61 protein-coding genes and 2 pseudogenes (1 of these 63 only partly in view) are annotated in these 56,424 nt (G+C 53.2%); 46 read left to right on the top strand and 17 right to left on the bottom strand.

Annotated features, from left to right (window positions below; genetic code table 11):
• Both cpxA and trmL read left to right on the top strand, forming a co-directional pair.
• On the top strand, positions 1–476 hold the 3' portion of the coding sequence (gene cpxA / locus L579_RS20790; RefSeq protein WP_021186123.1) for an envelope stress sensor histidine kinase CpxA. The gene continues 901 nt to the left of window position 1, outside the view; 476 of the gene's 1,377 nt are visible here — the last part of the coding sequence; its start codon lies off the left edge, out of view; the stop codon is at positions 474–476.
• Between the two features lie 35 nt (positions 477–511).
• A complete protein-coding gene (gene trmL, locus L579_RS20785) occupies positions 512–985 on the top strand; it encodes a tRNA (uridine(34)/cytosine(34)/5-carboxymethylaminomethyluridine(34)-2'-O)-methyltransferase TrmL (protein WP_021186122.1) in 474 nt (157 codons plus the stop codon).
• Here trmL and cysE read toward each other — a convergent pair.
• The 5 genes from cysE to L579_RS20760 form a co-directional block, all read right to left on the bottom strand.
• Positions 982–1,800, bottom strand: a complete 819-nt coding sequence (cysE, locus tag L579_RS20780) for a serine O-acetyltransferase (protein WP_013511008.1) — start codon at positions 1,798–1,800, stop codon at positions 982–984. The genes trmL and cysE overlap by 4 nt on opposite strands.
• A 68-nt stretch (positions 1,801–1,868) precedes the next feature.
• The gene (gene gpsA / locus L579_RS20775; protein WP_036627773.1) at positions 1,869–2,888 is read right to left on the bottom strand and encodes an NAD(P)H-dependent glycerol-3-phosphate dehydrogenase; all 1,020 of its coding nucleotides are present in this window, start codon (positions 2,886–2,888) and stop codon (positions 1,869–1,871) included.
• Complete coding sequence (gene secB / locus L579_RS20770; protein ID WP_021186120.1) at positions 2,888–3,355, bottom strand: protein-export chaperone SecB; 468 nt, start codon at positions 3,353–3,355, stop codon at positions 2,888–2,890. The genes gpsA and secB overlap by 1 nt, the downstream gene beginning before the upstream one ends.
• 39 nt (positions 3,356–3,394) lie before the next feature.
• On the bottom strand, positions 3,395–3,649 hold the full coding sequence (grxC, locus tag L579_RS20765) for a glutaredoxin 3 (RefSeq protein WP_013511011.1): 255 nt from the start codon (positions 3,647–3,649) through the stop codon (positions 3,395–3,397).
• 17 nt (positions 3,650–3,666) lie between these two features.
• The gene (locus L579_RS20760) at positions 3,667–4,098 is read right to left on the bottom strand and encodes a rhodanese-like domain-containing protein (protein WP_013511012.1); all 432 of its coding nucleotides are present in this window, start codon (positions 4,096–4,098) and stop codon (positions 3,667–3,669) included.
• Between the two features lie 249 nt (positions 4,099–4,347).
• On the opposite strand from L579_RS20760, the gene envC reads away from it, so the two are divergent.
• Both envC and L579_RS20750 read left to right on the top strand, forming a co-directional pair.
• The gene (gene envC / locus L579_RS20755; protein ID WP_036627770.1) at positions 4,348–5,649 is read left to right on the top strand and encodes a murein hydrolase activator EnvC; all 1,302 of its coding nucleotides are present in this window, start codon (positions 4,348–4,350) and stop codon (positions 5,647–5,649) included.
• Positions 5,650–5,652: 3 nt separating this feature from the next.
• Entirely contained in the window at positions 5,653–6,558 is a 906-nt protein-coding gene (locus L579_RS20750; RefSeq protein WP_021186118.1) for a divergent polysaccharide deacetylase family protein, read from the top strand.
• 30 nt (positions 6,559–6,588) lie between these two features.
• Here L579_RS20750 and tdh read toward each other — a convergent pair whose 3' ends face one another.
• Both tdh and L579_RS20740 read right to left on the bottom strand, forming a co-directional pair.
• Positions 6,589–7,617 (bottom strand): L-threonine 3-dehydrogenase, encoded by a 1,029-nt coding sequence (gene tdh / locus L579_RS20745; protein WP_021186117.1) that lies wholly within the window; start codon positions 7,615–7,617, stop codon positions 6,589–6,591.
• A gap of 10 nt (positions 7,618–7,627) precedes the next feature.
• Positions 7,628–8,824: a glycine C-acetyltransferase gene (locus L579_RS20740; RefSeq protein ID WP_021186116.1), complete on the bottom strand. Its 1,197-nt coding sequence runs from the start codon at positions 8,822–8,824 to the stop codon at positions 7,628–7,630.
• 231 nt (positions 8,825–9,055) lie between these two features.
• On the opposite strand from L579_RS20740, the gene rfaD reads away from it, so the two are divergent.
• The 12 genes from rfaD to coaD all read left to right on the top strand — a co-directional run bounded on the left by rfaD (position 9,056) and on the right by coaD (position 21,298).
• On the top strand, positions 9,056–9,988 hold the full coding sequence (gene rfaD / locus L579_RS20735; protein ID WP_021186115.1) for an ADP-glyceromanno-heptose 6-epimerase: 933 nt from the start codon (positions 9,056–9,058) through the stop codon (positions 9,986–9,988).
• A gap of 17 nt (positions 9,989–10,005) precedes the next feature.
• Positions 10,006–11,049: an ADP-heptose--LPS heptosyltransferase RfaF gene (gene rfaF / locus L579_RS20730; protein ID WP_021186114.1), complete on the top strand. Its 1,044-nt coding sequence runs from the start codon at positions 10,006–10,008 to the stop codon at positions 11,047–11,049.
• Between the two features lie 2 nt (positions 11,050–11,051).
• The gene (rfaC, locus tag L579_RS20725) at positions 11,052–12,029 is read left to right on the top strand and encodes a lipopolysaccharide heptosyltransferase RfaC (protein ID WP_021186113.1); all 978 of its coding nucleotides are present in this window, start codon (positions 11,052–11,054) and stop codon (positions 12,027–12,029) included.
• Positions 12,026–13,102 carry a glycosyltransferase family 9 protein gene (locus L579_RS20720; protein WP_021186112.1) on the top strand — a complete coding sequence of 359 codons (1,077 nt, stop codon included), beginning with the start codon at positions 12,026–12,028 and terminating at the stop codon, positions 13,100–13,102. The genes rfaC and L579_RS20720 overlap by 4 nt, the downstream gene beginning before the upstream one ends.
• Before the next feature lie 9 nt (positions 13,103–13,111).
• Positions 13,112–14,104 (top strand): glycosyltransferase family 8 protein, encoded by a 993-nt coding sequence (locus tag L579_RS20715; RefSeq protein WP_036627767.1) that lies wholly within the window; start codon positions 13,112–13,114, stop codon positions 14,102–14,104.
• 35 nt (positions 14,105–14,139) lie between these two features.
• Positions 14,140–15,393, top strand: coding sequence for an O-antigen ligase family protein (locus tag L579_RS20710; RefSeq protein WP_161628646.1), 1,254 nt, complete (start codon positions 14,140–14,142; stop codon positions 15,391–15,393).
• A gap of 9 nt (positions 15,394–15,402) precedes the next feature.
• The gene (locus tag L579_RS20705) at positions 15,403–16,398 is read left to right on the top strand and encodes a glycosyltransferase (RefSeq protein WP_071783605.1); all 996 of its coding nucleotides are present in this window, start codon (positions 15,403–15,405) and stop codon (positions 16,396–16,398) included.
• A gap of 72 nt (positions 16,399–16,470) precedes the next feature.
• The gene (rfaQ, locus tag L579_RS20700) at positions 16,471–17,547 is read left to right on the top strand and encodes a putative lipopolysaccharide heptosyltransferase III (protein ID WP_021186108.1); all 1,077 of its coding nucleotides are present in this window, start codon (positions 16,471–16,473) and stop codon (positions 17,545–17,547) included.
• Positions 17,540–18,673 (top strand): glycosyltransferase family 4 protein, encoded by a 1,134-nt coding sequence (locus L579_RS20695; protein ID WP_021186107.1) that lies wholly within the window; start codon positions 17,540–17,542, stop codon positions 18,671–18,673. The genes rfaQ and L579_RS20695 overlap by 8 nt, the downstream gene beginning before the upstream one ends.
• Positions 18,674–18,765: 92 nt before the next feature.
• Positions 18,766–20,040, top strand: coding sequence for a lipid IV(A) 3-deoxy-D-manno-octulosonic acid transferase (waaA, locus tag L579_RS20690; RefSeq protein WP_021186106.1), 1,275 nt, complete (start codon positions 18,766–18,768; stop codon positions 20,038–20,040).
• Positions 20,040–20,816 carry a glycosyltransferase family 2 protein gene (locus tag L579_RS20685; RefSeq protein WP_021186105.1) on the top strand — a complete coding sequence of 259 codons (777 nt, stop codon included), beginning with the start codon at positions 20,040–20,042 and terminating at the stop codon, positions 20,814–20,816. The genes waaA and L579_RS20685 overlap by 1 nt, the downstream gene beginning before the upstream one ends.
• Positions 20,813–21,298, top strand: coding sequence for a pantetheine-phosphate adenylyltransferase (coaD, locus tag L579_RS20680; RefSeq protein ID WP_021186104.1), 486 nt, complete (start codon positions 20,813–20,815; stop codon positions 21,296–21,298). The genes L579_RS20685 and coaD overlap by 4 nt, the downstream gene beginning before the upstream one ends.
• Here the strand turns inward: coaD and mutM are convergent.
• From mutM to radC, 4 genes are all read right to left on the bottom strand, one after another.
• Positions 21,295–22,104: a bifunctional DNA-formamidopyrimidine glycosylase/DNA-(apurinic or apyrimidinic site) lyase gene (gene mutM / locus L579_RS20675; protein ID WP_021186103.1), complete on the bottom strand. Its 810-nt coding sequence runs from the start codon at positions 22,102–22,104 to the stop codon at positions 21,295–21,297. The genes coaD and mutM overlap by 4 nt on opposite strands.
• Positions 22,105–22,173: 69 nt before the next feature.
• A complete protein-coding gene (gene rpmG / locus L579_RS20670) occupies positions 22,174–22,341 on the bottom strand; it encodes a 50S ribosomal protein L33 (RefSeq protein WP_001051798.1) in 168 nt (55 codons plus the stop codon).
• Between the two features lie 11 nt (positions 22,342–22,352).
• Positions 22,353–22,589 carry a 50S ribosomal protein L28 gene (gene rpmB, locus L579_RS20665; protein WP_013511031.1) on the bottom strand — a complete coding sequence of 79 codons (237 nt, stop codon included), beginning with the start codon at positions 22,587–22,589 and terminating at the stop codon, positions 22,353–22,355.
• A 243-nt stretch (positions 22,590–22,832) separates the two neighbouring features.
• Positions 22,833–23,486, bottom strand: coding sequence for a RadC family protein (gene radC, locus L579_RS20660; RefSeq protein WP_021186102.1), 654 nt, complete (start codon positions 23,484–23,486; stop codon positions 22,833–22,835).
• Positions 23,487–23,679: 193 nt separating this feature from the next.
• Here radC and coaBC point away from each other — a divergent pair, with 193 nt between their 5' ends.
• The 3 genes from coaBC (at position 23,680) to slmA (ending at position 26,050) form a co-directional block, all read left to right on the top strand.
• Positions 23,680–24,900 (top strand): bifunctional phosphopantothenoylcysteine decarboxylase/phosphopantothenate--cysteine ligase CoaBC, encoded by a 1,221-nt coding sequence (gene coaBC / locus L579_RS20655; RefSeq protein ID WP_021186101.1) that lies wholly within the window; start codon positions 23,680–23,682, stop codon positions 24,898–24,900.
• Positions 24,878–25,336, top strand: coding sequence for a dUTP diphosphatase (dut, locus tag L579_RS20650; protein WP_036627756.1), 459 nt, complete (start codon positions 24,878–24,880; stop codon positions 25,334–25,336). Before coaBC ends, dut begins: the two co-directional genes overlap by 23 nt.
• Positions 25,337–25,453: 117 nt before the next feature.
• Complete coding sequence (gene slmA / locus L579_RS20645; protein ID WP_021186099.1) at positions 25,454–26,050, top strand: nucleoid occlusion factor SlmA; 597 nt, start codon at positions 25,454–25,456, stop codon at positions 26,048–26,050.
• A gap of 36 nt (positions 26,051–26,086) precedes the next feature.
• Here slmA and pyrE read toward each other — a convergent pair whose 3' ends face one another.
• Both pyrE and rph read right to left on the bottom strand, forming a co-directional pair.
• Positions 26,087–26,728 carry an orotate phosphoribosyltransferase gene (gene pyrE / locus L579_RS20640; protein ID WP_021186098.1) on the bottom strand — a complete coding sequence of 214 codons (642 nt, stop codon included), beginning with the start codon at positions 26,726–26,728 and terminating at the stop codon, positions 26,087–26,089.
• Positions 26,729–26,777: 49 nt separating this feature from the next.
• A complete protein-coding gene (gene rph / locus L579_RS20635) occupies positions 26,778–27,494 on the bottom strand; it encodes a ribonuclease PH (protein ID WP_021186097.1) in 717 nt (238 codons plus the stop codon).
• Positions 27,495–27,638: 144 nt separating this feature from the next.
• Between rph and L579_RS20630 the strand changes: the two genes are divergently transcribed.
• Positions 27,639–28,823 (top strand): NupC/NupG family nucleoside CNT transporter, encoded by a 1,185-nt coding sequence (locus L579_RS20630; RefSeq protein ID WP_036627752.1) that lies wholly within the window; start codon positions 27,639–27,641, stop codon positions 28,821–28,823.
• Between the two features lie 79 nt (positions 28,824–28,902).
• On the opposite strand, the gene L579_RS20625 is transcribed toward L579_RS20630, so the two are convergent.
• Positions 28,903–29,346: a DUF3574 domain-containing protein gene (locus tag L579_RS20625; RefSeq protein WP_021186095.1), complete on the bottom strand. Its 444-nt coding sequence runs from the start codon at positions 29,344–29,346 to the stop codon at positions 28,903–28,905.
• A 151-nt stretch (positions 29,347–29,497) separates the two neighbouring features.
• Here L579_RS20625 and L579_RS20620 point away from each other — a divergent pair, with 151 nt between their 5' ends.
• The 4 genes from L579_RS20620 to L579_RS24290 all read left to right on the top strand — a co-directional run bounded on the left by L579_RS20620 (position 29,498) and on the right by L579_RS24290 (position 33,062).
• Entirely contained in the window at positions 29,498–30,361 is an 864-nt protein-coding gene (locus L579_RS20620; protein WP_021186094.1) for a YicC/YloC family endoribonuclease, read from the top strand.
• A gap of 169 nt (positions 30,362–30,530) precedes the next feature.
• On the top strand, positions 30,531–31,751 hold the full coding sequence (locus L579_RS20615; RefSeq protein ID WP_036627750.1) for a tyrosine-type recombinase/integrase: 1,221 nt from the start codon (positions 30,531–30,533) through the stop codon (positions 31,749–31,751).
• Positions 31,751–32,461, top strand: coding sequence for a hypothetical protein (locus L579_RS20610; RefSeq protein WP_036627748.1), 711 nt, complete (start codon positions 31,751–31,753; stop codon positions 32,459–32,461). The genes L579_RS20615 and L579_RS20610 overlap by 1 nt, the downstream gene beginning before the upstream one ends.
• Positions 32,462–32,783: 322 nt before the next feature.
• A complete protein-coding gene (locus L579_RS24290) occupies positions 32,784–33,062 on the top strand; it encodes a helix-turn-helix transcriptional regulator (protein WP_255341980.1) in 279 nt (92 codons plus the stop codon).
• A gap of 31 nt (positions 33,063–33,093) precedes the next feature.
• Here the strand turns inward: L579_RS24290 and L579_RS23445 are convergent, their stop codons facing one another.
• Entirely contained in the window at positions 33,094–33,282 is a 189-nt protein-coding gene (locus L579_RS23445; RefSeq protein WP_071783604.1) for a hypothetical protein, read from the bottom strand.
• Between the two features lie 135 nt (positions 33,283–33,417).
• Between L579_RS23445 and L579_RS20605 the strand changes: the two genes are divergently transcribed.
• The 17 genes from L579_RS20605 (at position 33,418) to L579_RS20530 (ending at position 48,497) form a co-directional block, all read left to right on the top strand.
• A complete protein-coding gene (locus tag L579_RS20605; RefSeq protein ID WP_021186091.1) occupies positions 33,418–33,597 on the top strand; it encodes a host cell division inhibitor Icd-like protein in 180 nt (59 codons plus the stop codon).
• Positions 33,590–33,946: a hypothetical protein gene (locus L579_RS20600; protein ID WP_021186090.1), complete on the top strand. Its 357-nt coding sequence runs from the start codon at positions 33,590–33,592 to the stop codon at positions 33,944–33,946. Before L579_RS20605 ends, L579_RS20600 begins: the two co-directional genes overlap by 8 nt.
• A gap of 28 nt (positions 33,947–33,974) precedes the next feature.
• Entirely contained in the window at positions 33,975–34,256 is a 282-nt protein-coding gene (locus L579_RS20595) for a hypothetical protein (protein ID WP_021186089.1), read from the top strand.
• On the top strand, positions 34,253–34,630 hold the full coding sequence (locus L579_RS20590) for a DUF5375 family protein (RefSeq protein ID WP_021186088.1): 378 nt from the start codon (positions 34,253–34,255) through the stop codon (positions 34,628–34,630). Before L579_RS20595 ends, L579_RS20590 begins: the two co-directional genes overlap by 4 nt.
• A 9-nt stretch (positions 34,631–34,639) precedes the next feature.
• The gene (locus tag L579_RS20585) at positions 34,640–37,312 is read left to right on the top strand and encodes a TOPRIM and DUF927 domain-containing protein (protein ID WP_021186087.1); all 2,673 of its coding nucleotides are present in this window, start codon (positions 34,640–34,642) and stop codon (positions 37,310–37,312) included.
• A 410-nt stretch (positions 37,313–37,722) separates the two neighbouring features.
• Complete coding sequence (locus tag L579_RS20580; protein ID WP_021186086.1) at positions 37,723–38,466, top strand: hypothetical protein; 744 nt, start codon at positions 37,723–37,725, stop codon at positions 38,464–38,466.
• Complete coding sequence (locus tag L579_RS20575; protein WP_021186085.1) at positions 38,463–39,014, top strand: phage polarity suppression protein; 552 nt, start codon at positions 38,463–38,465, stop codon at positions 39,012–39,014. The genes L579_RS20580 and L579_RS20575 overlap by 4 nt, the downstream gene beginning before the upstream one ends.
• A complete protein-coding gene (locus L579_RS20570; RefSeq protein WP_021186084.1) occupies positions 39,014–39,292 on the top strand; it encodes an ogr/Delta-like zinc finger family protein in 279 nt (92 codons plus the stop codon). The genes L579_RS20575 and L579_RS20570 overlap by 1 nt, the downstream gene beginning before the upstream one ends.
• Positions 39,293–39,673: 381 nt before the next feature.
• The gene (locus tag L579_RS20565) at positions 39,674–40,615 is read left to right on the top strand and encodes a hypothetical protein (protein WP_021186083.1); all 942 of its coding nucleotides are present in this window, start codon (positions 39,674–39,676) and stop codon (positions 40,613–40,615) included.
• Positions 40,612–41,340, top strand: coding sequence for a hypothetical protein (locus tag L579_RS20560; RefSeq protein ID WP_200864692.1), 729 nt, complete (start codon positions 40,612–40,614; stop codon positions 41,338–41,340). Before L579_RS20565 ends, L579_RS20560 begins: the two co-directional genes overlap by 4 nt.
• Before the next feature lie 551 nt (positions 41,341–41,891).
• A complete protein-coding gene (lpxP, locus tag L579_RS20555) occupies positions 41,892–42,815 on the top strand; it encodes a kdo(2)-lipid IV(A) palmitoleoyltransferase (protein WP_021186082.1) in 924 nt (307 codons plus the stop codon).
• Between the two features lie 168 nt (positions 42,816–42,983).
• Positions 42,984–44,405, top strand: coding sequence for an efflux transporter outer membrane subunit (locus tag L579_RS20550; protein WP_021186081.1), 1,422 nt, complete (start codon positions 42,984–42,986; stop codon positions 44,403–44,405).
• Positions 44,406–44,475: 70 nt separating this feature from the next.
• Positions 44,476–45,621, top strand: coding sequence for an alanine racemase (locus L579_RS20545; protein WP_021186080.1), 1,146 nt, complete (start codon positions 44,476–44,478; stop codon positions 45,619–45,621).
• Positions 45,622–45,733: 112 nt separating this feature from the next.
• Positions 45,734–46,129, top strand: a complete 396-nt coding sequence (locus L579_RS20540) for a hypothetical protein (RefSeq protein ID WP_021186079.1) — start codon at positions 45,734–45,736, stop codon at positions 46,127–46,129.
• Positions 46,130–46,484: 355 nt separating this feature from the next.
• Positions 46,485–46,832, top strand: coding sequence for a hypothetical protein (locus L579_RS23440; protein WP_235056630.1), 348 nt, complete (start codon positions 46,485–46,487; stop codon positions 46,830–46,832).
• Positions 46,833–46,907: 75 nt separating this feature from the next.
• The gene (locus L579_RS20535; protein WP_036627745.1) at positions 46,908–47,555 is read left to right on the top strand and encodes an oligosaccharide flippase family protein; all 648 of its coding nucleotides are present in this window, start codon (positions 46,908–46,910) and stop codon (positions 47,553–47,555) included.
• Between the two features lie 324 nt (positions 47,556–47,879).
• The gene (locus L579_RS20530; RefSeq protein WP_013511048.1) at positions 47,880–48,497 is read left to right on the top strand and encodes a trimeric intracellular cation channel family protein; all 618 of its coding nucleotides are present in this window, start codon (positions 47,880–47,882) and stop codon (positions 48,495–48,497) included.
• Here L579_RS20530 and ligB read toward each other — a convergent pair.
• Positions 48,444–50,181 (bottom strand): annotated as a pseudogene (gene ligB, locus L579_RS20525) (NAD-dependent DNA ligase LigB). The gene L579_RS20530 and the pseudogene ligB sit on opposite strands and share 54 nt — an antisense overlap.
• A gap of 239 nt (positions 50,182–50,420) precedes the next feature.
• Here ligB and gmk point away from each other — a divergent pair.
• The 5 genes from gmk to recG are packed head-to-tail and all read left to right on the top strand — an operon-like array spanning position 50,421 to position 56,277.
• On the top strand, positions 50,421–51,044 hold the full coding sequence (gene gmk, locus L579_RS20520) for a guanylate kinase (protein WP_036627742.1): 624 nt from the start codon (positions 50,421–50,423) through the stop codon (positions 51,042–51,044).
• A 54-nt stretch (positions 51,045–51,098) separates the two neighbouring features.
• Entirely contained in the window at positions 51,099–51,374 is a 276-nt protein-coding gene (rpoZ, locus tag L579_RS20515) for a DNA-directed RNA polymerase subunit omega (RefSeq protein ID WP_013511051.1), read from the top strand.
• Between the two features lie 20 nt (positions 51,375–51,394).
• Positions 51,395–53,503 carry a bifunctional GTP diphosphokinase/guanosine-3',5'-bis pyrophosphate 3'-pyrophosphohydrolase gene (gene spoT / locus L579_RS20510; RefSeq protein ID WP_021186074.1) on the top strand — a complete coding sequence of 703 codons (2,109 nt, stop codon included), beginning with the start codon at positions 51,395–51,397 and terminating at the stop codon, positions 53,501–53,503.
• Between the two features lie 3 nt (positions 53,504–53,506).
• Positions 53,507–54,202 carry a tRNA (guanosine(18)-2'-O)-methyltransferase TrmH gene (gene trmH, locus L579_RS20505; RefSeq protein WP_021186073.1) on the top strand — a complete coding sequence of 232 codons (696 nt, stop codon included), beginning with the start codon at positions 53,507–53,509 and terminating at the stop codon, positions 54,200–54,202.
• Entirely contained in the window at positions 54,199–56,277 is a 2,079-nt protein-coding gene (gene recG / locus L579_RS20500) for an ATP-dependent DNA helicase RecG (protein WP_036627777.1), read from the top strand. The genes trmH and recG overlap by 4 nt, the downstream gene beginning before the upstream one ends.
• Positions 56,278–56,292: 15 nt before the next feature.
• Here the strand turns inward: recG and L579_RS24230 are convergent.
• Positions 56,293–56,424: pseudogene (locus tag L579_RS24230) on the bottom strand (IS110 family transposase); the annotation flags it as partial.

Here is a 56,424-nt window from a genome sequence, read left to right as displayed (position 1 = left end):
ACGCGTTAGTCAGCGAAGCGATGAAAGCCAATCAGCTATGGAATGATGTGCTGGAAGATGCCAAATTCGAAGCGGAGCAGATGGGTAAACGTATGGATGTGCCCTATCCGCCGGGACCCTGGCCTCTGTATGGCAACCCCCATGCGCTGGAAAGTGCGTTGGAAAACATTGTACGCAATGCGCTGCGTTATTCGCACACCCACATCAGCGTCAGTTTCTCGGTGGATATCGAGGGCATTACCGTCCATGTAGATGATGATGGCCCAGGCGTCAGCCCGGAAGATCGTGAGCAAATTTTCCGCCCGTTCTACCGCACTGATGAGGCACGCGATCGTGAATCTGGTGGCACCGGCCTCGGTCTGGCAATCGTCGAAACCGCGGTGCAACAACATCGTGGTTGGGTGAAAGCCGATGACAGCCCACTCGGTGGTCTGCGTCTGACGCTCTGGTTACCGTTGTACTCCGCCCGGCAATAATTTGTTATGCTTCGGCCCTCGTTCCCGGGGGCCTTATGCTAAACATCGTTTTATTTGAACCTGAAATCCCGCCTAACACCGGCAATATCATCCGTCTCTGCGCCAATACAGGCTTTCAACTGCACCTGATTCACCCACTGGGTTTTGGCTGGGATGATAAGCGTCTGCGTCGTGCCGGGCTGGATTACCACGAATTCACCGCCATCAAACATCATACCGATTACGCAGCATTCGTTGCGGCTGAAGCTCCACAGCGGTTATTTGCGCTCACGACCAAAGGCACCCCGGCGCACAGCGCCGTACGCTATCAGGCGGGGGATTATCTGGTGTTTGGACCGGAAAGCCGTGGCTTACCCGCCGACATTCTTAACGCGCTGCCACCGGAGCAAAAGATTCGCATCCCGATGATGCCGGAAAGTCGCAGCATGAATCTGTCGAACGCGGTGTCAGTGGTGGTATACGAAGCGTGGCGCCAGCTGGATTATGCTGGCGCACTGATCAAGAGCTAGATGCCGTCGCCGTATTCAAAACCCGGCGAGCCATTGAAGTGTTGGTCCATATCCATCGAAGGTTTATCGCTGGCAGGCTTACCGACAATACGTGCCGGAACGCCTGCTGCGGTGGTATGCGGCGGCACCGACTGGAGCACCACAGAACCGGCACCAATTTTGGCCCCGCGTCCCACTTCAATATTGCCAAGAATTTTAGAACCCGCACCAATCATCACCCCTTCACGAATCTTCGGATGGCGATCGCCGCTGGTTTTGCCGGTACCACCCAGCGTGACGTTTTGCAGGATAGAGACATCGTTCTCCACCACTGCGGTTTCACCGATAACGATGCCAGTGGCGTGGTCGAGCATGATGCCATGACCAATGCGCGCTGCCGGGTGAATATCGACAGCAAAAGAAACCGAGATTTCATTTTGCAGATAGACGGCCAGCGCACGTCGACCTTCCTTCCACAACCAATGGCCAATGCGATAAGCCTGAAGGGCGTGGAAGCCTTTCAGGTACAGCAGCGGTGTGGAATATTTGTCGACCGCCGGGTCACGCTGGCGCACCGCCTGGATGTCGTATGCAGCCGACACGATCATCGACGGGTCTTCGCGATAGGCTTCCTCCACCACTTCGCGAATCGCGATAGCAGGCATAATCGGGTTAGCCAGTTTGTTCGCCAGCATGTAGCTGAGCGCGCTACCGAGGTTTTCGTGCTTGAGCAACGTCGCATGGAAAAAACTGGCCAGCATGGGTTCACAATCAGCCAGCGCTCTGGCTTCCGCTTTGATGTTGTTCCAGACCAGTTCTAACTCTTCAGACGACATTGCTGTGTACTCCCGATAAAAAAAGCGCCTGATGGGGCGCTCCAGGTGATAAGGCTGGGCATGCTGCTTCAGCTTTGGCTGTTTTCGTCCTTCCGTGCACGGCCAAGTAAACTCAATGCTGCCTCTCGCGCTGATTTTTCGCAATATAATACCTGATAAATCTGCTCGGTTATTGGCATCTCCACACCAACACGCGCAGCTAATGCTCTGACTTCTTTGGTATTTCTGTAACCTTCTACAACTTGTCCGATAATGCGTTGCGCCTCATCCACGTTCTCGCCCTGTCCCAGCATCATGCCGAAACGACGGTTGCGTGACTGATTATCGGTACAAGTCAATACCAGGTCGCCAAGCCCCGCCATCCCCATAAATGTGGTCGGATCGGCCCCGAGAGCAGCGCCAAGTCGGCTCATCTCCGCCAGGCCACGGGTAATCAACGCCGTGCGGGCATTCGCGCCAAAGCCGATACCATCAGAGATGCCTGCGCCGATAGCAATGACGTTTTTGACCGCACCGCCCAGTTGCACACCGATAAAATCGGGGTTGTTGTACACCCGGAAGCTTTTCCCGCAGTGCAACTTTTGCTGTAAATCGTCAGCAAACTGCGCATCCGTCGCGGCCAGTGCGATGGCTGTGGGTAAACCTGCCGCCAGTTCTTTGGCGAAGGTCGGTCCAGAGATCACCGCCAACGGGATATCATCCCCCAGGATTTCACGCGCCACATCTTGCAACAGACGCCCGGTTTCTTTCTCCAGCCCCTTCGTCGCCCAGACAATACGTGAGTCTGCGTGTAAATGTGGCTTGAGTTGCATCAGCACGTCACCGAAGACATGGCTCGGCACTACCACCAGCAGATCGCGGCTGGCGTTAACCACTTGGGCTAAGTCCGCTTCAGGAACGAGATTGTCGGGGAAAGGTACATCGGGCAGAAAAGCGGTGTTGCAACGGTCGGACTGAAGTTGCGCGACACTTGAAGGGTTATGGCCCCAGAGCAAAACCGGGTGGCCATTGCGCGCCAGCGTGATGGCGAGTGCGGTGCCGTACGAGCCGGCACCGAGGACGCTAATTGAAGCGTTGCGTGTAGTCATCAGGCATCCTGATGTGGTGCGTCGCCTTCACTCTGCTGCTGTTGCAGATAATTCATGAACAGCGCATCAAAGTTGACTGGCGCCAGGTTGAGTTGCGGGAAAGTACCGCGAGAAACCAGGCTGGTGATGCATTCACGCGCATACGGGAACAGAATGTTCGGGCAGTATGCACCAAGGCAATGCGCCATCTGAGTGCCCTCGATACCGCTGATGGTGAAGATACCCGCCTGCTGAACTTCGCACAGGAATGCAGTTTCTTCGCCGACGCTGGCGGTCACGGTCACACGCAGCACCACTTCATAGACTTCATCAGCCAGCTGAGAGGACGCGGTGTCCAGATCCAGCTTCACTTCCGGTTCCCACTCTTTCTGGAACACCTGAGGCGCGTTTGGCGCTTCGAAAGAGACGTCTTTAGTGTAAACACGTTGAATCTGGAACTGCATTTCGTTGGTGCTATGTTCTGACATGTTACAAAATCCTGTGAGTTAGAATTGTGTGGCCGTAAGTTATGCCTGTAATAAGGGATCAAGTCCCTGGCGCCCATCCAGCGCAAAGAGATCATCGCAGCCACCAATGTGCTGCGCATCAATAAAGATCTGTGGCACCGTCGTTCTGCCGCTGCGTTGAATCATCTCTTCACGTTTCACCGCATCCCCATCGATAGGAAGCTCCTGAAACGTCACACCTTTCTGATTCAGCAACGCCTTTGCCCGGTGGCAATAGGGGCAGGTCGCTTTGGTGTAAATCTCAACATTAGCCATGCAGTTACCTCTGCGAATTATTTACCGCGAACCAGCGGCAGGTTTTCACCGCTCCAGCCGCTCACGCCGTCTTTAAGGACAGATACCTGCGTGAAGCCAGCTGCGCTCAGCTGTGCTGCCGGTTCGCCAGCGCTCTGGCCCGTGGCACATACCACAATTATGGGCTGAGACTTATGCTTTTCCAGCTCGCCAAAGCTGCCTTTTTTGATGTCTGCCGCCGCTACATTCAGCGCCCCAGAAATGTGTCCTTTGCGGTAGTCGTCGCGCGAACGAACATCTACCACCACCGCGTCCTCTTTGTTAATCAGACGCGTCGCTTCGCCACGGCTGATAGTTTTTACTTTAGAGAACATACCTTTAACGGTGGTTACAATCACCAGAACGAGTAACACAACCCATGCCAGACTGAGGATGGGGTGATTGCTTGCAAACTGCATAATTTCTTGCATGAGGGGTAACGACTCCAGACCGGGCTAATAAGCTAAAACAAGGGTTCTGAGTATACCTGCGCCACCTCGCATGTACAGTCGCTAAGGGGTCAGAGTTACGATTTGTGCGTCATTTTCCAAAAAAAGTGTTCTAATCGCAAAATTGAGACAAAGTTTATGCTTGTAAGCTGATGGCCGACATGTTTGGAAAAGCAAAACCCGGCCCGGTAAACTGGTAAGCGGCTGTTCATCGTGGAATAATTAGCGACTATGAAGGGAAAAGCGATTGTTTTACCAACAAGGACCTGTCACAACGGCCCAGCGCATCCGTTGTCATCACGCTGGTCCGCACTCTCCCTCAGCCTGCTCTGTGCGGGCGCTCTGTTATTGCCGTCCCTTGCGCACAGTGACGATGACAGCAAATCCCAGTTGAAATCCATTCAGCAGAATATCGCCGAAAAAGAGAAAAGTGTTCAGGCACAAAAACAGCAGCGCAGCAAACTGCTGAATCAGCTGGAAAGCCAGGAAAAAGTGATTGCGCAGGCCAGTCGCCAGTTACGCGAAACCCGCAACAGCCTGAGCGCGCTCGACAACGACATTACCCAACTCAACACCTCCATCGCCCGGCTGGAAAAACAGCAAGCGCAGCAGGAAAAATTGCTGGCACAACAACTTGATGCCGCCTTCCGCCAGGGACAACACAACGGCCTACAGTTATTGCTGGGCGGTGAAGAAGCACAACGCAGTGAACGTATCCTCGCGTATTTCGGCTACCTTAATGCGGCACGCCAAAAGAATATTGATGACCTGAAGCAGACGCAGCAACAGTTGGCGGAACAGCGTCAGGCATTGCAGGACAAACAGCAGCAGCAAAAAAATCTCCTCGCACAGCAGCAGACGCAGCAGGGCAAACTGGAATCCGCCAGTGCGGCACGTAAGAAAACCCTGACGGCCCTGGAAAGTTCGCTGCAAAAAGACCAGGCTGACCTGGTGCAAATGCGCCAGAACGAAAGTCGTCTGCAAGACAAAATTGCCAAAGCGGAACGTGAAGCACGCGAACGCGCCGAGCGTGAGGCTCGCGAGGCGGAGAAAGTCCGTCAGCGTCAGGCACAGGCGAAAGCCAAAGGTTCCAGCTACCAACCTACGCAGAGCGAGCGTGAGCTGATGGCGCGTACCGGTGGGCTTGGCCGTCCCGGCGGCCAGGCTGTCTGGCCGGTGCGTGGACGTGTGGAGCACCGTTTCGGTGAAACCATGCAGGGTGAATTACGCTGGAAAGGTCTGGTGATTGATGCGCCAGAAGGAACCGAAGTGAAAGCCATCGCCGATGGGCGCGTATTAATGGCCGACTGGCTGCAAGGCTACGGTCTGGTTGTGGTGCTGGAACACGGTAAAGGCGATATGAGCCTTTACGGCTACAATCAAAGTGCGCTGGTGAGTGTCGGTGCCCAGGTGAAGGCAGGACAGCCTATTGCCCTGGTAGGTACCAGTGGCGGCCGCGGTACGCCCTCACTCTATTTTGAAATCCGGCGTCAGGGACAGGCCGTAAACCCACTGCCGTGGTTAGGAAGATAAGCTTTGTTTCAACCTCATAAACTCTCTGCCGCCTTGTGCGGCCTGTTTTTGTCACTTTCCGCCCATGCAGGCAAACTCTCCATCGTCATTGACGACTTTGGCTATCGACCAGTCGAAGAGAACAAAGTGTTGCAGATGCCTGCCGCAGTTTCTGTTGCCGTACTACCCAATGCAACCTATGCACGCGAGATGGCGACAAAAGCTCATCAAAGCGGGCATGAAGTCCTTATCCATCTGCCAATGGCCCCTCTCAGCAAGCAGCCATTGGAGAAGGATACGCTCACCCCGGAGATGTCCAGTGCGGAAATTGAACGCATTATTCGTGATGCCGTTGGTAAAGTGCCCTACGCGGTAGGCCTGAACAACCATATGGGCAGCAAGATGACCTCAAGTCTGCCGGGAATGCAGAAAGTGATGCAGGTACTGAATCACTATAACTTTTACTTTCTGGATAGCATGACCATCGGCAATAGCCAGTCGATTCCCGCAGCGCAGGGCACCCATGTGAAGGTGCTGAAACGTCGGGTATTTCTTGATGACAGCCAGAATGATGCCGCTATTCGCCAGCAATTCACCCGCGCAGTAAAACTGGCGCAGCGTGATGGCTATGCCATTGCGATCGGGCACCCTCATCCCAATACGGTGCGGGTCCTGCAACAAATGCTGCCAACCTTACCTGCCGATATCACCCTGGTAAGACCCAGCCAGTTGTTGAATGAGCCACTGCATCCGGGCACCACAATGCCACCGACCAAACCACAATCTGAGCCACAGCCGCACTTCCGGGCGCCAGGCATCTGTAAGGTCAGCAAACCATTGGCTCCGGTGCCGCAGAGTCGGGCTGTTGATATATTGGAAGAAAGTATTGTTGAAAGCCCACTTATCGATTCGCTTAAGCAGCTTTTTTAATAAAACCCGGCCTGAACGCCGGGTAATCACCTAATCCCAGCTCAGCACCACTTTGCCTGAGTGACCGGAACGCATTTCGTCAAACCCTGATTGGAAGTCATCAACAGGGAAACGGTGGGTGATAACTGGCGTCAGATCGAGGCCGGATTGAATCAACGCCGCCATTTTATACCAGGTTTCGAACATCTCTCGTCCGTAAATGCCTTTAATAAACAGCCCCTTGAAGATCACCAGGTTCCAGTCGATCGCCATCTCACCCGGCGGAATGCCAAGCAGCGCAATACGTCCACCGTGATTCATCACTTCCAGCATGCTACGAAACGCCGGAGGCGCGCCGGACATCTCCAGCCCAACATCAAAGCCTTCAGTCATACCGAGGGATGCCATCACGTCACGCAGATTCTCCTGAGCAACGTTGACAGCGCGTGTGACACCCATTTTGCGTGCCAGATCGAGGCGATATTCGTTGATGTCCGTGATCACCACATTGCGTGCACCGACATGTTTGCACACCGCAGCAGCCATGATGCCAATTGGCCCGGCACCGGCAATCAACACATCCTCGCCCACTAAATCAAACGACAAGGCGGTATGTACGGCATTACCGAATGGGTCAAAAATCGCCGCCAGTTCATCGGAGATATTGTCGGGGATTTTGAAGGCGTTAAAGGCGGGAATTACCAGATACTCGGCGAAGCACCCCTGGCGATTCACCCCAACGCCGATGGCGTTGCGGCACAGGTGGGTACGCCCGGCCCGACAATTACGACAGTGGCCGCAGGTGATATGCCCTTCTCCCGACACGCGATCGCCGATCGTGAAGCCTTTCACTTCCTGGCCGATAGCCACCACTTCCCCGACATATTCATGGCCGGTGATCATCGGTACCGGAATGGTTTTACGCGACCAGTCGTCCCAGTTGTAGATGTGAATATCAGTACCGCAGATGGCGGTTTTCCGGATTTTTATCAGCAGATCGTTATGACCGGGTTCCGGGATCGGCGCATCGGTGATCATCCAGATGCCTTCTTCTGCTTTTAATTTCGCGAGTGCTTTCATTGTCGGCTCCTCAGACGATAACGCCCAACTGCTGACCAATACGGGTAAAGGCCGCTACCGCATGTTCCAGTTGCGCCTGGGTATGACCCGCTGAAATTTGGGTACGGATACGCGCCTGGCCTCTTGGCACCACCGGATAGAAGAAACCCGTCACGTAGATCCCTTCTTGTTGCAGCAAACGGGCAAACTCCTGCGCGACTTTTGCCTCCCCAAGCATCACCGGAATGATGGCGTGGTCGGCACCGGCCAGGGTAAACCCGGCGGCGCTCATTTTCTCGCGGAAATAGCGCGCGTTTTCCCACAGACGCTGGCGCAATCCATCACCTTCACTGAGGATTTCCAGAACCCGCAACGACGCAGCGACAATGGCCGGGGCCAGTGAGTTGGAGAACAGATAAGGGCGTGAACGCTGACGCAGCCATTCAACGACCTCTTTTTTCGCGGCAACATACCCCCCGGACGCCCCACCAAGCGCTTTACCCAGCGTCCCGGTCAAAATATCGATGCGATCCATTACCTGACAATATTCATGAGTGCCGCGACCGCTGGCCCCGACAAAGCCAACCGCATGTGAATCATCCACCATTACCAGCGCATCAAACTCATCCGCCAGATCGCAAATGCCTTGCAAGTTGGCAATCACGCCATCCATGGAGAACACCCCATCGGTGGCAATCAGGATATGACGCGCACCGTTGTCGCGTGCATCCTCCAGCCGGGCGCGCAGTTCGTTCATATCGTTGTTGGCATAGCGGTAGCGCTGCGCTTTGCACAGGCGAACACCATCAATGATCGAGGCATGATTAAGCGCATCGGAAATAATGGCATCTTCCGCATCCAGCAAGGTTTCAAACAAGCCGCCATTTGCGTCAAAGCAGGAGGAAAAGAGGATAGCGTCTTCCATGCCGAGGAACTCAGCCAGCTTACGTTCCAATTGCTGATGGATGTCCTGAGTTCCACAGATAAAGCGCACTGAAGCCATGCCGAAACCGTGTGTATCCATTCCCTCTTTGGCGGCCTGAATTAACGCCGGATGATTCGCCAGCCCCAGATAATTATTGGCGCAAAAATTGATGACCGGCTGACCGTTGCCAACATTGATTTCTGCCTGTTGTGGCGAGGTAATCGTGCGTTCCTGTTTGAACAATCCATCCTGACGCGTTGTCTCAAGTTGTTGACGGATTTGCGAATAAAATCGACTGGACATGATTCTGCTCCTCATATAGCAAAATTTTGGCACATATTACTGATAGAAAAGCGTATCAACGACATTTCAGCCGATGAAATCTCCATTTTGCAGCATAGTTCACGCTGCGAACGTGAAATATGACGGCCTTCCGGAGTCATCTGGCTGCCTGCTGCGGGCTGAAATGTTATGATGTTAGGTATTAGTGCGTGAAACCTCCTGTTTCACCCCAACTGTTTAAAGGCAAAGCACATGATTATCGTAACGGGTGGCGCTGGCATGATTGGCAGCAACATCGTCAAGGCGTTGAACGATCGCGGTCATACTGACATTCTGGTGGTGGATAATCTGAAAGATGGCACCAAATTCGTGAACCTGGCGGATCTGGACATCTCTGATTACATGGATAAAGAGGAATTCCTCACCTACATCATGTCCGGTGAAGATCTGGGGCCGATTGAAGCGGTGTTCCACGAAGGTGCCTGCTCAGCCACCACCGAGTGGGACGGCAAATACATGATGGACAACAACTATCAGTATTCCAAAGATCTGCTGCACTTCTGCCTGGAACGTGAAATCCCCTTCCTGTACGCCTCTTCTGCCGCCACATACGGCGGTCGTAACGACAACTTTATCGAAGAACGTCAATACGAGCAGCCGCTCAACGTTTATGGCTACTCGAAAATGTTGTTTGACCACTACGTGCGCCAGATTCTGCCGGAAGCGGATTCGCCGGTGTGCGGCTTCCGTTACTTCAATGTGTACGGCCCGCGTGAAGGCCATAAAGGCAGCATGGCAAGCGTAGCATTCCACCTCAACACGCAAATCAGCAACGGCGAAAATCCAAAGCTGTTTGAAGGCAGCGATACTTTCCGTCGCGATTTTATCCATGTTGATGACGTGGCTGCGGTGAACCTGTGGTGCTGGGAAAATGGTATCTCCGGCATTTACAACTGCGGTACCGGCCGTGCGGAGTCCTTCCAGGAAGTGGCGGATGCGGTGCTGAAATTCCATCAGCAGGGCGAGATCGAATACATCCCGTTCCCGGACAAGCTGAAAGGCCGCTATCAGGCCTACACCCAGGCAGATCTGACCAGGCTCCGTGCGGCGGGTTATGACAAGCCGTTCAAAACCGTGGCCCAGGGGGTTGCGGAATATATGGTGTGGCTGAACCGTAACGCATAAGGGATCCGGCAGCAGCGATGAAAATTCTGGTTATTGGCCCCTCCTGGGTCGGCGATATGATGATGTCGCAAAGTCTCTATCGCACGCTCAAGGCTGAGCATCCTGAGGCTGTTATTGATGTTATGGCACCCGCCTGGTGCCGACCGCTGCTGTCACGTATGCCGGAAGTCACTCAGGCGCTGGCGATGCCACTCGGTCATGGTGCCCTGGCGCTGGGCGAACGTCGTCAGCTGGGCAAAACCTTACAGGCGAGTGGCTACGATCGCGCTTATGTGCTGCCGAACTCCTTCAAATCGGCGCTGGTACCGTTTTTTGCCGGAATCAAACGCCGTACTGGCTGGCGTGGTGAGCTGCGTTACGGCGTATTGAATGATGTGCGGGTGCTGGATAAAGCAGCGTTTCCGTTAATGGTTCAGCGTTATGTGGCGTTGGGCTACGACAAACCTGTGCCATCTGCGCAGCAGCTGCCGCAGCCATTGTTGTGGCCGCAGCTCAGAGTTGAAGACGATGAGAAACGCATGACGGCCGCCCAGTTTGGACTTTCTGCCGATCGTCCTGTCATTGGCTTTTGCCCCGGCGCTGAGTTTGGTCCGGCAAAACGCTGGCCACATTATCATTATGCTGCGTTGGCGGAACAACTCATCAGCGAAGGCTATCAGGTGGTGCTGTTCGGTTCGGCTAAAGATCGCGAAACCGGCGATACCATTGTGCAGACCCTGCCGGAAGCCGCGCGCCATCACTGTAAAAACCTTGCGGGTGATACCCAATTGGAGCAGGCGGTCATTCTGCTGGCGCACTGTGCTGCGGTGGTGAGCAATGATTCCGGATTGATGCATATTGCCGCTGCGCTCAATCGCCCGCTGGTCGCGTTGTACGGGCCAAGCAGCCCTGACTTCACGCCGCCATTGTCACATCAGGCGCGAGTCATTCGCCTGATCACCGGCTATCACAAAGTCCGGAAAGGGGATGCCGCAGAAGGTTATCACCAGAGTCTGATAGATATTCACCCGATGCGCGTGCACCAGGAATTAAGCGCTTTGCTAACTGCGGCGCAGGAGTAAACATGCACGTCCTGATTGTGAAAACGTCCTCAATGGGCGACGTACTGCACACCCTGCCTGCATTAACCGATGCGATGCAGGCCATTCCCGGCATTCGTTTTGATTGGGCGGTGGAAGAAAACTTTGCCCAAATTCCAGCATGGCATCCTGCCGTGGATAAAGTCATGCCGGTCGCCATTCGCCGCTGGCGTAAGCATTGGTTTGGCAGCCAGCAACGTGAAGAACGCGTGTTATTTAAACGTGAGTTGCAGTCACGTCAGTACGATGTGGTGATTGATGCGCAAGGGTTGATCAAAAGCGCAGCGTTGGTCACTCGCCTGGCAAAAGGCGTGAAGCACGGACAGGACAGCCGCAGCGCTCGCGAACCCTTCGCCAGTTGGTGGTATGACAAACGCCATGAAATCAATAAACAGCAGCACGCGGTAGAACGTACTCGTGAACTGTTCGCGAAAAGCCTCGGTTATGAAAAACCAACCACGCAGGGTGACTATGCGATCGCCGGACATTTCCTGAGTTCACTGCCGCAAGATGCGCATCAGTATCTGGTGTTTTTACACGCGACGACGCGCGACAATAAACATTGGCCGGAAGCACACTGGCGCGAGCTTATTAAATTGGTGCAACCAACCGGTCTGCGCGTGAAATTACCCTGGGGTGCCGAACATGAGCATCAGCGCGCGTTGCGTCTGGCGGAAGGTTTTGACCATGTTGAGGTGTTGCCACGTCTGACACTGGAGCAGGTGGCTCGCCAGTTGGCAGGAGCATGCGCTGTGGTTTCCGTTGATACCGGGTTGAGCCATCTTACGGCAGCATTGGATCGCCCTAACATCACCCTGTATGGCCCAACGGATCCGGGGCTGATTGGTGGATATGGGAAGAATCAGATGGCGCTTGTTTCTCCAACCAGAGCATTGGGTGATTTGGTAGCCGATGAAGTAATGGCACATCTTCAGACTGTAATAGCGGAAGACGCAAAATGAATTATGTTCTGATCTATCTGATGCTGCTGCCATTGCAGTACATGATGAAACTTTTTAAAAAACCCACCGGAAAAAGTTTAGTCATCCAAACAGCGAAGATCGGCGATTTTATTAATATTACACCGATGTTGCGTGCATTAGGCCAATCTGACGTTTTAATCAGCCGTGCTGTAGAGCCTTTGGTACGTCATGATGACACCATCGCCCATTACTATCTGATTGAAGACGCAAAGCGCAGCTTATGGAGCAAACTTTGTCTGGCGTTTACCCTGATGAATCGCTACGACAATGTTTATCTGACACAGCCGAATAGTGTTAATCTGTTCTTCGCGTCATTATGCAATGCGCCAAATAAGCAATTTTTACTGACCTATGTTCGTAAGTCCTACCATAAAGTGTTTTATCGTAGTGCGACGGGCATCGTTGAGCATACCAGGCAGAGTCTGACGCTGGATAGCTACCTGAAACTCATTAATCGGGATTATCGTTATACCGATTTTCCCAAACATGCCACCTCGCCTTTGTATGTTCCGACCACGATTCCCCTGCCGCTTAGTACTCCCGTACAAGGTATAAAGATTGGCATCAGTATCTCTGCCGGAAATAAAGCCAAGACTATCCCTGCTGCCATCTGGGCTCAGATCATTGAGTCATTGTCCTCCCTGCCTTGTACGTTTTATGTTTTTGGACCTCCGGCGGAACAACCCTGGCTGGATGAATTATTAACGCTGACTGCTGACAAAAAAAACATTATCAGCCTGATTGGTCAGCTGAATTTAGAGGATGTGCCCTGGGCTATCTCACAGATGGACTTTTACATCGCATCTGATTCGGGAAATGCCTATATTGCCGATGCTCAGCAAGTTCCGGTAATTATGTTCTATGGCCCCTGTGAAATCAGAGAGCAGCGTCCGGTATATCGCGTCTTGTTTATTGGACCCGACAACATTGAAGCCTCAACTTTTGTCTTCGCCACTCGATTTAAATTTGAACAGCCCGCCGAAGTTCTGTTTGGTCTGAATGAAGATAAGATTATGAAAATTAGCAAATTTATTGAAAATAGTCAGGGGTAGTACAGCATAATGGCAACACACCTTCATACTGAGGCCGTCCAGCAAAGCGAAACACTGCTTAACACGCTGCCTCACAACGACGAATCGGTTATACATGTTGCTTTTGGCATTAATCATAATTATGCCAGAGGAATGGGTATTACCCTCTTTTCATTGCTAAAGCACCATCCCACTACGGCTTTTCATATTCATATATTTACCGATACATTAGCTGATGATGATATTGATCGCCTGAAGCAATTGGCCGGTAACCAGCCGCTCGCCATAACACTCCATCTTTTCAATGATAGTTGGCTGGAAAAGCTGCCCGCAGTCGGACGCTATCCAAAGAGTATTTATTATCGGTTCCTGATTCCAGAAACTGTCGCTCGTTATAGCGATCGTGTTTTCTACCTTGATGCCGATACATTAGTGGTGGGAGATTATTCTCCGCTATTCACGCTGGATATCAGCCATGTCATCCTGTGTGCCAGTAATGACACCGTACGTGCACGCCAGAATCAATGTCCGAAGCTGGGCCTTAAACAAGGCAATTACTTTAACTCTGGCTTTATGTTGATCAATATCCCGCGTTGGCTGGCGAATGACACCACCCAGAAAATAATAGATTTATTAGTTGCTCAGGGTGCAAATTTTGGATTCCCCGACCAGGATGCATTAAACATCCTTCTGGAAAATGACACTCTGATATTGCCGGATAAATACAATTTCATTTACGACATCATTGCGAACAAGGTCTGGCATAATTTTAGCACCCCTAATGATACTGTCATGATCCATTACACTGGAAAATGCAAACCCTGGCATGCATGGAGCGGCGGTAATCTTTCACATCTTTATTTAGATTATTATCGTTTATCTCCCTGGTCATCACTGCATCTTGATAAACCTCGCCATCATAAAGAGATGAAACGTTTTGCCCGGATAAAATTCCATAAAAAAGAGTACGCTGCCAGTCTCTTCTGGATGCTTAATTATATTAAACATAAATTTTTTAAATAAGAATGATGATGCGCATTGCTGAAATTTCTAAACTCATGAAAACTGAACAGGGAAGAGGGATAATATTTTATTCTCTCACAATAATCTCGATGGCATTTTTCTTTGTCTCCGGAGAGATTTCCCGCAACGCCTATTACATGCTTACCTACATCTCGTTTTTTAGCTTCGCCTGGCTGGTGTGGCGCGAGAAAAAACTCTATTTTTACTGGATACCTACCCTGGTCCTTCTTTTAGGCCTGAGTAAGTGGGTTTGGGCAATCACAACAATTAACCACCAGTTACCACTGATTGCTGAACACTATAAAATCAGTGGAAAAAGAATGATTCTGGGGGCGTTTGTCATTTACTGCGTCTATCGTCTGTCTCCTGAATGGCGGTTGCCTGCCCGTCTGGTCCAGGTTGGGACGTTGATTTTGTGTCTCACGATTTTCGTTGTTGCCTGTATTGGGATTGAACAAGTTATCCATACCGGAGAACGCCCTAAAATTAATTCAGACGCGGCAACCTCTGGGGCTTATATGTTCACAGTGCTTTCGCTGGTGACCTTGTGGTCTCTCCGCCGTGTTTTTCCACGACATTACGCCGCGCCATATTTTATCACCCTGGTCGTCTCCTTTATTTTGCTCGGCGTTACCCAAACGCGTTCCGCTATTTTATTGTTCAGCCTGTTCTGCATTGCCAGTATGTTGCATCACATTGTGACCACCCCCGGACGTTCAAGATTGATTTGGCTGGGCATTTTTTCAGCCATCCTGCTTACCAGTATTTTTAGCCTCAGCAAATACTCAGACCAACTTTTTGACCGCGTAGAGACGGTTAAAACCGAGGTTCAGCAATATTCCGCAGGGGATCCGAGCACCTCAATTGGTGGACGATTTGGCATGTGGCAGGCAGGATTATGGGCCTTCACGCAGCATCCGTGGGGGCAAAGTGCCGACACGCGCAGTCTGGAAACGAAAGAATGGCTGGATAAACATCAGCCGAAAAATGAAATCGCCTATCTCAATATTCAATACCATACCCACAACGATCTCGTTGAGAGCTTTTCATTGCAAGGCATCGTTGGCGGGATGATCATGCTGGGCTTTTTTCTTGGTTTATTGCTGGTGCCGTTATTTGGTAAATCTCCGCGCTATGAAGCTTTATTATTAGCTATCCCGGTTATCTATTTTAGTATGGGCGACTCGCAATTTTATAACCGTGAATCTCCCTACTTCATTCTTCTGGTGTGGGGATATTTTATGATGACGCAACAGGTCAAAACCGAGCATTCCAGGCACCATGATTAAACACGAGCGATGAAAGAAAGTATGCCCTTCCCTCTCCTCTCCATCATCACCCCAATGTACAACGCCGGGGTGATGCTGGACTCTTTTATGCAATCACTGCTGACGCAGACGCTGACCAATCTGGAGATCATCATTGTCAATGATGGTTCTACCGATGGCTCCGGGGAGCGTGCTGATGTTTATGCACAGCAGCACGCACAGGTGAGGGTAATCCATCAACCGAACGGTGGTGTATCACGCGCGCGAAACGCGGGTCTGGCCGTAGCACGCGGCAAATATGTGACGTTTCCAGACGCCGATGACACCGTGAATCCGACGATGTATCAGACCTTAGTCGAAATGGCTGAAAGTGATAACCTCGATGCCGCCCAGTGCAATGCCGAATGGTTCTTTCAAGCCAGCCAACTTATCAAGCCGTTGATACCCCATGACCGCTTAAGGTCAACCGGGGTACTGAGTGGCCCGGAATGGTTAAATCGGGCGCTGAAAACCCATCGCTATATGCATGTCGTTTGGCTGGGTATTTATCGTCGCGAATTAATTGAACAACTACCGTTGCACTTTGAACCCGGGTTACATCATCAGGATATTCCCTGGACGACGGAATTCATGCTCAACGCTCGACGTGTACGCTACACCGATCGCGTGCTTTATCGTTATTACATGCACGATAGTTCTGTCAGCAATCGCAAGCGCACGGGTGAAAAGAATGTGGCATATCAACGCCATTACCTGAAAATTGCCCAAATGCTGGAGGAGATCAATGCCCGCTACCAGCATAAAGTGACAATCTACCCGGCGTTTCATTATCAGATTACGCACGAAGCGTTGAGCGTCTGCCATAGTATTCGCCGTGAACCCGATGCGGGTGCGCGCCAGGCGATCATTCATGACCTCTTCGCGACCCAAACGCATAGGCGTATGCTGCGTAATGCGCGTGGCATCCGGCAATGGTATCAGTTGCTGTTGTGGCTAAGTCGTCTTTATCGCTGGCGTAAGAAATAAGCGCCGCGCCTGGCTTTCACCCCTGGTGGGTTTGCCCTACAATCAGCTCACTGAATTTTGAGATCATTTAGTATGGCAAGCCCGATTCCAGACCACTTTTCACCCCAAAATATTCTGCTGATAAAGCTGCGCCATCATGGCGATATGCTGCTGACCACGCCGGTGATCAATGCACTTCGCCAACGTTACCCACAAGCCAATATTGACGTCCTGTTGTATAAAGAAACGCGCCCAATGCTGGAAGCTCATCCGGCCATTCGGCAACTGCACATCATCGATCGCAACTGGAAAAAGGAAGGCGGCTGGCAGAAATTCCGCCATGAAGTTGCGTTGATTTCTGCTGTACGCGCGTGCCATTACGATCTGGTGATTAATCTGGCGGATCAGTGGCGTAGCGCCATTCTCACCAAACTTTCTGGTTCACCGGTTCGTATTGGTTTCGCCTTTCACAAGCGCGATAGCGCCATCTGGCGCTGGTGCCATAACCTGCTGGTGAGTACCGATGATCACGGTAATCTCCACACCGTTGAACAAAATATGTCGGCACTGTCTCCTCTCGGCATCACCGCGGCAGGGGCCAAAGCGTCTATGCATTTCAGCACCGCCGACCAGCAAAAAGTGCAGGAAATATTAGCCCGGCAACAAGTCAATGCACCTTATGTGGTAGTGCAACCCACTTCACGCTGGGAATTCAAATGCTGGGATGATGAAAAAGTCGCGCAGTTAATCGACGCTCTGGCCGCAGACGGTCATACCGTGGTGCTGACCTCCGCCCCGGATAAAAAAGAGTTGGCGATGATTGAACGTATCCGGTCCCTGTGTCAGAGCGACAATGTCGTATCACTCGCCGGTCAATTCTCTTTGCCACAACTGGCGGCACTGATCGCCAAAGCCCGATTGTTTATTGGTGTCGATTCCGCGCCGATGCATATGGCTGCCGCGCTTGATACGCCCTGCCTGGCGTTGTTCGGCCCCACCAAGCTACAGTTCTGGCGTCCCTGGGGCGATAACAATCGCATTATCTGGGCCGGTGATTACGGCCCCCTGCCCGACCCGGACTCCATCGACACCAAAACGCACCAGCGCTACTTAGCGATCATCCCGGTTGCCGATGTGGTCGCCGCGGCAAGGAGTTTTTTGCATGACTAAGCTACGCCTGGCAATTGTCCGGCAGAAGTATCGTCCGGACGGCGGGGCCGAGCGCTTTATTTCGCGCGCGCTGGAAGCACTGGACAGTGAGCAACTGGACCTCAATATCATTACTCGCAGCTGGCAAGGCACGCCAAACCCGGCCTGGCATTTGCACATTTGCAATCCGACCAAATTTGGCCGTGTCTCGCGTGAGCGTGGCTTTGCCGTGGCCGCCCGCGCCTGCTGGGAACGGGAAAAGTTTGATATCGTGCAGAGCCACGAGCGTATTGCGGGTTGCGATATCTTTCGCGCAGGCGATGGCGTGCATCGTGTCTGGCTGGAGCAACGCGCGCGTATTGTCTCATCATGGCAGCGCCTGAGCGCCTCGCTTAGCCCTTATCATCGCTACGTATTACAGGCCGAACGCGAAATGTTCAATGCACCGTCGCTGAAAGCGGTAATCTGTAATTCAGAGATGGTAAAGCAGGATATTTTGCGTTGTTTCTCGTTAGATGCCAGCAAGATCCATGTCATTCACAACGCTATTGATAGCCAACGTTTTCAACCGGCTACCGCAGCACAGCGCGACATATCACGCCAGCAGCTCCGGCTGCCGCAGAACGCGACGGTGATGATTTATGTCGGCTCCGGTTTTGAACGCAAAGGCTTAAAAGCGGCAATTGAAGCCGTTGCGCGCAGCGATCGCTTCCTGGTTGTCGTCGGCCAGGACAAGCAGATGTCGCGTTATCAGCAGCTGGCTAACCAACTGAATTGTCTGGATCGCCTGAGATTTGTTGGTGTACAGCAGGACGTGCAGCCTTTCTATCATGCTGCCGATGCCTTGCTGCTGCCGACACTCTATGATCCTTTTCCGAATGTGGTGCTGGAAGCCATGGCCTGCGGGTTGGCGGTGATCACCAGTACCGGTTGCGGCGGCGCTGAATTCATTCAGGCTGGTCAGGAAGGATTCGTATGTGATGCTTTGGATATCAAAGCGTTGAATGAAGCCGTGCTGGCAATTCCATCACTTTCGCAGAACTCCGCACTGGGTGAGGCCGCACGCCGCAGAATTGAACCTTATGGTCCACAACGACTGGCACAAGCGCTGACCTCGCTTTACCAGCAAGTGCTTAAGCCTGTTTGACGAAGGGGTATGAGCAGGCGTCAGGTTTCTGATAACATGCCGTCATCTTGATTTCTTATGCTTTTTGACGCGAACCTGTCGTAACGATAACTATGACGATTCTATACACAGCCCTGCTCTATCTGATCCAGCCTCTTATCTGGCTGCGCCTGTGGCTGCGCGGTCGAAAAGCCCCGGCGTATCGCAAACGCTGGGCGGAGCGCTATGGCTATTGCAGTGGAAAAGTCGAGCCGAACGGCATTGTGCTGCATTCAGTTTCGGTGGGAGAAACCCTCGCTGCGGTGCCGCTGGTGCGCGCGTTGCGCCATCGCTACCCGACACTGCCGATTACCGTGACCACCATGACACCCACCGGTTCAGAACGTGCACAATCGGCGTTTGGCAAAGATGTGCATCACGTTTATCTGCCTTACGATCTGCCGGGCGCCATCAATCGTTTCCTTGATACGGTCAATCCCAGACTGGTGATCATCATGGAAACCGAGCTGTGGCCCAACATTATCCGTATTCTGCATCAGCGTCAGATCCCGTTAGTGATTGCCAATGCGCGTCTCTCGGAACGTTCCGCGAAAGGCTACAAAAAGCTGGGCGGCTTTATGCGCGACCTGCTGCAACGCATCACTTTGATTGCGGCGCAGAATCAGGAAGATGGCGACCGTTTTCTCAGCCTCGGGCTAAAACGTTCGCATCTGGCGGTCACCGGTAGCCTGAAGTTTGATATCTCAGTTACGCCGGAGCTGGCAGCTAAAGCCGTCACGCTACGTCGCCAGTGGGCACCGCGTCGCCCGGTGTGGATTGCCACCAGCACCCACGATGGCGAAGAAGCGATTGTGCTGGATGCACATCGCCGTCTGTTGGCGCAATTTCCCGACCTGCTGTTGATTCTGGTACCGCGCCATCCGGAACGTTTTAAAGATGCCTGTGAACTGACGCAGAAGCGTGGTTTCAGTTTTACGCTACGCAGCAGCGGCGAGATCCCTTCCAGCGCCACGCAGGTGGTGATTGGCGATACCATGGGTGAACTGATGTTGTTGTACGGGATTGCCGATCTGGCCTTTGTCGGCGGCAGCCTGGTGGAACGTGGCGGTCATAACCCGCTCGAACCCGCCGCCCATGCGATTCCGGTACTGATGGGCCCGCATATCTGGAACTTCAAAGATATCTGCGCCAGGCTGCAACAGGCGGAAGGGCTGATTACCGTGACCGATGTGGTGTCACTGGAGAAAGAAGTCGCCAATCTGCTACAGGATGATGACTATCGTCGCTACTATGGTCGCCACGCCGTTGACGTACTGCATCAAAATCAGGGCGCATTACAGCGTCTGCTACATTTACTCGAACCCCATTTGCCACCGCGAGCACACTAATGTCGCAACGCCAACGTCTCTCCGTGGTGATGATCGCCAAAAATGAAGCGGAACTGCTGCCGGAGGCATTGGCTTCCGTCAGTTGGGCGGATGAGATCGTGGTGCTGGATTCCGGTAGCCATGATGCAACCGCTGAGGTTGCTCGTCAGCATGGCGCGCAGGTTTACCAGGCGGAAGCCTGGGCAGGATTTGGCAAACAGCGTCAGCGCGCACAAGCCAGGGCCAGTGGCGATATGATTTTGATGATCGATGCCGATGAGCGCGTTACCCCGCCGCTACGCCACGCCATCGAGCAGGTGTTGGCGCAGCCTCCTGCCGCTACCGTCTACAGCCTGAACCGCAGCAACCTGTTTCTTGGCCGCTTTATGCGGCACAGCGGCTGGTATCCCGATCGCGTGATGCGCCTGTATCCGCGCCACCTGAACTACAACGATAATCTGGTGCATGAGTCGCTGGAAACACAAGGTGCCCCGGTCGTCAGGCTGGAGGGGGATTTACAGCATCTGACCTGCCGCGATTTGGTGGTGTTCCAGCGCAAACAGTTGAACTACGCTGAAGCCTGGGCGCAGGAGCGCTTTCAGCGCGGCAAACGCTGCGGAATTTTCTCCATCTTCAGTCACACGCTTGGGGCATTTCTGAAAACCTTGCTGCTGCGTGCGGGTTTCCTTGATGGTAAACAAGGCTGGATTCTGGCTGTGGTTAACGCGCAGTACACCTTCAATAAATATTCGGCGCTGTGGGCGCTGCATCACACCTCAACACAAGGCCGCGTATGAGCACCAAAGCGATTTATCCCGGCACCTTCGATCCCATTACTCTCGGTCATCTGGATATCGTCACACGCGCTGCCCGGATGTTCGACCACATCGTGCTGGCAATTGCCGCCAGTCCGAGTAAAAAGCCGCTGTTCAGCCTGGATGAACGTGTTGATCTGGCACGCCAGGTCACGGCGCATCTGGGAAATGTTGAGGTGATCGGCTTCAGCGATTTGATGGCGAATTTCGCCAAGGCTCAACAGGCGAATGTGTTGGTGCGTGGCCTGCGTGCTGTCTCCGACTTCGAATATGAGCTACAGCTGGCACATATGAATCGCCATCTGCTGCCTGACCTCGAAAGCGTGTTTCTGATGCCATCCGAAGGTTTCTCGTTTGTTTCATCTTCGCTGGTGAAAGAAGTGGCACGTCACCAGGGCGACGTGCAGGCATTTCTACCTGCCGTGGTACATCAGGCACTGCTGAGTAAGTTAGCGCAGCCTTAATGCTGGCAGCGTGGACACCAGAAGGTGCTGCGTTGCCCATGCTTGCCACTGACGATTGGCGTGCCGCAGGCACGGCACGGCTCACCGGCCCGACCATAAACCTGTAATTCCTGGGCAAAATAGCCTGGCTTGCCGTCGGTTTGCAGAAAATCACGCAACGTCGTGCCGCCCTGCTCAATCGAGCGTAACAATACTGCCTTGATGGTATTGGCCAATAGCGTCGCTTCAGTCTGGCTCAGGCTCATCGCCGGACGATCAGGGATGATCCCGGCAGTAAACAGCGATTCGCTGGCGTAAATGTTTCCCACGCCCACAACCACTTTGTTATCCATCAGCCATTGTTTGATCACCGTGCGTTTACCGCGAGATTTTTCAAACAGATAATCGCCATCAAATTCTTCGCTGAGTGGTTCCGGACCGAGATGCGCCAGCACGCTACTGCCCGCCAGGTCATGAGCCCACAGCCAGGCACCAAAGCGACGCGGATCGGTATAACGCAACACTTTGCCATTCCTCATCACCAAATCAACATGGTCATGCTTGGCCGGTGGCAGTTCGCCGGGAAGCATGCGCAGGCTACCGGACATGCCGAGATGAATGATAATCCAGCCATGCGGCAACTCCAGCAGCAGATATTTCGCACGACGCTGTACACTCAGAACCGGCTGGTCGCTTAGCGCGTGGATTTCGCTGGAAACAGGCCAGCGCAAGCGGGAATTGCGCACGACGGCGTGCAGAATGGTTTCGCCCACTAAATGGGGTTCTATGCCGCGTCGGCTGGTTTCTACCTCGGGTAATTCAGGCATCTCATCTCCTCAACGAACCGCAGAAACAAAAAACCCGGCCGAAGCCGGGTTTTTCGCAGAACACTAAAATTACTTAATTTTAGCTTCTTTGTAGATCACATGCTGACGTACAACCGGATCGAACTTTTTCAGTTCCAGTTTCTCAGGTTTAGTACGTTTGTTCTTCGTGGTGGTATAGAAGTGACCTGTACCAGCAGAGGAAACCAGCTTGATCTTCTCACGAATACCTTTAGCCATGATTCAGTTCCTTAGTACTTCTCACCACGGGCGCGGATTTCGGCCAGAACCGTATCGATGCCCTTCTTATCAATAACACGCATACCTTTAGCAGATACACGCAGAGTAACGAAGCGCTTCTCGCTCTCAACCCAGAAACGGTGTGAGTGCAGGTTCGGCAGGAAACGGCGTTTCGTCGCGTTCAATGCGTGGGAACGGTTGTTACCGGTCACCGGACGCTTTCCAGTTACCTGGCAGACTCGTGACATGTCTATTCTCCAAAAATCAAATCAGCTCGAGCTTTAAAAACTAGGTTTTGGCCGCCTCGTCAGGCCTTAGCCCGCCCAGGCGAGTTCCATGTGAACCCGCTAAGCTGGCCCAAACGCCAAACCCGAGATTCTCAAAGGTGGCGTAGTATACGCCGGTCAGCGCTGGTGCTCAAGTCCCGAACAAATAAAGATCCCTATGGATCGCGCAAAAACACACCGTTCCCGCCGGTTTCGTCACCAGAATTACAGCCAGCCACGCTCGGCAAAGGACGTAAACTCGCCATGACCGATCACCAGATGATCAAGCAGTCGGATATTCAGCAGCGTACACGCCTTGCTGATTCTTTGGGTAATTTCCCGGTCAGCGCGGCTGGGTTCGGCAATGCCTGAAGGGTGATTGTGTGCCAGAATCACTGCCGCCGCATTGAGTTTTAGCGCTTCACGCACAATTTCGCGCGGATGGACTTCCACGCTGTTTATCGAGCCGGAAAACATTTTTTGCGCCTGTAAAACGCGGTGTTGATTGTCGAGAAACAGCGCCATAAAAATTTCCCGTTCCTGATGCGCCAACACGCTTTGCAGGTAGTGGCGTGTCACCTGCGGGTTTTCCATCACGTTTTCACGCGCCAACTGGCTGGCAAAGAAGCGCCTTGCTGTCTCAGCCACCGCCTGAAGCTGAGTAATCTTGGCTACCCCAACACCTTTAGTATCCGCCAACTGCTCCTGGTTGGCGCTCAAGACATCATACAGTGAGCCAAATTTATTCAGCATCTGTCGCGCCAGCGCCATAACGCTGACACCGCAGGAACCGGTACGTAAAAAAATCGCCAGCAGCTCCTCATCATTCAGCGCTTCAGCGCCCTTCGACGCCAGTTTCTCTCTTGGTGCCAGTTCCATGATTACGCCCTCTTCCCTGCGTTGCGGCCATCCTGAACCAGCAACGTGGTGAAATCCAGCCAGTTGATGGGGTTTTCAGAGCCGCCTCGCAAAGGTCGCAACCCGTGAAAATGGCGCGAGTGGTTTTTGTGGTAAAGTTGCGTTATCTGCCGCGCCTGGCGCGGCAATCTGCGTTGAACCGAGGCGATTGAAAATGACGGGATTAGCCGGAAAAAAAGTTCTGCTGGGCGTAAGTGGCGGCATTGCAGCCTATAAAGCACCGGAACTGGTAAGACGATTACGCGATCGCGGTGCCGATGTGCGTGTGATGATGACCGAAGCGGCCAAAGCGTTTATTACGCCCCTCAGCCTCCAGGCCGTGTCGGGGTATCCGGTATTTGACGATCTGCTTGACCCGGCAGCCGAAGCCGCAATGGGCCACATTGAGCTGGCGAAATGGGCAGACCTGATTTTGCTGGCACCGGCTACCGCAGACCTGATTGCCCGCGTCACCGCTGGCATGGCGAACGATCTGGTGACCACAACCTGTCTGGCAACCGCAGCCCCGATTGCCATCGTGCCTGCCATGAATCAGCAAATGTATCGCGCTGCCATTACGCAGGAGAATCTGCAACGCCTGCATGCGCGTGGTGTGTTGATTTGGGGACCAGACAGCGGCAGCCAGGCCTGTGGGGATATCGGACCGGGACGGATGCTCGATCCGCTGGCGATTGTAGCTTATGCGCTGGAATGGGCCGCACCCGTCAACGATCTGCAACATCTCAACATTATGATCACCGCCGGTCCGACCCGTGAGGCTCTCGACCCGGTACGTTACATCACCAATCACAGCTCGGGTAAAATGGGGTTTGCCATTGCCGCCGCCGCCGCCAGACGCGGGGCGAAAGTGACGTTGGTTGCCGGTCCGGTCACGTTGCCCACACCCGCATGGGTGCAGCGCGTGGATGTCACTAGTGCTCAGGAGATGGAAGCGGCAGTGATGGCGCAAATCAGCCAACAACATATTTTCATTGCCAGCGCAGCCGTGGCAGACTACCGGGCGGCAAATATTGCCGCAGAGAAAATCAAAAAACAGGGTGGCGATGATAATGTCACACTGCAACTGGTGAAGAATCCCGACATCGTGGCGGGGGTGGCGGCACTCAAAGAGGGCCGTCCCTATGTCGTCGGGTTTGCCGCCGAAACCCGGAATGTGGAAGAATACGCGCGGCAAAAACGGGTACGTAAAAATCTCGACCTGATTTGCGCCAATGATGTGGCAAAAGCGGGCCAGGGGTTCAATAGCGACACCAATGCTCTTCACCTTTTTTGGCAGGAAGGAGAAAAAGTCTTACCGCTCAGTGATAAGACGCTCCTTGGCCAACAATTATTAGACGAGATTGTCAGCCGTTATGATGAAAAAAATCGACGTTAAAATTCTTGATGCGCGCGTAGGAACTGAGTTCCCGCTGCCGACTTATGCAACCTCGGGTTCAGCCGGACTGGATTTACGCGCCTGTCTGGATGAGGCACTGGAAATCACCCCAGGCAGCACCGTGCTGGTGCCGACTGGCCTGGCGATTCATATTGGCGATCCCGGCCTCGCGGCCGTCATTCTGCCTCGCTCCGGTCTTGGCCATAAGCACGGCATCGTGCTGGGTAACCTGGTGGGTTTGATCGACTCCGATTATCAGGGTCAGCTGATGGTTTCTGTCTGGAATCGTGGGCAGGATAGCTTCACGCTGAACCCAGGTGACCGTCTGGCACAGCTGGTCTTTGTACCTGTGGTGCAAGCCGAGTTTAATCTGGTGGAAGATTTTGACGCCAGCGTGCGTGGCGCGGGCGGCTTCGGTCACTCTGGCCGTCAGTAACACGCGCTTTTCGCTTACGCCTCTGCCCTTGCTTCTTTTCTGCTCTGTGCGCATTGAACACAGGGCAGACGCGTGAGTGTTGCCTGTTTATGGTGAATTTCAGGGGTCTTGAAGGTCATGGCAGAAAAAAAGGTCGCGAAGCGCAACCGTCGCGAAGAAATTTTGCAGGCACTGGCGCAAATGCTGGAGTCGAGCGATGGCAGCCAACGCATCACCACCGCGAAACTGGCGGCCAGTGTAGGTGTTTCTGAAGCGGCACTCTATCGTCACTTTCCCAGCAAAACACGCATGTTTGACAGCCTGATCGAGTTTATCGAAGACAGCCTGATTACGCGCATCAATCTAATCCTGAAAGATGAAAAAGAGACGGTGGCGCGCCTGCGTCTTATCGTGCAATTGCTTCTGGGATTTGGTGAGCGTAATCCGGGACTGACGCGTATTCTGACCGGCCACGCATTGATGTTTGAGCAGGACCGCCTGCAAGGACGCATCAATCAGCTGTTTGAGCGCATTGAAGTGCAGCTACGCCAGGTGATGAAAGAGAAGAAGATGCGTGATGGTGAAGGCTTCCAGACCGATGAAACCCTGCTCGCCAGCCAGCTATTGGCGTTCTGCGAAGGGTTGCTGTCGCGCTATGTCCGTTCTGAATTCCGCTATCGTCCCACCGCGGATTTCGATACCCGCTGGCCATTGTTGGCGGCACAGCTGGTTTAACTGTCGCGGCGCGATAAATCGCGCCGCAACTGATGATTAAATCCCGTACTCTTTACGATACGCGCGCACTTTCGCCAGATGGTCTGCCATCTCCGGCTTCTCTTCCAGATAATCAATCAACTCCGCCAGAGTAATGATTGCCGTGACTTTGCAGCGGTAATCGCGCTCCACTTCCTGAATCGCCGAGATGTCGCTGCGACCACGTTCCTGACGATCGAGAGAAATCAGCACGCCCGCCAGTGTGGCGTTATGGGCGTTGATGATGTCCATTGATTCGCGAATCGCGGTACCTGCGGTGATCACATCATCCACCAGCATCACTTTGCCCTGGAGCGGGCTGCCAACCAGCAGGCCACCTTCGCCGTGATCTTTGGCTTCTTTACGGTTGAAGCAGTAAGGCACGTCACGGTCATGATGATCGGCCAGTGCTACCGCAGTGGTGGTGGCGATCGGAATGCCTTTGTAAGCCGGACCAAACAGCAGGTCAAAATCAACACCGCCATCCACCAGGGCCTGCGCGTAAAAACGACCTAACAACGCCAGATCACGCCCGGTATTAAACAGACCAGCATTGAAGAAATAAGGGCTTTTACGCCCGGATTTCAGGGTAAACTCACCAAACTTCAATACCCCTTTGTTCAGGGCGAACTCAATAAACTGACGCTGCCAGGCTTTCATTTCTCACTCCTCAAATAAAGAAAAGGCGACTCTCTGGTCGCCTGTTACATCAATCTGCTAACGCCGCTTTCTGCGCCACAATTAATTGCTCAATCCCGCCGCGCGCCAGCGCCAACAGTTGCAGCAACTCGTCATGGCTGAACGGTTCACCTTCTGCCGTGCCCTGCACTTCAATCATGCGGCCATCTTCCAGCATCACCACGTTCATATCGGTTTCTGCGGCAGAATCTTCCACATATTCAAGATCGCAACGCGCTTCGCCTTCAACGATACCGACAGAAATGGCGGCGACCATGCCTTTCAACGGACTGGATTTCAGTTTGCCATCCGCCACCAGCTTGTTGAGAGCATCAGCTAGTGCTACACAGGCCCCGGTGATGGACGCGGTGCGCGTGCCACCATCAGCCTGAATCACGTCACAATCCAGCGTGATGGTGTATTCACCCAGCGCCTGCAAATCGACTGCGGCGCGCAGGGAGCGAGCGATCAGGCGCTGAATCTCCAGCGTGCGGCCACCCTGTTTGCCTTTAGCCGCTTCACGCGCCATACGGCTGTGCGTAGAACGCGGCAACATGCCGTACTCGGCGGTGACCCAGCCTTGCCCCTGGCCTTTGAGGAAACGCGGTACGCCTTCGTCAACGGTGGCAGTGCACAGCACTTTGGTTTCACCGAACTCAACAAGGACCGAGCCTTCGGCATGTTTGGTGTAGTGACGAGTGAGGGTGACGGGACGCACTTGATTGGCGTGTCGGCCTGCTGGACGCATGGTTTCTCTCCGGCTTGCTTAGGTTTGGCTGCGCATTATACGGACTTCCTCTGCGCCTGTCCTGTCCTGAGGCGGCACAATCGCAGATGAAATTCCGCTCGCTCTGTGGCTAAATGCGCGTTTTCCCACTTAAAAAGATAAATGATGACAGCGATACTCCATTTCCTGCTGGCGCTGGTGGTGATCTTTGCCCTTGCGCTTCTGGTCAGCCACGACCGTAAACAGATTCGTCCACGTTTTATTCTGCAATTGCTGCTGGTAGAAGCCGCTCTCGGCTGGTTTTTCCTGCACTCCGCCAGCGGCCTGGCGGTGGTGAGTTCTGTGGGTGGTTTCTTCGAAACGCTGCTGACCTTCGCAGCTCAGGGCAGCGATTTTGTCTTCGGCGGCATGAGTAAACAGGGCCTGGCGTTTATTTTCCTCGGTGTGCTCTGCCCGATTGTTTTTATCTCTGCACTGATCGGTATTTTGCAGCATTGGCGAATTCTGCCGTTGTTGATTCGTCTGGTCGGCACCCTGCTGTCAAAAGTTAACGGCATGGGCAAACTGGAGTCGTTTAACGCGGTCAGCACCCTGATCCTTGGGCAATCGGAAAACTTCATCGCCTACAAAGGTATTCTGGGTGATATCTCCGCGCCGCGCCTCTACACCATGGCGGCAACGGCGATGTCCACGGTATCTCTCTCCATCGTTGGCGCTTATATGACGATGATTGAAGCGAAATACGTGGTCGCTGCGCTGCTGCTCAATATGTTCAGCACCTTTATTATCCTGTCGATCATCAACCCGACGCGCGCACAGGATGAAGAACATATCGCGCTCGATAAGCTGCATGAGGATCAGAGCTTTTTTGAAATGCTGGGGGAATACATTCTCGCCGGGTTCAAAGTAGCGATGATTATTCTGGCGATGCTGATTGGTTTTATCGCGCTGATTGCCGCCGTGAACGCGCTGTTTGCTGCCGTGTTCGGCTACAGTTTCCAGCAATTACTGGGCTACGTATTTTATCCGTTCGCCTGGTTGGTCGGCATTCCCTCTGCGGATGCGTTACAGGCGGCCAGCATCATGGCGACAAAACTGGTTGCCAATGAATTTGTGGCAATGATCGAGCTGAAAAAAGTGGCTGCCGAAATGACGCCGCGCGGTCTGGGGATTTTGTCGGTATTCCTGGTGTCGTTCGCCAACTTCGCCTCGATCGGCATCGTCGCCGGAGCGATTAAAGGGCTGAACGAAGCGCAGGGTAACGTGGTATCGCGCTTCGGCTGGAAACTGGTGTACGGATCAACGCTGGTCAGTTTGCTTTCCGCAGCGTTTGCCGGATTGTTTATCTGATACGAATTCGTAGCGGCGCGATTTATCGCGCGCTGCCAGAAAAACCCGCGCGATAAATCGCGCCGCTACGGAAACTATTTTAAAAACCCACGCACACCAGACCATCAACCCGCATTACCGATTCCTGGCTGAAGCGTTTCTTGTAGATATCACGCAATGCGTTGATGTTGTCTGAGCTGGCACGATCTGGCGAATGAATTAGCATCAGCGCTTTGCTGTTTTCACGCGCCAGTTTGCCATTCTCCCCCAGCCACTGCCCTTTGGCGTCATATACCGACAAGCCATCTTTGAAGCGCGGCGTAACATCGCTATCGACAAAATGCTGCCACTCCTGCTCAGTCACCGTGCCGCCCTGCGGTTTACTCATGCCAAACCACAACGTGGTTTGCATCATCATATCCCCACCGGCACACACCGGCGTCGGCGTGCTGGTTGGCGCAGACTGGGTGATGGTGGTGGGATGCGTCTGACAGCCTGCCAGCAGCAATGCCAATGCGAAAGATGCGATAAATTTTGTTGCCATACAGATTTCCCTGAACTGAATGCCCGTCGCTATCATAGGTGTCTGGTTTGAAAAGGCCAGTGCTTAGCTGCCCATATTTCAGGCTTTTACCTGTCATGCCATAGCGTAGCTCGCTATAATTCACTAAATTTTCTTCACACGAGTATCGCTTATGATCCGCAGTATGACCGCTTACGCACGTCGCGAAGCCAAAGGCCACTGGGGCAGCGCCGCCTGGGAACTCCGCTCCGTTAACCAGCGCTACCTGGAAACCTACATCCGCCTGCCAGAGCAGTTCCGCAGCCTGGAACCCGTCATTCGCGAGCGTATTCGCAACCGACTGACACGCGGCAAAATTGAGTGCAACCTGCGTTTTGATGCCGATCCGGGCGCGCAGGGCGAACTGATTCTCAACGAATCGCTGGCAAAGCAGCTGGTCCAGGCGGCCAACTGGGTGAAAATGCAGAGCGATGAAGGTGCGATCAATCCACTGGATATTCTGCGCTGGCCGGGTGTGATGTCAGCAAAAGAGCAGGATCTCGACGCCATTAATGCCGAACTGCTGGCCGCGCTGGATGGTGCACTCGATGACTTTATCACCGCGCGTGAAACCGAAGGTGCAGCCCTGAAAACCCTGATTGAACAGCGCCTTGCTGGCGTAACTCAGGAGGTCAGCAAAGTTCGTGAGCAGATGCCTGAAGTATTGAAGTGGCAGCGCGAACGTCTGGTGACCAAACTGGAAGAAGCCGAAGTCCAGTTAGAAAACAATCGTCTGGAGCAGGAACTGGTGATGATGGCGCAGCGTATTGATGTCGCTGAAGAACTGGACCGCCTGGACGCGCATGTAAAAGAAACCTTCAACATTCTGAAGAAGAAAGAAGCGGTCGGTCGTCGCCTCGATTTTATGATGCAGGAGTTCAACCGTGAGTCGAACACCCTGGCATCGAAATCGATTAACGCCGACATCACCGCGTCAGCAATTGAGCTGAAAGTGTTGATTGAGCAGATGCGCGAGCAGATCCAGAATATTGAGTAATATCTCACCCACTTTCATGTGATGTCATAATAACAATAAAACCCGTTAGTTACGGGTTTTATTGTCTCATAGAGAATCATCACTTCTCGCAAAATCTCTCACTTTTACTGTACCATATAATGTACCAATTACCCCTTTGACCGTGATAGGTTTGGTACAAGCAGGCAGTATGGGAAAGCTATCAGATATACAGATAAAATCCTGGCTCAAGTCTCAGGAACGCTTTGAAGGACGCTCTGACGGAAACGGATTGTATCTGTGCTACCGAAAAGAGTTCTCAATACCAAAATGGCGCTTTCGCTACAGCTATGGCGGCAAGGCGCGTGCAATGTGGATCGGTTCATATGGCGATTTGTCCTTAGCAAAAGCGCGCGAACGGGCCAGAGAGCTATCGGCAAGAGTAGCTTTAGGTTATGACGTTGCCGGAGAGAAGCAGGAGCGTAAAGCCTCTACGCTTGCCAAAATCCAGAAAGAGAAGAACGCTCGCCGTGTTTCTGACCTTGCGTTTGAGTACTACGAGAAACAAATTGTTGGACGCTGGAAACACCCCGATATTCTTCGTAGGCGCATTGAAAAAGATATTAATCCTCACATAGGCCACATAAAAGTAGAAGACGTAAAGCCTGGGGATATTGATATGATGTTGCAGAGTATTGTTCAACGAGGCGCGCCAACTATCGCTAATGATGTTTTACGTTGGATAAAGCGAATATTTAACTATGGCATAAAACGTCACTATTTGAGTGTTAACCCAGCGGGAGCCTTTGACAACAATGATGCAGGAGGTCAGGAAAAATCCAGAGATCGTTTTCTTTCAGAAGAAGAGATTACGTTACTTTTTCGCGCAATGAAAATAGCTAAAGGATTTAGTCGACAGAATGAGATAACTTTTAAGTTACTTTTACTCCTTTGCTGTAGAAAAATGGAACTGTGCTCTGCTAAATGGGAAGATTTCAATCTTGAAGAAGGCGTCTGGTATTTAAAAAATACTAAAAATGGCGATAACTTGGATATTCCTCTTCCTGAATTATCTTTGATTTGGCTGCATGAGTTAAAGCAACTCTCTTTAGGAAGTGAATGGGTTCTCCCTGCGAGAAAGATGCAGAACAGGATGATACCTCATATTGCAGAAAGCACCCTTCCAGTTGCGCTGGCAAAACTTAAACCGCATATGAAAGGAGTTGAAGGCTTTACTATCCACGACTTTAGGCGAACCGCCAGAACACATCTGGCATTTTTAGGTATCGACCCAGTAGTGGCAGAACGTTGTCTTAACCATCGCATCAAAGGCGTTGAAGGTATCTACAACCGACATAATTACTTTAATGAAAGGAAATTAGCATTAAATAAAATGGCTGATTTTCTGGCTAATATAGAGGCGTCAGTATAATGCATTTTAGTTTCTCAAAGGGTAGCGCCATTGACAGGCTCACTCATTACCCCCAGATTGAAATAAAAGAGCTGGCAAGGGCTTTGGCTAATGTTGATCCGCATACAAAAACTGATGATTTACCAGAAGATAAGGTTAGCATAGTCAGCGCGTACTCTGACTACCTTATCCGGGTTAACAGAAATCTATATGCTTTCCTGAAGGCAAATGGAAAGAAAAAAGAACTTGAGTTGTTTTATCCAAAACCTATTGCAACTAATTGCCCTATAGAAGCAAACATTCTATTTGCCTCCAGTATTAATCTTATCGAGAAAGATGTAACACCAAACATCTTAGCGGAAAAATGCGTCCTGTCTTTGTGCCAGATGTACAAAAAATACGGAGAAGCAGTCGTTACTTATTGTGGCGGTGAAAAAGCTGTTTTGATCGCGAAAGAGAAAGCGCAGGATAAGCGCGGCGAGCATAAGAAAAATGAGGAAAATGCATCTCTACATAAAATTATAGGACTACTCGCGATCAACCTTGCTATGGAGAAGTCGGCTAGCGGGTCAACGAAATGGATTAACAAAGCCGGTGCTCCCAGCATTGAACCTCTGCACAAGCTATTAAACGACTATGCGGAATCAAATGGCATAAGCAAAAAGGGGATGGGTAAATCTTCTTTCTACGACAAGTTGCGAACGGCGCTAACCTCGCTCTATGACGAATAATGTTGAGTTAGTGCCCGGCACGATGATGCCAGGCACAACTGACTACTGTTGAAATGTGCGTAGAAGTGCCAAACAATGCCATCACGTTACCTTTAGTGACCATTCTGTTGCCAATATTAACCATTTTTATTGAACCCAAAGGTATATATGGGGATATATGGGGATATATGGGTCAATAACAGGCGAGACAATTCCTTTTAAAATAAAACACTTAAAAATCACAGGATTAGTTTCCTCTTTTTACCCTCCCCAGAAGTCTTGAGTTGATGGAATTTCATTTTTATTATGGAATTTTAAGTTTCTTAGTGGAATTCCATTTTCAGTGGAATACATCAGTACGTCTCCGTTAGTCTCATTCCACACCATTTTAATCAATGAGATAGGAGATCCTGCTTTGAATCAAACACCCTACGGAATCATCCCTGAAACCGGGTTTGTCAGACAAAAACAGTTAATGCATTGCCTGCCATTTTCGTCAGCAACGCTATGGCGGCGGGTCGCATCTGGATCGTTTCCAAAGCCAGTAAAAATTTCCGCTCGTATTACTGCCTGGCGTGCAGAGGAGGTAAAAGAATGGATAGGCCAACAGCGTGCGCATTGATAAATATGCGGCGACGAGTCACCGCAAAACATCATCCTTTAGGTTCAATACCACGACGCTTAAGTTCTTGCCTTGCAAGTTCTTTAAACCAGTTACCGAGTGTAGTTTGGTCTTTGGTTGCTTCGAGATCGAGTTGCTCTCTTAGTTCAGGATTAATGCGGATCTGGAAGGTGGGTGATTTGCCACCAGTTTTAGGAGTGCGATCTTTTGCTCTTGACATTGTACGTACCTTTCACTTTAATAAGCACCATAAGGTACGTACCTTATACAACAAACCACTTTAAAACAAGCGGCTCTGCAAGGTACTCGCAATACCTCACAAAGCCTGACCATAAATGAACTTGGGAGTACCTAAATGGCTGCATCAAAGTCTACCCGGATATTTGCGGCAATCAACCGTTCTCAGTTGTCCTGTCGCCCTGTCATGCTGCGCGTTACCGCCGGTGACGAACAGAGCGCACGCCGCCGTCTGGCTGCTGATTACATCCTGTTATTTGCGGGCCGCCTGCCCTGCCACGGAGGTCGTCATGCGTGAATATCCGCAACGCGGCGAACGCTGGCAGCATTCGCAGGGCTGGACGGTGACGGTACTGCGCTTTACCGATGCGCCTGCGTCAGTCGCATCCGTTAATCCTGAGTTCAGTCACGAGGTGCTCTATCGCTACGACAGCGACGGTCAGGTGACCTCCTCCCCGCTGGCATGGTTTGAGGAAAACTATACCCGGTTTGCCGAAGCACCGCGCCGTTGCAGCGCCCCGACCGGAGGCAGCAGCGGGTTCAGCCCGTTTAACCTGCATCCCACGGTGAAATACGAGCGCTGGCGGGAGCGGCCAGCACGGCAGCCCGCCGAACCCGACGCCAGCCACTACTCAAACTACCTCTGACACACAGCCAGCTTTAACGGAGTAAACCATGACAATGTCAATCGGGCACAACGGTGCTCAGGGCATCCCCTTGCCTGAAAACGGTGCTTTTAACGCCTTTGCTTACGGCCTGCCGGAGGACGCATTTGAAAAGCTGACCCGCGCAAAGGAAGCCTGCGACCTGCTCCAGCTCCTGTTTTCCGAACATCCCTGTTCAGGTTCATTAACCGCGCACAGCGTACCCGGCGTGGCCGCGCTGATGGAATACCTGCGCGCCGACCTGACCGACGTCACGCGCTGCTGCGCACTCATCGGGGAGGCCCACGCATGAAAAAGCCACAGGTATCCGTGTTCCCGCCGGAGCTGACCACGGCGCTTTACCGCCGCGCCATCGCCTCAGCATGGCGGGCAAAGCATCTTGCCGCCACCGGCAGCGAAATGCGTGGCCCGCATCGCATGACGGTGGAGCGGATCGAAATGGCCATCGCGCTGCACGTTGAGAGCGCAATGGTGAACGAGTACGGCGAAGCGAGGGGCGCGGCTGCGGCGCTGGCCCTTTTCACTGACATGGTGGAGCCAACGCTCCTCACTGCGCCGCCGGTGCTGACGCCGCGCGGATGCGAAGTCATGACCGAACTTTACCGCACGCTTCCGGCGGCTTTCGAAAAGTTCTGCGGCACCGGCGCGTCGCTGTACCGGCATTAAGGAGAGGTTATGACAGCACAGTCAGTATCAGACATCACTGCCGCTGCGCGCGGTCGCTGGCCGGTCGTTTTTCAGTTGCTCGGCTTCAGCGTGCCGGACGGCGGCAGGCACGGCCCCTGCCCGAAGTGCGAAGGTAAAGACCGTTTTCGCATGGATGACATTGAGGGGCGGGGGACGTGGATTTGCAGCCACTGCGGCAACGGTGACGGCCTTGACCTGGTGAAGCTGGTGACAGGCAAAGGTGTGAAACAGGCCGCGCAGGAGGTGGCACAGGTGCTCGATGTTCGTGATGTGCAGGACATGCCGCTTAAGCCAGCCAGAGAGAAAGCCCCGAAACGCGACATGGCCGCCACGGTGGAGGCGCTGGTGAAAGCCAGCCACACGGGCGAAAGTGTTTATCTGACCGGTAAAGGCTTTGCCGGTTATCCGGGATGCCTCACCGGCAGTGCGCAGCGCATCAGCGGCACAGCCTTTCCGGCAGGTTCCCTGTTGCTGCCGCTGACCACAGCAGACGGTGCAGTGACCGGCGCGCAGCTTGTTGCCCCCACAGGTGAGAAAAGCCTGCTGCCGGGAAGCACCATGAAGGGCGCGTTTGTGGCGCTCAGCCCGCTGCCGTCTGAGTCGCCGGTGCAGGTGGTCATCACGGAGGGCTACGCCACCGCGCTCACGGTGAGTCAGCTTACCGCCGGGTGCGTTGTGGCCGCGATATCGGCGGGCAACCTGCCGAACGTGGCGCAGGCGCTGCGGGCACGCTGGCCGGAGGTGAAAATCGTCATCGCCGGTGACAACGACTTTCAGGATGCGGGTGAGAACCCCGGCAGAGCGTTTGCGGAGAAGGCAGCAAAAGCCGTCAGTGGCTGGGTGAGCCTGCCGCCGGGCGAAATCAAAGCCGACTGGAACGACTTTCACCGGGAGCACGGTGTGACCCGCGCCCGTGAAGCCTTCCGTAACGGTCTGGTGCTGTGCGGTGAGGGCCGCACGCAGCTGCCGCACGGGTTCCGGCTGACGCAGGAGTATCTCTGGTATGAGAAGCAGGTGCAGCGCAACGGCGAAACGGAAATCCAGAACGTCAAAATCTGCAACCCGCTGCGCGTCACGGCCATTACCTGCGACGCCGACGGCGGCAACTTTGGCCGCCTGCTGGAGTGGGAGGATACGTGGGGCGAGCGCCGCCGCTGGGCCATGCCGATGGAGATGCTGAGCGGCAGCGGCGAGGAGCTGCGCCGGGTGCTACTGGTCAACGGCCTGTCCTACATCAGCACCACCGGCGAGGCCCGTGCGCGCCTGATGGAGTACATCTCGCTGTGCAAGCCGGAGCGCCGCGTGACCTGCGTGAGCCGCACCGGCTGGCATGGTCAGGTTTACGTCCTTCAGGACGAAGTGAGCGGCGACGGTGCAGACGGCGTCATTCTCCAGACCACCTCCGTGCAGGGGCGGGACTTCCGCGTGTCCGGCTCGGTGGAGGAGTGGCGCGAGCACGTTTCCCGCTTCTGCACCGGCAACTCCCGCGTGGCGTTTGCGGTCAGCCTCGCCTTTGCCGCCCCGCTGCTGAGGCTGGTCGGCATGGACGGCGGCGGCTATCACCTCAAGGGGGAATCCACTGACGGCAAGACCACCACCATGAAGGCGGCGACCTCCGTATGCGGCGGGCCGGACTACTGGCAGACATGGCGTGCGACCGGCAACGCGCTGGAGGGCTGCGCCAGCCGCCGCAACGACGCGGCCATGATGCTTGACGAAATCCGCGAGGTGGACGGGCGTGAGGCAGGCAACATCGCCTACATGCTGGCAAACGGCCAGGGTAAGGGCCGTGCCGGTACGGACGGCGAGCTGCGCACCCGCAAGCAGTGGCGGCTGCTGTTCTTCTCTACCGGCGAGCTGTCACTGACTGAGCACGCCGCGAAAGCTGGTGAGCGCACCTTTGCCGGAATGGAGGTGAGAATGATCCAGATACCCAGCGACTCCGGGAAATTCGGGGTGTTTGAGGAGCTGCACGGCTTTGAGAGCGGCAAGGCGCTGGCCGAGCATCTGGAATGGGCAACGGCCAGCTACTACGGTGCGCCGTTCCGCGAGTGGCTGAAGGCGCTGACCGCCGACCTGAACGGGCTGACGGCGCAGGCGAAAACGCTGCTGAAGGAGTACACCGCCGCCCTCACTCCACAGGATGCAGGCAATCAGGTGGGCCGTGCGGTTAACCGTTTTGCCCTGGTGGCAATGGCCGGAGAGCTGGCAACCCGGCTCGGCATTACCGGCTGGCAGGAGGGTGAAGCGCTGCGGGCAACCCGCGTATGCCTCAGTGCCTGGCTGAAAGACCGGGGGCATACCGCCAACCAGGAAGACATTGCCGCGCTGGAGCAGGTGCGCAGCTTCTTCACCGCTAACCAGTACAGCCGCTTTGCCGACTGGCACGACGAGCGCAACCGGCCCGGCAACATGGTGGGCTGGCGCAGGGTGGAGAAAGGCAGCACGGCACAGGGCACGGAGGCAGTCACGACGTTCTATGTCATGCCGTCCGGGTGGAAAGAAATCTGCCGGGGCTTCGATCCGCGCAAGGTGGCGCGCCTCTGCGCAGACCGGGGGTATCTGCTGGCCTCTTCCGACGGCAAGTTACAGACCAGTATCCGCCCGCCAGAGATGAACGTGCGCAGGCTCTACGTCTTTAACAGCGAGGTGCCGGGCTGACGTTAAAGGCTTTGCGTGAGTCTTATTTTTAAAGGGTAACAGGTGTAACGGGTGTAACAGCGGCATTCAGTAAGGGGTGAGCCTGTTACACCTGACAAAAAGGTGAGGTGTAACGGGTGTAACAATGGCCGCTTCCTGCTGTTACACCCTGTTACCCACTGTGTTACACCGCAGATTTCATAAAACCCCTTTCAGTTCAGTGATGTAACACCTGTTACCCGTGTTACACCGGAAAAAGAATGCCAGTGAGGTCAGCGCCATTTAAACCCTTTTTTCTGGCTGGCCGGTTTTCAGGCGCAGCGGTAATGCCGCCCGGCGTTGTACCAGACACCACACACGGCCCGCAAATAGATGACCTGTGCCAGCCACGGCACAATTGACTGACCGAAAATAACCCGACAGGAATTATCATGAACGAGAAAAACACCGCTGCCACAGCAGCCGCACTGCCTGCCGCCACGCAGGCCGCGCTGGAAAAGGTAAACCTCACGAAAGTCGCCTGGCTTGAGGCGCGCCGTAAACAGGAGTCAGCAGCCGCACAGACCGGAATCATCCGCCAGCGCCGCAGCGAGACTGAAGCCAGCGCAAACGCCCAGAACGAAGAATGGCGCAGGCTGTTCCGCGAGAACGGCGGCGCGATGACGCCGGAAATGAAAAAGCTGCGCGCTGAGGTGGCGCTCGACCGTGAGTCGCTGGAGGAGTTCGACGCCCTGCTGGCCGCGCATGAAAGCGAAAACGAGTTTCTGCCGTGGAAAACCGCAGACCGGGCACACGCATACATTAACGCCCATGACCGTCTGACAGAGCACCGTGCCTTGCATATCTGGCAGGACTTCATGCGGGCGCATGGCAGGCAGCTGATACAGACGCTGAGCCTGCTGAAAATCACGCTCGGACGCAGCGCCGGTAGCGGTTCCGGGGTTGTTCATTCCGTCAACGACCCGGAAACCGTGCTGAAGGACTTCATCAGCAGACACATTACTCAGCCAGCGCTGGCCTGTGATGCGCTGCCGGAAGATGACGTGGTGTTTAAGCTGGCGGGTATCTTTGCCGATGAGGCCGCACACTCCGACTTCCGTAACGGTCCGTCACCGGCAGCGCGTCTTAAATTGCTGAGCCTCCGTGAAGCGGCGAAGAAGGAGAATGCACAGTGACCATTGCCACCACACCTGCACAGGCGCTGGACCAGTTCCGCGCCGCCCGGAGCCAGTGGCAGACGCACCTGACGTCCCGCACTGATGCGGAGCAGGCGCTGAGCGCGCTGCTGGCCGCCGGTGAGAACACATCCGGTTACGGTGAACGGGTGCCGCTGCTGCGTGAGCGCATCGCGGTGCTGGACTGGCAGATTCACTGCGCCGCCCGCGAGGGCGTGTATGCGCAGAGGCTGGTGCTGGAAGCCTGTACGGAAGACGCGCTGAGCGCCTTTATGGCTGAACATGGACCGGCGCTGATCTCAGCGCTGGCTCCGTTCCTGAACGGTCCCGGCGGGCCGGAGGTGGCCGCCCGGCTGCTGCGCAGCGCTGTACTCCGTGAGGCACAACGGGCACGCCCGGCAGTGGCAGAGACTTACCAGGACGCGCTGAACGAAACCGGCCTGACGCCGGAGACGGCCATGCTGCGCGACGGTCAGGGCAGCTACACCCCCGCACAGCACCTGCGCTTTACGCAGCGCCTGAGTCATCTGCCGCAGGAGGGTGTGTAATGGCCCTCAAATGCCCGGAGTGCGGCACCACCGCACACACGCGCACCAGCGCCTATGAGTCAGCGTCCGTCAAGCGCATCTGGTATCAGTGCACTAACCTTGACTGCTCCTGCACGTTCACCGCGCTGGAGAGCGTCGAGAAAATCATCATGAAGCCGCAGAAGCCAGCAGAATCTGAATCCAAAACGGAAACGCTGAGTGCGGCGCGACAGCCGCAGACGCTGGGCCGGTATGGTTCTGCCAGTAAACTGTCCAACCGGCAACAGTCACCGACCTGATGTCCGCCTGCTTTAGTCTGAACCGGCCACTGCGCCGGTTTTTTTACGCCCCTTTTTCCTGGCTGGCGGCCCTCCTCACGACTGCATGTCTATGCTGCATGAAAACGCATGAGTCTCAGGCACTTAATAAAGGCACATCAGCCCAGCCGTGGCGCGGCATAAGCCCTTTCATGCAGGTGCATGAAAACCACTCAATGAAGTGGGCAGGCGTGGCGGGGGTACGAGCGCGCGCAAGCACAAATTAAACATGTAAAATAACTTTTATGCCCTATAGATATTTTTAGAAAAGCCGATTAAAAAGAGAGCTATTTATCAGCAAATAACAGACCTATTATTAGCTTGCTAATAATTAGGTGTGTTAAATCCACTGAAGGAAAATAAATGAGCGTTTACAACTATGTATGCCAAACGTTTGGCCAAGATAAAGGCGCAACACTTAGACGCATACAGACAGGAGGCAATAATAATTTTAAGGGCAGTGAATATGAAGCTGCTCTAGCTGCTATAAAAATTTGCGTTAATGCGGCTGAGTATCATGATCAAGATTTAGATCAAGTCAAAATCGCTATTCAGGAAACAGCCTTTGTAGACGATCTTTGCATTATTAATGAGTTAGGGGGTTTTAAGCACAATTTCCAAGCGAAAAACTCTGACGGCACTGCCGCAGCTTGGACTGATGCGATGCATGAGCGTTTTTGCATGCAGAAACGAATAGACGACGAGCATTTTGGGTATCCCAATAATCAGCAGATTTTGGTCGTAAGTAACGAAGCCAAGAAACTGGAAAATGATGCCAAAATCCATGAAGACTATAGGGATTTTTTTATTTCAGAATATGTCCCGTATGAAGAAAACAGGATTGATTTAATTAGAAATTATTTGCCGCTACAACAAGCCCTTAAAACTTTATCAGGAAAAACGAACCCTTCGCATCTTGACTATGTCTATAGTTTAGTAGTAAGTGCTTGGGCTAACAGTCCAAAAAAAGGTTTACAAACTATTGGCGACTTGATCGGTTCAGCAAAAGCGATAGGAAAGCCCGATTGGATCTTAACGAACATACCGCCTCGCGCGATTCCAGAGTGGCTAAATGATGCTTGCTTCGCTTTTCCAGGGTTCTCTGTTCGTGTAGAATCCGGTCACTTTATTGTAAGTTTGGCCGTCGGTATCGAAATCGATCTGGGAAAACACCCGGTCAAGCCCGAGGGGGTCGATGAGATAACAACAGCCGATGAGATGGTCGAATGCCTGTTATCTTTGATAAGTGATGAGCTTGATGAAGAGCAGGACAATGAACAAGATTTCAATGAGGGCGCCATATGACTATTGATATCAACAAGTTAAGCCCAAACGTTTTGAGCAATAGCAGGACGCTGGCACCAACAGTATCCCATGAAGCTCGTGATGCTTTGGATGAGCTTATCGATCCTAATACTGGAGTTAAAGAGTATCGCTCTGCGATGCTTGCGTTAGGTGAGGAACTTGGAGCCCTCGTTGCTAAAAAAATGCCAAATAGAAGTAAGCAATGCTTGATTGTGTCTACAGCTGAAGATGCTGATTTTTTGGCAAATGGCGTAAGCCAGGCTTTAAGTGAAACGAACATTCACTATAAAAATGCTGTGCTCTGGAACAATCATTACGCGCTTAAAAAAGGCAGCGTTGCTCCTGTAATACACAGTTATATCGAGCCTGGATATGAAAGCTCTAACGTTCTTATCGTTGTAAAATCAGTTATTTCAGGAAGTTGTGTAGTAAGAACGAATATTTTGTCTTTAATTGACAAAATAGACCCTGAAAAAATATTTATTGTTTCTCCAGTAATGCATGAAAAATCTGAGATGAATCTCCGGAGCGAGTTCCCGGATGAGATCGCAGATAAGTTTGATTTTACATTCTTCGCTATCGATCGTATCAAAAGTGAAGATGGGGAAGTCATACCCGGTATTGGTGGACAAGTATACCAGAAGCTAGGCCTTAGTGATCAGCCAGTAAAAATCGGCTATCTGCCTGATACAGTTAGAAGAAAGATTGTCTCTTTAAGTGCCTAGACAATTTGTTCTATCAAAAAAGCCACTCAATAAATGAGTAGCTTTTTTTGTACCAAATATTGTACCAAAATAAATTTCTCAAAATAAAAAACATAAAAAACAACAACTTGAAATCAATACATTACTCAGATCCAGAACATTGAGTAACATCTGTACTGCCCCCTGTTTCTGCCGGGGGGCAGTACAACAAATCAGTATAGTTCCTGTTCGCTAGTCGATTTTTTTTCAACGCGCAACGTAAATAATGCGTAAAGATTCGTACCCAGCCATGTCTTTTTGGGACATCCCTTTACCAGTTCTACAGTGTCAAGAGCCCCCCAATTCGCTTATAATCTATTGTAAATCAAGATATATCTGTCCGTTATCAAGATAATTCTTCTTGATAATTCCCCGTTCAATGAATCCATTCAATCTTAAAGATTGCGGAGATTAGGTTTCTTTAACGGCACTATTTGCTAATCTGCTGGTCGAAATTAAGACTGCTGTACCGCGCCCTGAACACCTGGACCTGCTTCTATGTGCGATACATTCACTGATCACATGAAGGTGTTATGAAAAAAACCGGGCAGTTCTGCTCTCAACTCCTCCACCCTCGCTACTGGTTTACCTGGTTTGGGTTGGGCGTGTTATGGCTACTGGTACAACTTCCTTACCCCATCCTTATCCGTCTCGGGGCCGCTGCTGGCAAACTGTCACGCCGCTTCCTGAAACGCCGCGAGCGCATTACGCGTCGTAATATTGAACTCTGCTTTCCTCACATCAGTGACGAAGAGAAGGAGCAGATGATCGCGGGCAACTTTGCCTCCCTGGGCATGGCGCTGGCGGAAACGGGCATTGCCTGGTTCTGGTCGGATCGTCGGGTGCGCCAGTTGTTTCAGGTGAGTGGTATGGCCAACCTGAAAACCGCCCAAGACCATAAACGAGGCGTGATGGTAATTGGCGTGCATTTTATGTCGCTGGAATTGGGCGGCCGCATCACCGGGCTGTGCCAGCCCATGATGGCGATGTATCGCAAACATAACAATCAGGCGATGGAGTGGGCGCAAACCAAAGGCCGTATGCGTTCCAACAAAGCCATGATTGACCGGCGTGACCTGCGTGGCATGGTGCAGGCGCTGAAACAGGGCGAGGCCGTTTGGTTCGCTCCAGACCAGGACTACGGCCCGAAAGGCAGTGTCTTTGCGCCGCTGTTTGCCGTTGAGAAAGCGGCAACGACCAACGGGACTTTTGTGTTATCACGTCTGGCTCGCCCGGCGATGCTGACTATCGTGCTGATTCGTAATCCGCAGAAAAACGGCTATCAGTTGATCATCCAGCCGGAGTTGGAAAACTACCCACATGATGATGAATCCGCTGCGGCCGCTTACATGAACAAAGTGATCGAGCGTGAAATCCTGCGTGCACCTGAGCAATATCTCTGGCTGCATCGCCGCTTTAAAACCCGCCCGCCAGGTGAAGCGTCGCTCTACGTCTGACCTGATGCAGCAGGCTCCGGCCTGCTGCCTGACCCGCCAAAAAACATTTCACAACCATTCTTAACGAAAAACAGGTTTGTCAAAATTTGCACAGCCTTTTGTAATGGTCGCCATTTCCTTTTCCTGACCAAACTTATGACTCTGCTTTTGACTTCACCCCGGCGAGCGATGCTCGCAATTGCGGTTGCCAGCGCGCTGCTGGCCGGTTGCGCCAATCCTCACGGCTTACATACCAGCAACCATATGCTTGATGCCAATACATTGCAGGCACAGGACACGCTGAAAAATGCCCACTTCAGCACCGCTAACTGGCCGAAAACGCAATGGTGGCAAAGTTTTGACGATGCTCAGCTTAATCATCTGATTAACGATGCCATGGCCTCCAGCCCGGACCTGCAAGTAGTAAACGCCCAAGCCGACAAAGCCAATGCACAGGTTATCGCCGCCAACGCTGAACGCTACCCGGATGTCGATCTCAACGCCGGGATTACCCGTTCACGGGTAGCAAAAGTGGACGACCCGCTGCTACAGGGCAAAACCTACAGTACGCTGCGTACCGCCAACGTAGGTCTGAGCTACACCTTTGATTTATGGGGTGGGAAGAAAGATGCAGCCGAAGCCGCACTCGGCCAGGCGCGCGCCAGCGAACTGGATCGCCAGGCCAGCCAGTTAACCCTGGCCGCTAACGTCACGCGTGCATGGAACAACCTTAATCTGGCGTGGACCAATGCCGATCTGGCAAAACAGGCCGCCGATCGTGCCAATGGCATCGCCAAAATTCAGCAGCAATATGTTTCCGCCGGACTCACGTCTGACTATCAATACAAGCAGGCGTTATCGCAGCAAAAAACCGCTGAAGCCTCGCTTACGGAAGCAAAACAGGACGTCACCGACGCCGGTATTCAACTTTCGACGCTGGTCGGCAAAGGCCCGGATTACTGGCATAACCTGAAGCCAGCGAAACTGAACGTACCCACCGCTGCACTGCTGCCAGGCAATATTCCAGCCGATCTGCTGGGTCGCCGCCCGGATGTAGTCGCCGCACGTTGGCGAGTAGAAGCGGCAGCGAAAGACATCGCCGCGACCAAAACCGAGTTCTATCCCAATATCAACCTGGTGGCGGAAGCCGGTACACGCTCGCTGCTGGGTGACGCTTTGTTTGGTGCGCCGAGCCGCTTCTTTAATGTTGGGCCAAGCCTGTCGCTGCCAATTTTTGATGCCGGTAAACGCCGCGCCGATTTAGCTGAAAGCGATGCCAACTGGGATCTGGCGGTGGCGCAATACAACAAACTGCTGATTAGCTCGCTGGGTAATGTCAGCGATACCATCACCCAGTTGCAGTCCATTCAGGACCAACTGGCCCAGCAGGAAAGTGCCAACCAGCTGATTCACAGCGCCTGGGATGACCTGAACCGCGAATACGCAGCGGGCCTGCGTCCATATCTGGACGTATTGACCATCCAGAATCAGTTAATCGAATCCGACCAGAAACTGGTGGCGCTTAAAGCCCAGCAGATCAATCTGGCGGTGGTGTTGATTGAAGATTTAGGTGGTGGATTCCATAACGGGGATGCTACGCCCCACAGTTAAGCGGATGGCTGGTATTCTGCCGCAGGTTGGTGAATGATGGTTCGCTCATTGGCTCAACCTGCGGATAATCATGATGGAACAAGATATTGAGGCTGGCTGGCTCCGGCCTCTTATTGCTGACCGACTTACCCCTTTTCTGGAGATTGATGCAGCTCGCCTGCAACGCAATCTTCAGCAGATGCAACAAAAAGCCGATGCGGCTGGCGTTGCTCTGCGTCCTCATATCAAAACCCATAAAAGCGTCTGGATAGCCCGGCAACAACGAGCGCTTGGCGCGCGTGGTGTTACGGTGTCAAAACCGAGCGAAGGTGTCGCCTTTATTTTAGGGGGCGAGCGTGACCTGTTACTGGCTTATCCGGTGGTGCTGGCCGATACGTTGACCGAATTACTTCAGGTCGCAGCAGAAAACCATGCCCGTATTACCTGCATTGCTGACTCCCTGAATGGCGTGTCTGCGTTAGCGACCGCGCATCAGCAACAGCCGACAGCGGAGCTGGCGGTTGCCATCAAGGTGGATGTTGGGCTGCATCGGGTGGGGGTCGATCCTGAAAGTGATGCTGCGCTGACGCTGGCTGAAGCTATCAATGCCGCCGGACTTCCTTTTGCCGGGCTGGTTTCTCATGCCGGCCAGGCTTATGGTGCCGGTCATCCCGCCGCCATCTGCGAGGTTGCCCGTCAGGAAATCGCACTGATGCGTGGTGTTCAACAACGCCTGATGGCTGCGGGATTTACGCCTTGCCCAATCTCTGTCGGCTCAACCCCGACGGCACTGGCGGCCCCGGTTGCGGAAGGCAGCAATGAAATTCGTCCCGGTAATTACGCGTTACTCGATCTGACGGCCTGGCGTTTAGGCTTATGCACGCCAGACGCGCTGGCGTTAAGTGTGGTCACGCGCGTGGTGGCGGTGAATACGCATTACGCCATTATCGATGCGGGCTCCAAAATGCTCAGCTCCGATAAAGGCCCCCACGGCACCAATGCCAGCGGCTTCGGCATTGCCGTGGATGAGCAAGGGAATCAATTTGAGGTGGTGAAATTATCCGAGGAGCACGGCTTCCTGCAATTTAGCCATCAGGCTCCCGCTGTGGGGGCGCTACTGCGTATCTTCCCCAACCACAGTTGTGCGGTTGTGGCACAGTCCGACCGCTTTGTGTTGCGCCATGCCGACGGTTTGGCTGAAGTGCTCAACATAGAGGGACGGGGCAAGTTCATCTGACCACGAGGCTTTTTCTGGAAACCTCTTCTGCGCCACACTTCCGGCACCGGGCCGTTTCCAGCCCGGTGACCGCGTGCTTTAATGCCTCTTTATCCGCCCAACAGGAGGTCCCATGCTGCCATCTCAGACAGTGACTCTGACCATTCCACGTAACTGGTTAGATTTATATGAAACCATCTGGAAACCCGAGTGTTTCGCAAAATGGGCAAGCGGGTTAAGTATCAGCACGCTTACGCAGGAAGGGAATATCTGGAAAGCCAAAGGACCTGAAGGCACGGTAAAGATTCGTTTCACGCCGCATAATCCATTTGGCGTAATGGATCACTGGATCGATACCGGCATCGGTAAGGAGATCTACATGCCGATGCGGGTAATTGCGAACGAACAAGGTGCCGAGGTGGTGATGGTCGTTTACCGTCAACCACTGATGTCTGATGAGAAATTTGCCCAAGACGTTGCATGGGTAAAACGTGATCTGGATAACCTTCTCCACCTTTTAACCCATTAGAATCAATGAATTATACAAACTTTCTTACTCAGCTATTCTCTGGCAGTAATCGGCACTGACAAACAATTTTTCTTCACCAAAGCCTTTAACTGTTTTGCACATTTTGTGGCTGTTTTTCATTGTAACCACCAGTTTGGCTAACGCTTCCGTACCAGGAAAATTCCTGGTAAGGAAGCCATCTCTCACTTCAGGTCCACTGATTTTCTGACGTTTTTTTTATCCGGGCTGAAAAACGTTATTTACCCTCTCTGACAATAACGTAAAAGACTAATAAACCCCTTACCCTTCTCATTATATTTTCAGATGAAAAAACCAAAACCATTTATTACTGAGTGTCATTTATAGGAGTTTTCTCATGGTGTTAATTCAAATAAAACACGGTATAACTCCCTTACACACAGCAGTACTTAATAATAACAATGGCAGGGTAAATAACATGGACCGCTCAACCTATCCTTTATTGTCAGAAAGAGAATTCGTTGAGATTGCCAGAAGGATTTTGGCTGGGGAATATAATTATCAAAATGGATTTTATCGTGATCTGGCTGATTTTCTTCTGACAGGAGGAGATAGTGCTATGACACAAAAACAATTGCACACCAGGGGCGTCTTTTTAAATTCAGAACATCATTTGATCGAATGCATCATTACATGGCAATCACTGAAAGGTATTTCAGGGCTTCGCCAGGATTGGCTGCACTGATGAAATCTGTGCTCTGGCCTTGTCGCCCGGGCGACCCTCAAATTGCACTGGTACATGTACCATAACGAGCAGAGTATGACGATACGTGTAAGAAATCTGACCGGCGCTACCAAGTGGTCAATATTGTCATCAATAAAAATCATTGGCATCGGTGTATTACAGCTTTCACTTCTGGCGCAAATATTACAGGCAAACGAGTTAAATTTACTTGCCGTTGCCATTGCATGTTTATTAGTTATAGACACATTAGCCGATCGCGGATTTGGCAACTCCGCTATTCGCAACCAAAATTTAAGCGTCAGCGATCTCTCCGTTCTTTATTGGGGAAACATGTTGCTTGGGCTATTAATTTTCGCCGTCATGTTTATTGGTAGCGATCTTTTTAGCCGAATAATGAATCAGCCCGAACTGGCAATTATGCTGGAAATGATTTCGGTGATTTTCATTATTGTTCCGCAAGGGCAACATTATCGCGCCATATTGCAGCGAGAAAAACAATTCACTCGAATTGCATTTACAGAAATCTTGTCAGTGCTGGTGGGACTGAGTGTGACCTTGTTCACCGTGTGGCTGACCCCTTCAGTACTCTGTGCTATCTGGGGTTACCTGGCGATGGTCTCAATTCGCATGCTGGTCTACTGCTACTACGGCCGTTCATGGTTCCAACCTGAATACCGTTTTAGCCTGAAAAGCTTTGCCGGTATGCGAGCAAGAAACGGATAATAAAAACAAGTCTGTATGGTGGGCTCTGGGCATCTGAGAGGATGCGTTCGCGTGCTGCTTGCCAGCACGCTTTTTTCTTTTCCACGCCAGCAACTTCCCCCTCCTGTCCACACGCGTTAAGCCGGATTGGCGCATACTGAACACACCATTCACATCATTTTTTATAATGCGAATAAGAAACATCTATCCTCATACCCCCGTAAAACAGGCCTTATGAAGCCTCTAATATCAAAACAACTAATCCGATGTCACTTTTTTAGAAAATCTCAGTGGTCTACACTCTGGGAAGTCTTTAGCCTTGCCGCCAATTATCTGGAGTGCTCTATGCTGTTAACCGTTCTCTACATCATTGGTATCACCGCCGAGGCCATGACTGGTGCGCTGGCGGCAGGCAGACGCAAAATGGACCTGTTTGGCGTCATTATTATTGCTTCCGTTACCGCGATTGGTGGCGGATCGGTACGTGACATTCTACTCGGCCATTATCCGCTGGGTTGGGTTAAGCATCCCGAATACATCATGATTGTTGCGGCGGCGGCGGTAATCACCACGGTGGTAGCACCGCTGATGAATCATCTGCGCAAAGTCTTCCTGGTGCTGGATGCGTTGGGCCTGGTGGTTTTCTCCATAATAGGTGCCCAGGTGGCACTGGATGGGGGCCATACCGCTGTTATCGCCGCGATTAGCGCAGTCATCACCGGTGTATTTGGCGGCGTACTGCGCGATATGTTCTGCAATCGCATCCCGCTGGTATTTCAGAAAGAATTGTATGCCGCTGTCGCCTTCGCCTCAGGCTGGCTCTATATCCTGCTGTTGAAAACATCGCTGGCCAATGAGGTAGTGGTAATCGTTACCCTATTGTTCGGCTTTTTCGCTCGCCTGCTGGCGCTACGGTTCCGCCTCGGCTTGCCGATTTTCAACTATCCCCATCCCGATCACTGATGCTCCGCCGGGGGATCGCCTGTTGCTGTAAAAACGTGATGAGTTGCTGCACCTGATGATCGTGCAGCATGGTCACAATCCGTTGCGCCAGCGTGCTGCCAATACCCGGTAGCTGTTGCCAGCCCTCCGTCGTGCGCATCTGCAATTGTTGCCACTGAGTGTCAGGTAAGGCTTGTAATGCGGCACGCGGTATCGGCAAGCCCAGCGCCATCACCCAACGGCGTAACGGTTGCTGGCGGGTCTGATTAAACCGCCGCCAGATCTGTTGCGCCCGCGCCGGTGATATCCCAGCCACCTGAGCGATTTGTTCGGGTGTCAGTTCCAGCCAGGAAAACAGATGGGTGATGGTGCCGCTATCCAGCAAGCGTTGCCAGGTGCTGCGTTGTATACCGTTAATATCCAGCACTGATTTTTCGCTGAGCCAGCTCAGGCGTGACAGGAATTGCGCCCGACACGGTGCACTGAATGTCAGACAACTGAGTTCGTTGAAATCGCTGCTTTGTGGTGCATCGGGGTATTCGCGCAGTCCAACACGCCAGATAACCCGTTCAACACGCGGAATGCCCAACCCGGCGAGAACCAATGTCACCTGATCGCCTGCAATCACATCCAGCTCACGCCAACGTCGTAGCGAGCCAATATTGACCCGGCGCACGGTTTTATCATCCAGCTGCACCGGGATAAGATTCAAAACCACCGCGATTTTTCCGGTTCGTCCGACATTGAACTCCACCGAATGCACTTCGCTGCTGATCTCCGCTGGTTGATATTTCCACGCAGCTGACCAGTTGCCCTGCCCGGGCTGCCAGTCACGCCCCATGCGAACGGGCGATTGGTGAATAACAACACCATCGGTGGCAAAGGGTAATTTTCCCTGAAACCAGCGATCGCGCCAGCTTGCTACTTCATCCTCATCATTGACCCGTTCGCTCCAGCGTTCGGTGAGGTCAAATCCCCAGCGCGACAATTGTGCCAGCCGTTCTGACATGGACGTCGGACCATCCGGCCACGCCCAAATAAACACCCCCAATTGCGCCAACAGCGGAGTGGCATCACGGCGCATCATCGCGCCCGCCACCTGTGCCCGGGCATTTCTGCCACCATCATGCGCCTGCTGATGATCGGTCATCTGCAAAAATAATTCCCCTTGCAGCACCACCTCATTCTGATTGGTGCTGATCTGCTGCGGGATAGCCGGGATCATGGCTGCCTTATCCCGCCACTCTTCACCGCGCAGGCCGTCACCACGACTGACCAGAGAGGCCAACCGCCCCTGACGATAAATCAGTGTGACGGCCACACCGTCAACCTTCGGCTGTACCCACAAATCTGACTTACCCTGCATCCACTCCATGACAGCCCGCTGGTCACGCAATTTGCGCACGCCGGTATGTGCCACCGGGTGCTGCGCAGTGCCGTCTGTTGTGGGTTGTGACGCGTAAGTCGCCTGGTCGGGCGTGAAGCACTGCTGCCAGTGTTGCAGACGTTGTTGCAGGCTGTCGTAATCAGCATCGCTTACCAGGTTCTGTCCCTGCCGGTAATAGGCATCATCCCAGTGTCGGAGTTGGGTTTGTAACTGCGTAATCTCCTGCCCGGCCCGTACCGGGGACCAGTTGGGACAAACCCTCTCGGCCAATACGCCCGCGCTGAAAAGCCATAACAACAAAACCATGTATCCTTTCATCTTCGTTCTCCTTTTTGTCTATTGGAGAACACCCTGCATCTGGCGGCCAGCAGCGAAAAAGGATTCTGGATGTTATGTTCCCGCGTTTTTTCACGAGTTGCAGCGCTGAACAATACGGCTGGAGCAGCCTCACAAAAAAAGAAATGCGCCTGACGCGGCGGCAAACGCTGCGTGGCGGGCGTAAGCCGTGTATACTGTGCAGGAAATCGACTCCGCTCTTTACTCAATTCAAGAAAATCATGGCTCAAGGCACGCTCTATATTGTTTCTGCCCCCAGCGGCGCAGGTAAATCCAGTCTGATTCAGGCGCTGTTGAAGACACAACCGTTATACGATACGCAAGTGTCTGTTTCCCATACCACCCGTGGCGTGCGTCCCGGTGAGAGTCATGGTGAACATTACTTTTTTGTGTCGAAACCGGAATTCGAAGCCATGATTGCCGAGGATGCCTTCCTTGAGCATGCGGAAGTCTTTGGCAACTATTACGGCACCTCCCGTGCGGCCATTGAACGCGTATTGGCAACGGGCGTTGATGTTTTTCTGGATATCGACTGGCAAGGCGCGCAGCAAATTCGCCAGAAAATGCCTGCCGCACGCAGCATTTTTGTTTTGCCACCCTCAACGGAAGAGTTGGATCGCCGTCTGCGCGGCCGTGGTCAGGATAGCGAAGAGGTGATTGCCCGCCGTATGGCTCAGGCCGTGGCGGAAATGAGCCACTATGCCGAATACGATTATTTAATTGTGAATGATGATTTTGATCTGGCGTTGTCCGATCTGAAAACCATTATTCGCGCAGAACGTCTGCGCATGAGTCGCCAGAAATCGCGACATGATGCTTTAATCAGCAAACTATTGGCAGTCTGAATTCACTTTCAGTATTATGCCCAGTCATTTCTTCATCTGTGGAGTAGCACACCTATGGCACGCGTAACCGTTCAGGACGCAGTAGAAAAAATTGGTAACCGTTTTGACCTGGTGTTGGTCGCTGCACGTCGTGCACGTCAGATGCAGGTAGGCGGCAAAGATCCGCTGGTTCCGGAAGAAAACGATAAAGCCACCGTTATCGCGCTGCGCGAAATCGAAGAAGGTCTGATCACCAACCAGATTCTGGATGTGCGTGATCGTCAGGAACAGCAAGAGCAGGAAGCCGCTGAATTACAAGCCGTTACCGCTATCGCTGAAGGTCGTCGTTAACAGCAGCCTGCAGGTCAACCTTGTATCTGTTTGAAAGCCTCAATCAACTGATTGAAAAATACTTGCCTGAGGAGCAAATCAAGCGCCTCAAGCAAGCTTATCTTGTCGCGCGTGATGCCCACGAGGGACAAACACGCTCCAGCGGTGAGCCTTATATCACCCATCCTGTTGCCGTTGCCTGCATTCTGGCCGAGATGAAACTCGACCACGAAACGCTGATGGCCGCGTTGCTGCATGATGTTATCGAAGATACCCCCGCAACTTACCAGGACATGGAACAACTGTTTGGCAAAAGCGTTGCCGAACTGGTTGAAGGGGTGTCAAAACTCGATAAGTTGAAGTTCCGGGATAAGAAAGAAGCCCAGGCTGAAAACTTCCGCAAAATGATCATGGCGATGGTGCAGGACATCCGCGTCATTCTGATCAAACTGGCTGACCGCACCCATAACATGCGCACGCTTGGCTCGCTGCGACCGGATAAACGCCGTCGTATCGCACGAGAAACCCTCGAAATTTATAGCCCGCTGGCCCACCGTCTCGGTATTCATCACCTGAAAACCGAGCTGGAGGAGCTGGGCTTTGAAGCGTTGTACCCAAACCGCTATCGGGTCATCAAAGAGGTGGTTAAAGCGGCGCGCGGTAACCGTAAAGAGATGATCCAGAAGATTCTTTCTGAGATTGACGGCCGCCTGCAAGAGGCTGGGATTCCCTGTCGCGTCAGTGGCCGTGAGAAGCATCTCTATTCGATCTACCGCAAAATGCATCTGAAAGAGCAACGATTTCACTCGATCATGGATATTTACGCCTTTCGCGTCATCGTGAAAGATTTAGATACCTGCTATCGCGTACTCGGACAGATGCACAGTCTGTACAAACCGCGTCCTGGACGCGTCAAAGATTACATCGCTATCCCCAAGGCCAACGGCTATCAATCTTTGCATACCTCGATGATTGGCCCGCACGGCGTGCCGGTTGAGGTGCAAATCCGTACCGAAGATATGGATCAGATGGCGGAAATGGGGGTTGCGGCACACTGGGCCTATAAACAGGCCGGTGAAAGCGGCACCACCGCGCAAGTACGTGCCCAGCGCTGGCTGCAAAGCCTGCTGGAGTTGCAACAAAGCGCGGGAAGCTCCTTTGAATTTATTGAAAGCGTGAAATCGGATCTCTTCCCGGACGAGATTTATGTGTTCACGCCTGAAGGCCGCATTGTCGAACTGCCCGCTGGCGCAACACCTGTCGACTTTGCCTATGCGGTCCATACCGATATCGGCCATGCCTGTGTCGGCGCACGCGTTGATCGCCAGCCTTATCCGCTGTCGCAGCCACTCACCAGCGGGCAAACCATCGAAATTATTACCGCGCCGGGTGCCCGACCCAACGCCGCCTGGCTTAACTTTGTCGTCAGTTCCAAAGCGCGCGCCAAGATTCGCCAGTTGCTGAAAAACCTCAAACGCGAAGATTCTGTTAACCTCGGCCGTCGCCTGCTCAGCCATGCGCTGGGTGGTAGCCGTAAACTGGCTGAAATTCCGGCAGAAAATATCCAGCGCGAGCTGGAACGCATGAAGTTGACCAGTATGGATGATCTGCTGGCGGAAATTGGTCTGGGCAACGCGATGAGCGTAGTGGTGGCGAAAAATCTGCTGCAATCAGAGAACTCAGCACCACTCGTCAGCAACAAACGTAATAAGTTGCCGATTAAAGGTGCTGATGGCGTCCTGATTACCTTCGCCAAATGCTGCCGTCCGATTCCGGGCGATCCGATCGTTGCACACGTCAGCCCTGGTAAAGGCCTGGTGGTGCACCACGAGTCCTGCCGCAATATTCGCGGCTACCAGAAAGAACCAGAAAAGTTCATGCCGGTAGAATGGGATAAAGTGACCGATCAGGAATTTGTCGCCGAAATTAAAGTCGACATGTTCAACCATCAGGGCGCGCTGGCAAACCTGACGGCGGCCATCAATACCGCCGGTTCAAACATTCAAAGTCTCAATACCGAAGAACGAGACGGCCGTGTTTATAGCGCCTTTATCCGTCTGACCGCGCACGATCGCGTCCATCTGGCTAACATTATGCGTAAAATTCGCGTAATGCCCGATGTGATTAAAGTTCACCGAAATCGTAATTAGTGCATGAACGATCAACGTTTTGCTCGTATCCGCGAGATGCTGGCCCTGCGCCAGCACGATCTCACCGTCTGTATGGAACAGGTGCATAAGCCGCACAATGTCTCGGCGGTAATTCGCACGGCCGATGCTGTCGGTATCCATGAGGTCCATGCGGTCTGGCCCAGCGTGCGCATGCGCACCATGGTATCGGCCTCCGCTGGTAGCAACAGTTGGGTGAAGGTCAAAACGCATCGCAATATCGCTGAAGCCGTATCCCATCTGAAGACGCAGGGTATGCAGGTGCTGGCGACGAACCTGTCGGCCAAGGCCGTGGATTTTCGCGAGATCGATTACACACGTCCCACCTGTATTCTGATGGGTCAGGAAAAAACCGGTATCACCGCAGAAGCGCTGGCCCTCGCGGATCAGGACATCATTATCCCAATGGTTGGCATGGTGCAGTCACTTAATGTCTCAGTCGCTTCCGCGCTGATTCTGTATGAAGCACAACGCCAGCGACAAAATGCCGGTATGTACCAGCGTACCTACAGTTTGCTGGATGAAGAGGAGCAGCAGCGCCTGCTGTTCGAAGGGGGTTACCCGGTTCTGGCACGCGTGGCGAAGCAAAAAGGATTGCCCTATCCGCACATCAACGACCTCGGTGAAGTGGAAGCCGATGCCGAATGGTGGGCAACAATGCAAGCGACGGGCAAAAAATGAAAGGCCGTCTGCTGGATGCCATCCCGCTCAGTACCCTGACCGGCGTCGGCGCCAGCCAGGCGGCGAAACTGGCCAAAATTGGCCTGTTTACCATCCAGGATCTGCTGCTGCACCTGCCGCTGCGCTACGAAGATCGCACCCAACTCTATCGTATTAATGACCTGCTGCCGGGCATCTGGGCCACGGTGGAAGGTGAAGTGCTGAGCAGTGAAATCACCTTTGGCCGCCGCCGTATGCTGGTGTGCCAAATCAGCGATGGCACTGGCGTGCTGACCATGCGCTTCTTCAACTTCAATGCCGGGATGAAAAACAGCCTGGCGTCAGGCCGTCGCGTCACTGCTTACGGCGAGATCAAACGCGGTCAGCGCGGTGCAGAGATTATCCATCCCGAATATCGCATTCAGGGCGAACACAGCAGCGTTGAGTTGCAGGAAACCCTGACGCCGGTGTATCCCACCACCGAAGGTATCCGCCAGGCAACGCTGCGCAACCTGACCGATCAGGCGCTGACGCTGCTGGAAACCTGCGCCATTGCCGAGCTGTTGCCGCCGGAACTGAGCGGTGGATTGATTAGCCTGCCAGACGCATTGCGTACTCTGCATCGTCCACCACCTGATTTGCGTCTGAGCGAGCTGGAAACGGGCCGTCATCCGGCACAGCGCCGGTTAATTATGGAAGAACTGCTGGCACATAACCTCAGCATGTTGGCAGTGCGCGCTGGTGCACAGCGCCATCACGCGCTGCCGATGCCGGCCAATCATCAGTTGGTCGATAAATTGCTGGCCGCCCTGCCGTTCTCCCCTACCGGCGCGCAGCAACGGGTGGTCGCGGAAATTGAGCGCGATCTGGCACACGACTTCCCGATGATGCGTCTGGTGCAAGGCGATGTGGGATCGGGTAAAACGTTGGTCGCGGCAATGGCTGCGTTAAATGTGATTGCCCACGGCAAGCAGGTGGCGCTGATGGCCCCCACCGAATTGCTCGCCGAACAGCACGCTAATAATTTCCGCCAATGGTTTGCGCCTCTCGGTATTGAGGTGGGCTGGCTGGCGGGTAAGCAAAAAGGTAAGGCTCGTCAGGCGCAGCAGGAGGCGATTGCCAGCGGGCAGGTAGCGATGGTGGTCGGTACCCATGCGCTGTTTCAGGAGCAGGTACAATTTAACGGCATGGCGTTGGTGATTATCGATGAACAGCACCGTTTTGGCGTCCACCAGCGTCTGGCACTCTGGGAAAAGGGCGAAGAACAGGGTTTTCATCCGCATCAGCTAATCATGACCGCGACACCGATTCCACGCACCCTGGCGATGACCGCCTACGCGGATCTCGATACTTCTACCATTGATGAGTTACCGCCAGGCCGAACCCCGGTCACCACCGTCGCGATCCCCGACAGCCGCCGTAACGATATCATCACGCGAGTGCAAAGCGCCTGCCAGGAAGGTCGTCAGGCGTATTGGGTCTGTACGCTGATTGAAGAGTCTGAGCTGCTGGAGGCACAGGCGGCCGAAGCGACCTGGCAAGAGCTAAAAGTCGCGTTGCCGGATCTCCAGGTCGGGCTGGTGCATGGCCGTATGAAACCGGCTGAAAAGCAGGCGGTGATGCAGGCATTTAAAGCCAATGAAATCCAATTACTGGTCGCCACGACGGTTATTGAGGTTGGAGTGGATGTGCCGAACGCCAGTCTGATGATCATCGAAAACCCAGAACGCCTCGGCCTTGCACAGCTGCATCAGTTACGTGGACGTGTCGGGCGTGGTGCGGTCGCCTCGCATTGTGTGTTGCTGTACAAAGCACCGCTAAGTAAAACGGCGCAAAAGCGTTTGCAGGTGTTGCGTGACAGCAACGACGGCTTTGTTATCGCCCAGCATGATCTGGAGATTCGTGGTCCCGGTGAACTGCTTGGCACGCGCCAGACCGGTAACGCCGAGTTCAAAGTCGCCGATTTGCTGCGTGATCAGGGCATGATCCCGGAAGTTCAGCGCGTGGCACGCCATTTCCACCAGCATTATCCTGAGCAGGCCGTGGCGTTGATTGAGCGCTGGCTGCCGGAAACCGAACGCTACAGCAACGCGTAGCTACCGTCTTGAACGTCAAGCGGTAGCTGCGTAATTTTCATCCCACTTCATCCGCGTTTTCAGCACCCCGAAGCACTGATGAACCAGCTTGCGCATCACCGCTCCAAGCGCAGCCTTGCTGGCTTTGCCCTTCGCGATTAGCCTCTG

It is taken from the genome of Pantoea sp. AS-PWVM4, from assembly GCF_000468095.1.
In the GTDB taxonomy this organism is placed as follows: Bacteria; Pseudomonadota; Gammaproteobacteria; order Enterobacterales; family Enterobacteriaceae; genus Pantoea; species Pantoea phytobeneficialis.
The sequence above is the reverse complement of the archived record's forward strand: the minus strand, read 5'-3'. Positions and strand labels throughout refer to the sequence as shown.

Coding starts and splice junctions, on each gene's coding strand:
- L579_RS20740 (WP_021186116.1), bottom strand. CDS start 8,824: ATGTCCAGTCGATTTTATTCGCAAATCCGTCAACAACTTGAGACAACG.
- L579_RS20540 (WP_021186079.1), top strand. CDS start 45,734: ATGCTGCCATCTCAGACAGTGACTCTGACCATTCCACGTAACTGGTTA.
- L579_RS20550 (WP_021186081.1), top strand. CDS start 42,984: ATGCTCGCAATTGCGGTTGCCAGCGCGCTGCTGGCCGGTTGCGCCAAT.
- grxC (WP_013511011.1), bottom strand. CDS start 3,649: ATGGCTAATGTTGAGATTTACACCAAAGCGACCTGCCCCTATTGCCAC.
- L579_RS20545 (WP_021186080.1), top strand. CDS start 44,476: ATGATGGAACAAGATATTGAGGCTGGCTGGCTCCGGCCTCTTATTGCT.
- lpxP (WP_021186082.1), top strand. CDS start 41,892: ATGAAAAAAACCGGGCAGTTCTGCTCTCAACTCCTCCACCCTCGCTAC.
- L579_RS20610 (WP_036627748.1), top strand. CDS start 31,751: ATGCATTTTAGTTTCTCAAAGGGTAGCGCCATTGACAGGCTCACTCAT.
- rfaF (WP_021186114.1), top strand. CDS start 10,006: ATGAAAATTCTGGTTATTGGCCCCTCCTGGGTCGGCGATATGATGATG.
- L579_RS20560 (WP_200864692.1), top strand. CDS start 40,612: ATGACTATTGATATCAACAAGTTAAGCCCAAACGTTTTGAGCAATAGC.
- L579_RS20570 (WP_021186084.1), top strand. CDS start 39,014: ATGGCCCTCAAATGCCCGGAGTGCGGCACCACCGCACACACGCGCACC.
- rph (WP_021186097.1), bottom strand. CDS start 27,494: ATGCGTCCAGCAGGCCGACACGCCAATCAAGTGCGTCCCGTCACCCTC.
- L579_RS20685 (WP_021186105.1), top strand. CDS start 20,040: ATGTCGCAACGCCAACGTCTCTCCGTGGTGATGATCGCCAAAAATGAA.
- L579_RS20715 (WP_036627767.1), top strand. CDS start 13,112: ATGGCAACACACCTTCATACTGAGGCCGTCCAGCAAAGCGAAACACTG.
- L579_RS20605 (WP_021186091.1), top strand. CDS start 33,418: ATGGCTGCATCAAAGTCTACCCGGATATTTGCGGCAATCAACCGTTCT.
- L579_RS20530 (WP_013511048.1), top strand. CDS start 47,880: ATGCTGTTAACCGTTCTCTACATCATTGGTATCACCGCCGAGGCCATG.
- L579_RS20630 (WP_036627752.1), top strand. CDS start 27,639: ATGACAGCGATACTCCATTTCCTGCTGGCGCTGGTGGTGATCTTTGCC.
- dut (WP_036627756.1), top strand. CDS start 24,878: ATGATGAAAAAAATCGACGTTAAAATTCTTGATGCGCGCGTAGGAACT.
- secB (WP_021186120.1), bottom strand. CDS start 3,355: ATGTCAGAACATAGCACCAACGAAATGCAGTTCCAGATTCAACGTGTT.
- gpsA (WP_036627773.1), bottom strand. CDS start 2,888: ATGACTACACGCAACGCTTCAATTAGCGTCCTCGGTGCCGGCTCGTAC.
- slmA (WP_021186099.1), top strand. CDS start 25,454: ATGGCAGAAAAAAAGGTCGCGAAGCGCAACCGTCGCGAAGAAATTTTG.
- L579_RS20710 (WP_161628646.1), top strand. CDS start 14,140: ATGAAAACTGAACAGGGAAGAGGGATAATATTTTATTCTCTCACAATA.
- L579_RS20760 (WP_013511012.1), bottom strand. CDS start 4,098: ATGCAAGAAATTATGCAGTTTGCAAGCAATCACCCCATCCTCAGTCTG.
- tdh (WP_021186117.1), bottom strand. CDS start 7,617: ATGAAAGCACTCGCGAAATTAAAAGCAGAAGAAGGCATCTGGATGATC.
- coaD (WP_021186104.1), top strand. CDS start 20,813: ATGAGCACCAAAGCGATTTATCCCGGCACCTTCGATCCCATTACTCTC.
- L579_RS20625 (WP_021186095.1), bottom strand. CDS start 29,346: ATGGCAACAAAATTTATCGCATCTTTCGCATTGGCATTGCTGCTGGCA.
- coaBC (WP_021186101.1), top strand. CDS start 23,680: ATGACGGGATTAGCCGGAAAAAAAGTTCTGCTGGGCGTAAGTGGCGGC.
- L579_RS20600 (WP_021186090.1), top strand. CDS start 33,590: ATGCGTGAATATCCGCAACGCGGCGAACGCTGGCAGCATTCGCAGGGC.
- L579_RS20590 (WP_021186088.1), top strand. CDS start 34,253: ATGAAAAAGCCACAGGTATCCGTGTTCCCGCCGGAGCTGACCACGGCG.
- L579_RS20705 (WP_071783605.1), top strand. CDS start 15,403: ATGAAAGAAAGTATGCCCTTCCCTCTCCTCTCCATCATCACCCCAATG.
- rfaC (WP_021186113.1), top strand. CDS start 11,052: ATGCACGTCCTGATTGTGAAAACGTCCTCAATGGGCGACGTACTGCAC.
- envC (WP_036627770.1), top strand. CDS start 4,348: ATGAAGGGAAAAGCGATTGTTTTACCAACAAGGACCTGTCACAACGGC.
- L579_RS20585 (WP_021186087.1), top strand. CDS start 34,640: ATGACAGCACAGTCAGTATCAGACATCACTGCCGCTGCGCGCGGTCGC.
- mutM (WP_021186103.1), bottom strand. CDS start 22,104: ATGCCTGAATTACCCGAGGTAGAAACCAGCCGACGCGGCATAGAACCC.
- rfaD (WP_021186115.1), top strand. CDS start 9,056: ATGATTATCGTAACGGGTGGCGCTGGCATGATTGGCAGCAACATCGTC.
- L579_RS20565 (WP_021186083.1), top strand. CDS start 39,674: ATGAGCGTTTACAACTATGTATGCCAAACGTTTGGCCAAGATAAAGGC.
- radC (WP_021186102.1), bottom strand. CDS start 23,486: ATGGAACTGGCACCAAGAGAGAAACTGGCGTCGAAGGGCGCTGAAGCG.
- waaA (WP_021186106.1), top strand. CDS start 18,766: ATGACGATTCTATACACAGCCCTGCTCTATCTGATCCAGCCTCTTATC.
- L579_RS20695 (WP_021186107.1), top strand. CDS start 17,540: ATGACTAAGCTACGCCTGGCAATTGTCCGGCAGAAGTATCGTCCGGAC.
- recG (WP_036627777.1), top strand. CDS start 54,199: ATGAAAGGCCGTCTGCTGGATGCCATCCCGCTCAGTACCCTGACCGGC.
- rpmG (WP_001051798.1), bottom strand. CDS start 22,341: ATGGCTAAAGGTATTCGTGAGAAGATCAAGCTGGTTTCCTCTGCTGGT.
- rpoZ (WP_013511051.1), top strand. CDS start 51,099: ATGGCACGCGTAACCGTTCAGGACGCAGTAGAAAAAATTGGTAACCGT.
- trmH (WP_021186073.1), top strand. CDS start 53,507: ATGAACGATCAACGTTTTGCTCGTATCCGCGAGATGCTGGCCCTGCGC.
- L579_RS23440 (WP_235056630.1), top strand. CDS start 46,485: ATGGTGTTAATTCAAATAAAACACGGTATAACTCCCTTACACACAGCA.
- L579_RS20595 (WP_021186089.1), top strand. CDS start 33,975: ATGACAATGTCAATCGGGCACAACGGTGCTCAGGGCATCCCCTTGCCT.
- L579_RS20620 (WP_021186094.1), top strand. CDS start 29,498: ATGATCCGCAGTATGACCGCTTACGCACGTCGCGAAGCCAAAGGCCAC.
- L579_RS20535 (WP_036627745.1), top strand. CDS start 46,908: ATGACGATACGTGTAAGAAATCTGACCGGCGCTACCAAGTGGTCAATA.
- L579_RS20720 (WP_021186112.1), top strand. CDS start 12,026: ATGAATTATGTTCTGATCTATCTGATGCTGCTGCCATTGCAGTACATG.
- cysE (WP_013511008.1), bottom strand. CDS start 1,800: ATGTCGTCTGAAGAGTTAGAACTGGTCTGGAACAACATCAAAGCGGAA.
- L579_RS23445 (WP_071783604.1), bottom strand. CDS start 33,282: ATGTCAAGAGCAAAAGATCGCACTCCTAAAACTGGTGGCAAATCACCC.
- rfaQ (WP_021186108.1), top strand. CDS start 16,471: ATGGCAAGCCCGATTCCAGACCACTTTTCACCCCAAAATATTCTGCTG.
- pyrE (WP_021186098.1), bottom strand. CDS start 26,728: ATGAAAGCCTGGCAGCGTCAGTTTATTGAGTTCGCCCTGAACAAAGGG.
- L579_RS20580 (WP_021186086.1), top strand. CDS start 37,723: ATGAACGAGAAAAACACCGCTGCCACAGCAGCCGCACTGCCTGCCGCC.
- gmk (WP_036627742.1), top strand. CDS start 50,421: ATGGCTCAAGGCACGCTCTATATTGTTTCTGCCCCCAGCGGCGCAGGT.
- trmL (WP_021186122.1), top strand. CDS start 512: ATGCTAAACATCGTTTTATTTGAACCTGAAATCCCGCCTAACACCGGC.
- L579_RS20615 (WP_036627750.1), top strand. CDS start 30,531: ATGGGAAAGCTATCAGATATACAGATAAAATCCTGGCTCAAGTCTCAG.
- rpmB (WP_013511031.1), bottom strand. CDS start 22,589: ATGTCACGAGTCTGCCAGGTAACTGGAAAGCGTCCGGTGACCGGTAAC.